The following is a 55449-nucleotide window of genomic DNA, read 5'->3' on the forward strand; positions in this document are numbered from 1 at the left end:
GTCGGCGCGCATCCTCGGTATTCCCGCGACGATCGTGATGCCGCAGGATGCGCCGGCCGCGAAGATGGCCGCGACGCGCGGCTATGGCGGCAACGTCGTGACCTACGATCGCTACACCGAGGACCGCGAGCAGATCGGGCGCGATCTTGCCGAACGGCACGGGCTCACGCTGGTGCCGCCCTACGACCATCCGGACGTGATCGCCGGCCAGGGCACGGCGGCCAAGGAACTGTTCGACGAAGTCGGCCCGCTCGACGCGGTGTTCGCGCCGCTCGGCGGCGGCGGGCTGCTGTCGGGCACCGCGCTGTCGACCCGCGCGCTGTCGCCGCACGCGAAGTTGTACGGTGTGGAACCCGAAGCCGGCAACGACGGCCAGCAATCGTTCCGGTCCGGCGCGATCGTGCGGATCGACACGCCGCGCACGATCGCCGACGGCGCGCAGACGCAATACCTCGGCAACCTGACGTTCCCGATCCTCCGCCGCGACGTCGACGACATCCTGACCGCGACCGACGCGGAGCTGATCGACTGCATGCGCTTCTTCGCCACCCGTATGAAGATTGTCGTCGAGCCGACCGGCTGCCTGGCGTTCGCCGCCGCGCGACGGATGAAGGACGCGCTGCAGGGCAAACGCGTGGGTGTCGTGATCAGCGGCGGCAACGTCGATCTCGAGAACTTCTGCGCACTGGTGTCGACGCCGGCCTGAGCGTCGCGGCGCACATGAACATCCTGTCATCCGTGCGCCATGGCACCTTCACGACGCGTTAAGTTTCGCGCCCTAGACTGATGACGTTGCCCGCAGTCAGTCGCGCAGTCAGTCGTGAAGGAGCCACCATGAACACGCACGCGATCGTCGCCGCCGCCCTGGCGGTCGCCTCCCTTCCGGCGTTCGCCCAACCGGGCGCGACGTCATCCGGTTTCCCCGCCGCATCGCCGCACGACGTCGTCGAGCAGGCGATGCACCGCTCGCCCGGCGCGTTGCCGCACGCCGGCTTCGTGCTCGCGAAGATCGATCAGAACAATACGCCGCCCGATCGGGGCGGCGACCCGGGCGGCCGCGCGCACGCCGGCACGCACATGTAACGGCGCGCGCCGGGCGCCGCTGCCGCGCCCGGCCCCGCCGGCAATCAGAACGCCGGCAGCGACGGATCGCGTGCGGCGAGGATGTCGTCGGTGCGGGCTGTTCCGCGATCTGCAGCTGTTCGGCTGGCCGATCGTGCAACCGCGGCGACCGACCGGCATGCGGCTCGGCGATCCGCGCCGCGACAACGCTGTGCCGCTGCCCGGGCTGCTCAACGCGCCGGCTGACGTCGACCGGACAACCTACGGTTTCGCGTTCGATACGACGCGGCTCGCATGCCGCTTGCTCCTCCCGATTCATCAGACGAGAAACGCGACACCAACACACAAGCGAAAGGATTCGGAAAGCGCTTGCCGGAGAATGACGTTTTTTCGCACCCTCGCGCGGCGCGGCAATTGACGTGCGGGAGCGCACGCCATTACCCTTGCGCGCTGATGGTTCCCAGCGATGGGATCAAAAGGGAACGCAGGACGGGCAACGACTCGAATCTGCGGCTGCCCCCGCAACTGTGAGCGGCGAATCCGTGCCACTGCGCGCCACTGGGAAACCGGGAAGGTCCGCACGGATGACGACCCGCGAGCCAGGAGACCTGCCATCGACCCGAGGTCCAGCAGCCGCACCGGGCGGGGTGTCCCGATGCGCAAGCGCCGCCGTTGGCGGTCGCCCGTTGCATGGACGACCCGACCTCAGGATCCGTCAGATGTCCTTCGTTCCCGAATCCGCTTCCCTGCCGGAAGCGTCGCGCCGACACGCCGTCGGCATGCGCAACCTGCCCGCCCTTCGCTCGCGACCGCCCTACGCGCCACACGCTTTCTCTCGCTGTCTGATGAACCTTCGTTACCTGCTCGCCACATCCGCCGCCACCGCGCTGCTCACCCCGCTCGCCCATGCCGCCGGCGATACCGCGCTCCAGCCGCCCGCCCAGCCCGCCGAAGGCGCCGATCTGCCGACGATCAGCGTGACCGACACGCGGCACCTGCCCGAATCGTTCGACCGGCGCTATGCGTCGACGCAGGTGCTTACGCGAGAAGATCTCGACCGGCTGTCGTCGACCGACCCGAGCATCACGCAGGCGCTCGCGACGCTGCCGGGCGTGACCGTCTCGCAGAGCGGCGGCCCCGGCTCGTCCGCGTCGGTCAGCATCCGCGGCTCGTCGGCCAGCCAGGTCGCCGTGTTCATCGACGGGATCCGGATCGGCTCGCCGACCACCGGCATCGCGCCGTGGGCCGACCTGCCGGCCGACGCGTTCGAACGCGTGGAAGTGATTTCGGGCCCGGCCGCCGCATCGTTCGGCAGCAACGCGATGGGCGGCGTCGTGCAGCTCTTCACGCGCCGCGCCGCCAACCGGCCGAACCAGACCACCGTGTCGTTCGGCGGCGGATCGAACAAGACGTTCGACACGCAGTTCCGCACGTCGGGCACCCTGCCGTCGACAGGGCCGCTGGCCGCGCTCGGCGGTGTCACCTACTCGCTGGGGCTGCACGACTACAACACGGCCGGCATCGATGCGACGCGGCCCTTCTTCTACGGTCACGAAGCCGGCCGCAATCCGTATCACGCGCAGGATCTCGATGCGCGGCTCGGCTATGCGCGCGACAACTGGTCGATCTCGACGTTCGCGCTGTATCACCGCTCCGACCTGTCCTACGACAACAGCGGCTATGCGAATCGCGAGCTCGATCACCAGCTGACGACCGGCATCGCATTTCATCTCGACATCACGCCCGATACGCAGTTCGACCAGTCGTTCGGTTATGCGAACGACCGCCAGTTCATCTACGCGGACAATCCGGCCCTCGCAACCGACCAGATCAATTCGCAGCGCATCAGCACGTCGACGTCGCTGACCCATCAGGCGCACGGGTTCCGCCTGTTCGGCCTGCCGCTGTCGGGCGAAACGAAGCTCGCCTACGATTTCACGCGCGAACAGGCATTCCTGCCGATCGACGCGCCCGGCGGCATACCGACGCGCAACGACTCGGCGTTTTCGCTGCATCAGTCGGCCACGCTCGGCAGCGTGACGCTGTTCCTCGCGGGGCGTCGCGAGATCATCGCCGGGCAAGGCGTGAACACCGGCAACGCCGCGCTGTCGTGGGCGATCACGCCGGTCTACACCGCGCGCGTGTCGTACGGCAACGCATTCCGCCTGCCGAGTTTCAACGACCTGTACTACCCCGGCTACGGCAATCCGAACCTCAGCCCGGAACGCAGCACGTCGGTCGAGGCCGCGCTCGACGCGAACACGTCGTACGGCACGTTCTCGGCGGCGGTCTACGACACGCACGTCAACAACCTGATCGCGTACAACCCGGCAACGTTCTCGCCGATGAACATCGGCCGTTCGCACATTCGCGGCATCGACCTGTCGTACAAGGGGACGATCGGCCGCTCGACGCCGGTGAGTCTGGCCGTCGGCCTCCTGAATCCGCAGGACGAGACCAACCAGACCTGGCTCAACCGCCGGCCGCGCCAGACGGTCAGCCTCAGCGTCGACCACACGTGGGACGAACTGAAGCTCCACGCGCTGAGCACGGGCGCATCGCTGCTCTACGGCGGCACGACGTTCGACGATCCGGCCAACACGACGTATCTGCCGTCGTACCTGACGGTGAGCCTGCGCGCGTCGTACCGGATCAATTCGCACCTGACGGTGTCGGCGTCGCTGTCGAACCTGTTCGACCGGCAATACATGACCGCGTACGGCTACAACACGCTCGGCCGCACCGCGTTCGGCAAGATCACCTACACGTTCTGACGGCCGGTCGCCCCGGCGCCTGCGTCGCGGGCGCCGGGGCGGATCGGCATGGCCGGCACCGTACGGGAAATTGACTTCGCGGCAAAAACTAATAGAATTAGTTTTTTGACTAATTCACATAGTATTCGTCATGGCGCGTGCCGGCATTACCGTAGACAGACTCGTCGAAGCCGGCGCGCGGCTCGCCGACGAAACCGGCTTCGAGCCGCTCACCGGCGCGGCGCTCGCGCGGCATTTCGGCGTCAAGCTGGCCAGCCTGTATTCCCATGTCCCGAGTTTCGACGATCTCAAGAGCCGGATCGCGCTGTTCGCGCTGCAGGAGCTGGCCGATCGCGCCGCCGATGCGCTGGCCGGCCGCACCGGCAAGGATGCGCTGACCGCGCTCGCGAACGTCTATCGCGACTATGCGCGCGCGCACCCCGGCCGCTTTGCGGCCGCGCGCCATCCGGTGAGTCCCGAGCGCGCCGCCGAAAGCGCGGGCGGGCGGCTCGTCAGGATGACCTCGGCCGTGCTGCGCAGCTACGACCTGCCGGAAGCCGAGCAGGCCCATGCGATCCGCCTGCTCGGCGGCTTCTTCATGGGCTACGTGACGCTCGAAGGCGCCGGCGGTTTCTCGCACGGCACACCGGATTCCGACGCATCGTGGTCGCGCAGCCTCGATGCGCTCGACGTGATGCTGCGCCACTGGCCTTCGGCCGCATGACGGGCCTGATGGAATTCAAGCGATGAACGACAAACCCGATGGCGTCGTGCTGCCGAGCCGCGTCGTGCCCTTCCCCACCTCGATCAGCGACGAAGCGCGAGCCGCGTTGCAACGCCTGGTCGGCGACGACGGCGTGCCGCTGAATGCGCTGCACGTGATGCCCGCGCCGGACGATGTCGACGCGTGGATGCGCGTGAAGGCGGCCGCCGACGCGTATTACACGGCCGCGGTCGGGCAACTGGCCGGCCATCTGCGTTCGAGCGTCGAGACGATCCGGGCCGGCGATGTGGACCTCCACGTCGCGACGCCCGAAGCGGCCGCTTCCGACGAATGCGCGTACATCGACCTGCATGGCGGCGCGCTGATCGTCGGCGGCGGCGCCGCATGCCGCGCCGGCGCGCAGATGCATGCCGACCGCCTGGGCGTTCGCTGCTACGGCGTCGATTACCGCATGCCGCCCGAACATCCGTATCCGGCCGCGCTCGACGATTGCATCGCGGCCTATGCGTTCGTGCTGGCGCGCCACGCGCCGGAAAACATCGTCATCGGCGGCCGCTCGGCCGGCGGCAATCTCGCGGCCGCGATGGTGCTGCGTGCCCGCGACGAAGGCTTGCCGCTGCCGGCCGCGCTCGTCCTGCTGTCGCCGGAAGCCGATCTGACCGAATCCGGCGACAGCTTCGAGACCAACCGGCTCGTCGACGTCGTGCTGCCGGCGTCGCTGATGCCGAACAACCTGCTCTACGCCAACGGCGCCGATCTCGCGCATCCGTATCTGTCGCCGCTGTTCGGCGATTTCTCGGCCGGCTTCCCGCCGACGTTCATCCAGAGCGGTACGCGCGACCTGTTCCTGTCGAACGCGGTTCGCCTGCACCGCGCGTTGCGGCGCGCGCAAGTGCCGACCGAACTGCATGTGTTCGAAGGCATGCCGCACGGCGGGTTCATGGGCGCGCCGGAGGATATCGAACTCACCCGGGAGATCGCACGCTTCATGCATGCCCATTTCCGGGCCCTGAATTGAGCCGGCGATGAACGGAAAACCGCACAAGGACGACATCAGCATCGGCAAGGATCGCTGGATCGAAGTCGGCGATCTGGCGGGCGGCCAGGGGCGCGCGGTCGAAATCGACCCGCATCTGACCGCGGTCATGCCGTTGCTCGATGCGCTGGAGACGAACTGCGTCGCCGGATGCTGCGGCATCGACGCGTTCGGTTTCTGGCCGGACGAAATCGCCACGGCGCTCGACCGGTGGCCGCCCGATGCGCCGGCTCGGCTCGCCGACGATCTGTTGTCGGTCCAGCGTGCGATCGACGCGTTGCCGGCCGATGTCGCCGTCAGCACGCGCATGAACCAGTACTTTCGGAAAACGGTGATGCTCGAACTGCTCGCCCATATCCGGACGACGATCGACGCCATCCGGTCGAACGACGCCTAGATCATCGCACGCGCGCCTGCGACCAGTTGGACCGCGCCGAATACCGCGATGACGGCCGCCGATACGCGCGACAGCCCGTGCATGAACGCGAGCGACAGCTTCGTGCGCAGCGCGGCGGTCGCGCTGCTCAGGCACAGCCACCACGCGGCGGAGCCGACGAACACACCGGCGACCATCCACGCCACGGCAGGCCCGACCGAGCTGCCGGGCGTGCCCGACAGCGGGCCGAGCGCCGCGAAAATCCCGACGAACGACAGGATCGTCATCGGGTTCGACAGCGTGAGGCCGAACGTCGTCAGGAAATCCCGCAGCACGGTCGTGCGCGGCAGGTCGCGCTGCAGCGCCGCCTCGGCCGGCGGCTGACGCAAGATGGTCCACGCGAGCCAGACGAGAAATGCGCCGCCGCCGATTTTCAGGCCGACGGTCAGCATCGGGAACGCGGTAACGATGCCTGCAATGCCCAGCGCGCCGAGCAGGCCGTAGATCGCATCGGCGCACGCGGCGCCGATGCCCGTCGCGAACCCCGCCCGAAAACCCCGGCTCAGGCTGCGCTGAATGCACAGCATGCCGATCGGGCCGACCGGCACCGCGATCGACAGCCCCATCACGACGGACTTGATGAACAGCATCGCCTGCTCCTTGTGGCATCCACGGGTTGAACAGGCATCGTAGGGAAAGTCCGGTCACCGCTGAATGCGGTTTTTAAGGAAAAATGGCGACTCTACCTTAAAAACTCCGCCGCAATGGACGATCTGGACTGGAAGGTACTGTCGCTGCTGCAGGCCAACGGCCGCATCAGCTATACGGAACTGGCGCGCCAGGTACACCTGTCGGTGCCGGCGGTGACGGAGCGCGTGAAGCGCCTCGAATCGGCCGGCGTCATCGAGGGTTATACGGCGCGGATCAATCCGGCCGCGGCCGGCTATCCGGTGAGCGCGCTGATCGGCATCACGGTGCCGCAGCCGGCGAAAGCGAAGTTCCTCAAGCTGCTGGAGACGATTCCCGAAGTCGTCGAGTGCCATCACGTGACGGGCGCGGATTCGTATGTGATGCGGCTCGTCGCGATCGGCATGACCCATCTCGAACAATTGATCGAACGCATCAACCTGTACGGCGAAACGCGCACGTCGATCATGATGTCGACGCCGCTGCCTGCGCGCGGGCTCGCACGACCGCCATCGAAGCTCGGCGACACGCGCGGATGATGCGTCGATCAGGGCCAGACGACCGGCCGCGCGTCGAACGCCATCGACCGGTCACGCGTGGCGCCAGCCGGCCCTTCAATGACAGGCCGGCTGTCCGCCGCCGCGATCGACGCACACCGGCTACTTGCCGGCCAGGCCGCCGAGCAGGCCTCCGACCAGCGACGTCACCGGCGCAAGCGGATTGGCGAGACCACCCGCCGGTGTGCCGGTCGCGGGACCATCGTGCACGGTCGCCGGGATGCCGCCGACCACGCTCGTCACCAGCCCGGAGATCGGCACCGCACCGTTCGCGCCGCCCGGATTCACGAGGCCGCCCACGTTGGTAACCGTGTTGCCGACCGCCCGGACAAGGGTGCCGACGCCGCCGACGAGCGGCTGAGGCGACGCGGCGCTCACCTTCCATCCGGCCGACGTGACCGCCGCGCCGACCTGCCCGAGCAGGCCGGCCACCGGCTGCCCGAGGCCGGTGGCGGTGCCGACCTGCTGCGTGAGCTGGCCCGCCGTCGTCACGAGCGGCGTGATCGCCGTGCTGATCGCCTGCGTCGCCTGCTGGACCGGGCCCGACGACAACGCCGCGCCGAGCGTCGTGCCGCCCGTTCTCAAACCGCTGGACACCGTGTCGAGCAGCCCGCTGATCGGTGTCGTAAGCGGTGAAAGCGGCGAGAGCGGGCCGGTACCGAGCGCCTTGACGGTTTCGCTGAGGCCGCTGACGGGGTTGCTGGTCGACGCAACGATGTTGCCGAGGCCGGCGACCGTCGTGCCGACCGGGTTCGGTACGATGCCGATCTGGCCGAGACCGGCACTCACGACGTTCGACGTCTGGCTGATGATCGTGCCGACACCGGTCACCGTGTCGGCAGGCCCGACGGTGACGCCCCTGCTGACGCCGGGGAGGGTCACGCCGGCAAGCGTGGTGCCCACGTCCATCACGATCCCGCCGACGGAGCTGATGATGCCGTTCGTGCCTGGCGCGCCGCTCGTGCCGCTACTGCTCGTGCCGCTACTGCTCGTGCCGCTGCTGCTCGTGCCGCTGCTGCTCGTGCCGCTGCTGCTCGTACCACTGCTGCTCGTGCCACTGCTGCTCGTACCACTGCTGCTCGTACCACTGCTGCTCGTACCACTGCTGCTCGTACCACTGCTGCTCGTGCCACTGCTGCTCGTGCCACTGCTGCTTGTGCCACTGCTGCTCGTGCCGCTGCTGCTCGTACCACTGCTGCTCGTGCCGCTCGACCCGCTGGTACCGCCGCTGCTCGAACCGCTCGACCCACTGGTACCGCTGGTCGTCCCGCTGGTACTCGTCCCGATGGTGTTGCCGGCCAGCGGCGGTGCCGTGATGTCTCCGCCACCACACGCAGCCAGCGTGCATGCCGCGGCAATGGCGGCGAACGCGACATTCGCCTTGATGAATGGATGTTGCATGGAAGCCCCCGTCTGCTATTCAGCGCGATCCTTCCATCAAGCATCTACCGTGCCATTTCCGTCGGCCCCGTTAACAGTCTTTCGATCGGGACGCGATGACCTGCCGGCGGCGCGTTCGGGTACGGCGCATCGCTTCGGCGCCGGCTCGACCTTGCCGATCCGCACCTGCGTCCCGGCAACGCGGACGTAACATCGGCCTTGCGTTACGTAGCATGAATGGCGAAAGCATGCCGGGCATCGTCGGCCCGCGGCGAACCTGTCCGCACCGCCCGTCGTCACGGACCCTTCACCAGCTTCACGATCGTGAGCACGCCGTCCACACGCTCGATCCGGACCCTGACCTTGTCGCCGGTGCGCAGCGCCCCGATCGTCACCGCATCGCCGGCCTTGAACGCCATCGTCATCGCCGGCATCCCGACGTTGTCGAGCGCGCCGTGCCGAAGCGTGACCATCCCGTGCCCGGTGTCGACCTTCTTCACCTCGGCATCGGTCAGCGCGGCGTCCGGTGCCGCCATCTTCCTGCCGCCCATGTCCATGCCGGCCATGTCGCCGGCGGCCAATACCGGCATCGCAACAGTTGCCACCGCACACAAGACGGCAGCGGCATGAAAGCGGATCTTCATCGATCGTCTCCCGTTGACGACTGCGTTGCCGGTGCGAGCACCATCACGGCCGGTGCACGGCCGCTGGCGCCAGCCGCGGACGATCAGACCAGCAACGTCGCGCCGGCCCACACGATCAGCACGACGCCGAGCGCGCGGCCGACACGTTCTCCGCCTGGCAGGATCTTTTCCGCAAACACGAACAGCGACAACGCGGCAATCCACACGACGTTCATCACGCCGCCGACGAACAGCAGCGCCATCAGGAGCCAGCAGCAGCCCACGCAGTACGCCCCATGGCGCGCACCGAGCAGGAAACTGCCGGCGACGCCCGGACGCCAGTGCGCGACCAGGAACGCGGCCGGCGCGCGGCATTGCCGCAGACACGCGCGCTTGAGCGGCGAGAACTGATAGAGCCCGGCCAGCGCCAGCACGAACGCGGAAAGGGCCGCGCTCTTCGACCACAGCATCATCGCGGAGATCAACCCCGCCGGCTGCAGCAGTGCCTGAAGCCACGCCGCGCCGATCGAAAACGCGAGCCAGGCCGTCAGATAACCGGCCAGCAGCGACACCGACGTGAACGCCGAACCCGCTTCCCCGTTGCCGCGATGCCGCAACACGCGCCGGTACAGCATCACAAGCGGCGCCGCACCGGGCGTCATCATCGCGATCATCATCACCCACCACATCACGATCACGGTCGGCAGCGACGGCTCCATGCTGCCCGGGTCGTCCGCGAGCCGATGCGGAAAGAGCGCGACCGTCGTCATCTCCAGCGCCGACATGCCGGTACCCGCGCCCGTCCACAGGTAGAACCAGCACACGGCGACGAGCGCGGCCATGCCGAGCAGCGTGATGACGCGCTCGCGCCCGAGCCAGATGCCGAGCGGAGTCATGCCGCGACGCGATGCCGGATCAGTCCGTGATTGTTCAGGTGCAGCCGCGCGAACTGCGCATAGGTGCCGTCGAGATTCAACGCGAGGTTGCCGTGCGAGCGCCCCGTGCCCGAACCGATCTCGGCCAGTTCGTATTCGAAACCGTGCGGCAGGTCGATTCGCACGCGATGCGCGTCGCCCGTCACCGGATTGCGGATCGGGTCGCCCGCGAGGTCGAACACGCCATCGACGTGAATCCGGCCGCGCCGGGCATCGACATCCACGTCGAAATCGATCTTCGCGAAGATCGGATCGAACGCGTGCTCCAGCGTCGACGCGTACACCGAGAACATCGTCGCGAACGGATCGGTATCCTGACCGGTCATGATCTTCAGCACGGCATCGCGCTGCGCCAGGCTGGCGCGTTCGTCGACGATCGGCTGGCACTTTCCGTGACCTTCGTGGACAGCGCCCGGCCAATGGAACACGACCGCGATCCGGACGCCGTCGAGCACCACGTCGCCGTAGTGACCGCTGTCGATCGAAATCGCGCCCATCGCCTCGCAGTTGCCGTTGGTCGGCAGCGCATTGAACTGGCATGGGCAACCGTATGAGCAATTGCAGCTGATCATTTCGGTGCCCTGAATCTCCCACGGCGTCATGGCTCCACCTCGCGCTCTGTGACACATGAACGCTTCGAATCTAGTGCACGCTATCGGGGAAATCAAAGCAGGAATGCCCGCGTTAGAACGGTGTTTCCGCGCCTCATATATGACTTATTGAACCGCGTGCGCATCGGCATTCCGGTCGCTGTCTCCGCCCCGTCGCGTCACACGAGCAACGACGCGACGATCGCACACCACACCGCGCTCGCGCCGCCCAGAAACGCGCGCCGTGCGACGAGCATCCGAGATTCGTCACCGGGGGTCTTCATCGGCGAGGTGGCGAGAAACGGCACGCACGCGAGACAGGCGAAGCCCGCCAGCGCGAGCACCACGACGACATAGTCGCCGAACCGCCAGGGCAGCGGTTCGTGCAATCCCCAGTAACCGAGAAACAGCATGCCCATCGAGAACATCGTCGCGGAGGCCGAGCTGAGCGCGACCACCGATCCCGTCGGAAACTGCATGGGAACCTCCCTTCGCGCAGCGCGCGATGCAACGCTTCTCGCCAGGGATCACCACGATCGCGCCGGCTATCGACCGGTCACGGATTCATGACCCGCTCGAAAGGACGAAGCGCGCCCCCGCTGCCGCTCGACGAATACGCGTTGTCACGGATTGACAGATTCAGCCAGACAAGCCGACATTTCGTACCGATCCAATCGGGCACGTACGTCACGCCGCTACTCCGGCTTCTTCGCGACCTGCGCGACGGAAATCCAGCCCACCACCGCCGCGGCGACCCAGCAGCACGTGACCAGCAAGTCGAGATTCATCCAGCCTTCGAAATTCGCACTGTTTTCGAAACTGCAGCGCTGACGGCCCCTGACCCACATGCAGCCGCTGATCAGCTGGTCGATGTGCATGTAGACGCTGTATACCGCAACAGCCGAGGCGATGACGGCGACCCGCAGGCTCATGCTTTTTTTCATTGGTGCTGGACGCGTGTGGTGAACTCCCGTCGATCTTAAGCCAATGGCGATGCGTGACGCAATCGCCCGGGTATCGTCCCGATTGACCGGTACGCGTGAAACAGTGTCGACCGGGTAACCACAACGGGGAACGCTCATGACGAAACAGAACACGATCGCGCTGATCGTCGATCCCGGAAGCGGCGAGCGGATTCGCGACGTCGCCGCGCACGCCCGGCATACGTGGGTCGTCACGAGCGACATCAACGATACCGTCGTCAAACGGATCTGGAATACATCAGCGGCGTTGCCCGGGCAAGCCGCCGAAGGTGGCGTCACCACGTTCCTGCGCCATGGCGACGACCGCGAAAGCTGGTGCGCCGGCATCCTGGATACGCTGGACGACCATCACAACGGCGCAACGCACGGCTATGCGATGCTGGCGGTTTTCGGCACGACGCTCTCCGAGCGGCTCCGGCTGGCGTTGATGGCACTCGGATTCTCGGGTTTTGCGTCGACCGACGACGGGTTTAGCGCGGTCAAGCCTGACACGGCATGAACGATAGATGGGCTGCGGGCATCGCCCTCTCCCCCTTGATCGGCCTGATCGCCCTCAGGCAGTCCACTGCCAGTTGCTGATAGATCCGTACCGTTCGCCTTCGCTTCGATCTCCGCGTCGCGCAACCGCTGCACGACGCGCCTCGGCATGCCCGCGAGCAACACGCCGACGGAAGTGTTCGTCGCCGTGTGCTGCCGGATGGGGATCGAGACGGGTGTCGCCCTGTTCGCGATCTTGCGTCGCCAACGATCTCGTCGTGCCGATCGTGGACGCGCCGTTCCACCGCGACCGCGATGCGCTGACGCTCAGCTACGCGGGCGTCCACTCGTCGCTCCTGCTGTTCGCGAAGCGCGCGGAGGCGAAGTACGGGATTCCTGCGCGCGAAATCCTCGTCGAACTCGGCCGGCAGCGGCTCGTCGGTGGCCGAGAGGACATGATCGAGGATGCCGCGCTGGCGATAGTGCGGGCGCGGGAGGTGGCGGCGTAAGCCCGCACGCGGCTTCCTCGTGCCAATGTCAACGACGCGCAAGACGTACAGGCATGCGGTTTGCCCAATTGTCGGCCACCGTCAACTGACACCAAGCTGTCGCCCCCGCTCAACGATGCTTCCCGCCATGCTTGCGCGCCCGATGCTCGGCACGCTTGTGCAGCAGCACCGGCATCAGTTCCTCGATGTACCGCCGCGCCTGCCCGCGCGTGACGATCTCGCTGAAGCGTTGATGCGCCTGCTCCTGTCCGACGAGCGCCGCATGCGCTTTCCTCAGGATGTGCAGATATGCGATCAGGCTCGTGCCGTCGCGCACGGGTAGCGCATCGCGCGGGTCCGGAGTCGGGGCGGCGGTACTCATGTTCCGATCCTTTGCGGACAATCCGTCCGGCACGTAGGCGTCACGAGCGCCAGCAGGTCGTTGGCGAGGCGGTCGCGATCGGTCAGCGGCGCGAGGCCGAACAGCCGCTCGAGCGTCGCGGCGACCGATGCATGGTCATACGGCGTGTGATCGACGTGCCCGGCCGCGACCCACGGCGAAATCACGATCGCCGGCACGCGCACGCCGTACACGTCGAAGCCGAAGCCGCTCGCGTTCAGCGTCGCGGGCGCGCCGTCGTTCGGCGGCGGCGCGGCGCCCGGCCCGACCGAATCGTAGAAGCCGCCGTGCTCGTCGTAGACGATCACGAACAGGCTGCTGTTCCACACCGGCGAATTGCGGATCGCGTTGTACACGCGCGCGGCGAGCCGGTCGCCGCCGGCGAGACCGTCCATCGGATGCTGCGAGCTGCCGTTCTGATAGGTACCGTGCACGATGTCGCCGTAACCGGGCTCGATGAACGTATAGCGCGCCGTGTAGCCGGCCGCGAGATCGGCGTCGAAATGCGCGAGATCGTCGATGTCGAAGAAGCTGATGCCCTTCAACGACGCGACCTGCGGCACGTGGCCGAGCGGGTCGCCCGTCTGGTCCTGGTAGATGCGCCAGTTGTCGTCGCCGAGCGCGCCGAAGATCGAACCCTTCGGATACGGAAAACCGTCGAACCCGTCCCATCCCAGCATTTCCTGCTTGGTCGGCGAATGGTCGAGCCCGGCCGACGACGCGCCATGCAGGAAGAAGCGGTTCGGCCAGGTCGGCCCCGGCATCGATGCATGCCACGCATCACACAGCACGAACGCGTTCGCGAGCGCGTAAAGCGACGGCGCCTGCGTCACGACGTCGACACCCTGCATGATCTTGCCCGCATCGACCGGCCGCGGCGGCGTGCCTTCGGAATGCGACGTCGCGTAGTTCGACACGAAACCCGAATTGGTGATGGACGGATAGGCCTGCCCTTTCACGAACGGTACGCCCGCGCCGCACAGCTGTTCGAGCACGTCGGTGAATTCGTGGCACGGATCGGTCGGCATCCGGTCGGGCGCGCCGCCGCCGAACGGATAGACCGCGCCGCCGTACGCGTTGCTGTTGCCCGGCGACGCGGCGACGATGCCGGCAATGCCCGACAGTGCAAACAGGTGATCGAAGGAACGGTTCTCGAGCATCAGCACGAACACGTGCCGGATGCGGTCCTGAACGGACGGGGATGCGGGGGCTGCGTCTGCACTCATGGCGCCTCCTGGCGTCGCGCGACGAATGTCCGGCTGGCGCGATCGTCGGCCCGCTGAAAGCCACCGAAGGAATGGCAAGCCACGCGCGCGGGCCGCGAATTGCCGACGAGTGTACGGCCGCGCCGCCCCGCGCGTAAAGCATCGTGCGCACCGCGTCGCGGCATGGACGGCCCCCGGCCGCATAGGCGAGCCCGACGATATCGGTCAGTGATCGCGTCCTGCCGTCGGACGACAACCGCCGGGCCGATGCGCAGCGCATCGAGGTGTCGGGCGGAAAGGCACGTCGGGCGTTGACTTTCGCCGATCGGCCCGATACGATCGATGCACTTTCAAGACGCCCTCCCGGTCCGCCGGGAGGGCGTTTCGTTTTGGTTCCCCAACCAGACGGAAACGACTTGAAATGAACCCCATCGACACCTCCTCCGCCCGCCCGACCGGCAACCACGACGGGCTCGGCTACCTGCGGCATGGCGCCGGCCCCGAATGCGTGATGGTCCTGCACGACTGGCTCGGCGACCACACGAACTACACGGCAACGCTGCCGTATCTCGACGAAACAGCCTTCACGTACGTGTTCGTCGACCTGCGCGGCTACGGCGCGTCCCGCCACCTGACCGGCGCATGCACCGTCGACGAGATTTCCGCCGATTGCCTCGCGCTCGCGGATCGTCTCGGCTGGCAGCGCTTTCACGTGATCGGCCATTCGATGACCGGCATGGCGACGCAGCGGCTCGCAGCCGATGCGCCGTCACGCATCAAGAGCGCGATCGCCGTGTGTCCGGTATCGGCGGCCGGCAACCGCCTGGGCGCCGACGCGCGCGCATTCTTCGCGAGCACGACGGTCGACGACGATGCGTTTCGGCGGCTCGTGCGATTCGTGACGGGTGGATTGTCGGCGCGCTGGGCCGACCTGAAGTTGCGGCAGAACCGCGAACGCGTGGCGCCGGGTTGCCGACTCGCGTATCTCGACATGCTGACGGGCGCGGATTTCGTCGACGACATCCGCGGGCTCGACACGCGCTTTCTGGTAATCGTCGGCGACAAGGATCCGGGAATCGACGCAGCGGCGATGCAGGCGACCTTTCTCGCGTGGCACCCGGGCGCGCGGCTCGTGACGATACCGAATTGCGGGCATTACCCGATGCAGGAATGTCCGCCGCACTTCGCGATGATCGTCGAGGATTTCCTGCGGGACGCGGCCGCCTGAGCGTTGCGCACGCGCGGCGGCCGGTGAAGGCGGTGGGGGCCGCCGCGGCATGACGGCGCCGCCGGCGACCGACGAACGGCATGCAACGCGTCGTTCATCCGGTGCGTCCGGCCGCGTGGCCGGACGGGTTTCGACCCGGTGCGCGAGTGGCCGCGCACCGGTCGAGGCCGCTTAACGACGCGGCTGGCCGCTTCGCGGCGGACGCGGGGAATTCGCGTCCTTGTGACGGAAGTTGATGCGGCCCTTCGTGAGGTCGTAGACCGACAGTTCCAGCGTCACGCGGTCGCCCGCGAGAATCCGGATGTGGTTCTTGCGCATGCGGCCCGACGCGTACGCGCCAACCACGACGCCGTTTTCCAGCGTCACACGGTATTTGCTGTCCGGCAGCACTTCGTCGACGATTCCGTCGAGTTCCAGCAGTTCTTCTTTTGCCAAACCAATTCCTCCAGACAAGGTGATAGACCGCGGCCGCGGCGATCTGCCCGGCGCGGCATCCCGTAACGGGACGGCCGCCGGCAGGCTGCCGGGGATCGGTTCGTTCAGACGGGCCACAGGCCTGTCTTGCGATCGGAGCCCGGCGCGTTGCGGCGTTCGGGCGGTCGGTGGCGGCGGCGGGATGAGCGCCGCGCAAGTCGGGACCGCGCCGGCTACGACATGGCGGCGGTCTGCTCAGGTTGATGCGTTGAAGCGGTGATGCGCTCGCGAAGCGGCGAGCGCTTTGCGAGGGCGTTACGTCGCACGCCGTTCAGGCATGCGAGGAGGGAGGCGTCACGACCGATGCATCGTGAATGTCGCGATGCATCGGTCGTGCGCATCGGAACGCGCCGGCGCCGCCAGGGCGGCGCCTCGCGCGAAACTCCATCCGGCAACGGCCACCGACTGGCGGCCGCTGCCGTTGCGGCTTACTGCGGCGTGATGTTCGACGCTTGCAGACCCTTCGGGCCGCGCTTCACTTCGAAGCTGACCTTCTGGCCTTCGGCCAGGGTCTTGAAACCCGTGCCGCGAATTTCCGAGAAATGGGCGAACAGATCGTCGCCGCCGTTGTCCGGGGAGATGAAACCAAAGCCCTTGGTTTCGTTGAACCACTTGACGGTACCGGTATCCACAAATACTTCCTTAATACAAATAATTGAACATGCGCCCGCGACGGGCACAGAAAGAATCAAAGAGGGAGAGACCAACGACTGCCGCACGGAGCGCGGCCAATGATGAGCAATCGAACTTCTTGAACACTTCGACCATGGACACTACGCCGTAGTGGCCATTTCGTCAAGCCATTTCGATGCAGTGCAGCATGCGATCGCCGCGTGCGCCTTGCGTGGCGGGCGTGACCGGCCGACGGCGCACATTCCGATGCGCCCCCGTTTTCGGGCGGCCTGCCCGTCTTTTTACCGCGGCTCGAACACGTGATGCGGCGCCGGCGGCTCGCCCCCCGTCGCGAATCCGCGTCTCGAACGCCTTGCGCGCGACGCTCGCCGGCCGCACGTCGGCCACGTCCAGGTAGAACGGCGAATCGGCTGCCCGTTGCCCTGCCCCGTCAGCTGCGTCGCCTGGTGGTCCTCGAACAGGTTCCCGAAACAGTCGATCGGCGCACGGTGCACGGTCGCAAAGTGCGCGCACGAAGCCGGGAACGCACGCGCTCAGTCTTGATGCGGAATACCTTCGATCGGGCACTCCGGCGTGCCGGGCGTTGCGCGCGTAAGCGCTTCGACGCGGCGACGCGTGGCGTCGGGATCCGCGATCCAGTCGCGATAGAACCCGAATGGACAGTCCGCGACGCCATTCGCGCCATCGCCGGAATTGATCGTGCCGGTATAGCCGCGATGCAGCAGCTTGTACAGATGATTCTGCGACTGCATGTTACGCCGCGCGTCGCGAATCATCCCGAGCGACAGCTCCGCATACTGCACGCCCATTTCCTCCTCGCCGCATTCGCCGAGCGTGCGCCCGTCGAACCCCACGATCGCTGAATGGCCGAAGTACGAATACACACCGTCCCAGCCCGTGGCGTTGGCCACTGCCACGTAGGTATTGTTCATCCACGCCATGGCCTTCGCGACCATCACCTGCTGTTCTTTCGCCGGATACATATAGCCCTGGCAGCGCACGATCAGCTCCGCGCCGTTCATCGCGCAGTCGCGCCAGATCTCCGGATAATTTCCGTCATCGCAGATGATCAGGCTGATCTTGAGACCCTTCGGCCCGTCCGTCACATAGGTCCGGTCGCCCGGGTACCAGCCTTCGATCGGCGTCCACGGCATGATCTTGCGATACTTCTGCACGATCTCGCCGCGATTGTCGATCAACACGAGCGTGTTGTACGGTACCTTGCGCGGATGCGCCTCGTGGCGCTCGCCCGTGATCGAGAACACGCCCCACACGTTGGCCTTGCGGCACGCCGCCGCGAAGATGTCGGTCTCCTCGCCGGGGATCGTCGACGCCGTATCGAACATCTCCTGGCGGTCGTACATGATGCCGTGGGTCGAATACTCGGGGAACACCACGAGATCCATGCCTGGCAAACCCTGTTTCATGCCGATCACCATGTCGGCGATGCGGCGCGCGTTGTCGAGCACCTCCGCCTTCGTGTGCAGACGCGGCATCTTGTAGTTGACTACCGCGACACCCACACAATCGCGGCTGCTCGAAATATCACCATGTCGCATGACGCTTCCTCCTCGAACACGTTGACGCCGCGCGCGACGGCCGCTGCTTCCGGGCATCGGCTCGCGCGCGGCACACCTTAGTGGCTGATCATCCAGGGCCGTCCCGCCGGCCGCTTGAGGCCGTCCGACGCCGTGCCGGCAAGCTTCGCCGAGCCGCCCGAGCAGCAACTGCAGCCGGCGCGATGGCGCAGCGGCGGCCCGTCGTCGGACTGACGCGGCGCGTGCGCGGCACGCTCGTTGGTCGCGTGCGCGGCGCGGCGCGCCCCCGTCATCAGCGCCAGCGATGGCGCGCCGATCACGCGCCCGCCTTGCGCGCCGCACTCGGGACAACGGCACGGTTTTTCGCGATCCGCGATGCGGCGCATGACCGAGAACGGCCCGCAGCTTGCGCACTCGAAGTCGTAGATGGGCATGACAGCCTCCTTTTCCTGCGTTATTTCAGTGTGCCGCTCACGCCTTCGCGAGATCCGGCGAACACGGCAGATCCACGCCGCCCTGGATGTGCCGGATCGGGCCGTCGGCATTCGGGCGAATGTCGAAATCGAAGATCTGCGTGGGCAGCCACAAGGTCGCGCACGCGTTCGGAATATCCACCACGCCGCTGATATGCCCCTGCACCGGCGCGCAGCCGAGCAGCGAATACGCTTGCGCGCCCGAATAACCGAATTTCTTCAGATACTCGATCGCGTTCAGGCACGCCTGGCGATACGCGATGGTGACGTCGAGATAATGCTGGCCACCCTGCTCGTCGACGGAAATACCTTCGAAAATGAGGTAATCGTTATAGGTCGGCGTGATCGGGCTGGGCTGAAATACGGGATTGCGAATCCCGTATTTCGCCATGCCGCCCTTGATGAGATTTACGCGCATGTGCACCCAGCCGGCCATTTCGATCGCGCCGCAGAACGTGATCTCGCCGTCCCCCTGGCTGAAGTGCAGGTCGCCGACCGAAAGGCCAGCGCCATCCACGTAGACCGGGAAAAACACCTTCGAGCCGCGCGACAAATCCTTGATGTCGCAATTGCCGCCATGCTCGCGCGGCGGCACCGTGCGTGCGCCCTGCGCGGCGGCCTTGTCGCGCGCCTCGCCCGCGAGCTTGCCCATGTGGGCGGTGGCCGCGAACGGCGGATTCGCGAGCGGCGGCACGCGATCGGGCGCGGTGGCGATCAGGCCGGTTTCACGCGCATTCCAGGTCTCCAGCAATTTCGGATCGGGCAGGCAGCCGATCAGGCCCGGGTGAATCAGGCCCGCGAAATTCACGCCCGGAATATGGCGTGAACGCGTATAGACACCGTGAAAATCCCAGATCGATTTTTGCGCGCTGGGGAAATGATCGGTCAGAAAGCCGCCGCCGTTGGTCTTCGAAAAGAAGCCGTTGAAGCCCCACTGACTGTCGGCCTTCGCGCCGATGTCGAGCAGGTCGACCACCAGCAGGTCGCCGGGCTCGGCGCCTTGCACGCCCACCGGGCCGGAGAGAAAGTGCACGATCGACAGGTCGATGTCGCGCACGTCGTCGGCGCTGTCGTCGTTCTTGATGAAACCGCCGGTCCAGTCGTAGGTTTCGAGAATGAAGTCGTCGCCGGGCTTCACCCAGCAGGCCATCGGAATGTCGGGGTGCCAGCGGTTGTGTACCTGTTCGTTTTCGTAGGCCGACTGGTTCAGATCGACCTTGATGAGAGTCTCGGGCATGGCATTGGCTCCTGGGTTCGCGGATTGACATACGGCGCGGCGCGCGAACGCCGCGCCGCGCTCAGACGGAGAGGTATTCGCGGATGCGGTCGGTGTCGCCCGCGTCACGCGTGCTTTGGTGCACGAAGCGGCCGCCCTCGATCACGAACAGGCGGTCGGCCACGTCGAGCGCGAAGCTCAACACCTGCTCCGAGACGACGATGGCGATATTGCGGCTCGTGCGAATCTGGTTGAGCGCCCTGGCGATGTCCTTGATGACGGACGGCTGGATGCCTTCGGTCGGCTCGTCGAGCAGCAGCACTTTCGGGTCGGTTGCAAGCGCGCGCGCAATCGCGAGTTGCTGTTGCTGACCGCCCGAGAGATTGCCGCCCTTGCGCTTTCTCATGTCGAACAGCACGGGAAACAACGCGTAAAGTTCGTCGGGCACCTGCTGGCTCTGCGCGTTTTCGAGGCCCGTCCGAATGTTTTCCTCGACGCTCAGCGACGCGAAGATCTGCCGGCCTTGCGGCACGTAGCCAATGCCCTTCGACACGCGGCGGTAGCTCTCGTCCTTCGAAACGTCGGCGCCGGCCACGCGCACCGTGCCGCGATTGGCGGGCAGCATGCCGATCAGCGCCTTGAACAACGTGGTCTTGCCCATGCCGTTGCGGCCCATCACGGCCACGCTTTCGCCTTGCGCAACGGAAAAGCCGATGCCGTGCAGCACTTCGCTCTGACCGTAGCTGACGACGAGATCGTCGACTTCCAGCATGATGTGTTCTCCGTGTTGTCGTTCGATTGCCGACTCAGTGGCCGAGGTAGACGTCGATCACGCGCGGATCGGCCTGCACCTGCGCCATCGGCCCTTCCGCGAGGATCTTCCCCTGATGCATGACCGTGACCTTGTGCGCGATGCGTTCCACAAACGCCATGTCATGTTCGATCACGATCATCGAGCGGTTGCGGCAGATGCGGTCGAGCAGGTCGGCGGTCAGTTCGCGCTCGCGCACGCTCATGCCGGCAATCGGCTCGTCGAGCATCAACAGTTCCGGATCCTGCATCAGCAGCATGCCGATTTCGAGCCACTGTTTCTGGCCGTGCGAAAGCGGCCCCGCTTCCAGATCGAGCGCGCCGGCGAGGCCGATTTCACTGGCCACGTCGCGCACGCGATCGGCCACTTCGGTGTCCTCCCGATAGGCGAGCGCGCCAAACACGCTGCGACCGCGCGGAAACGACACTTCGAGGTTCTGCGCCACGCTCAGGTTTTCGTAAATCGACGGCGTCTGGAACTTGCGGCCGATCCCTTGACGCACGCGGCGGAATTCCGCGAGCTTCGTGATTTCCTCGTTGCGGAACTTGATGCTGCCCGCCGTTTCCCTGGTCTTGCCGCAGATGAGATCGAGCAGCGTGGTCTTGCCCGCGCCGTTCGGGCCGATCACCACGCGCAACTCGCCGCGTTCGAGATAGAGATTGAGCGAATCGATCGCCTTGAAGCCGTCGAACGACACGGTCAGGTCTTCGATCGCGAGCAGAAAGTCGGTATTGCTCATGCTTCACGCCTCCTTGTTCGCCGCGCCGAGCAGACGTCTCACGCGCGGGCGCACATGCTCTTCGTACAGACCCGCCAGCCCGCTCGGAAACACCATCACCACGCCGATGAACATCGCCGCCATCAGATAGAGCCAGAGGTTCGGAAAGCTCTCCGAGAACCAGCTCTTGCCGAGATTGACGAGAATCGCGCCGTACACCGCGCCGACCAGCGACATGCGCCCGCCGATGGCCGCGTAGATCACCATTTCGATCGACGGCACGATGCCGACGAACGACGGCGACATGAAGCCCACCTGCAGCGTGAACATCGCGCCGCCGACGGCCGCGAGCATCGCCGCGAGACAGAACGCGAACACCTTGAACATGGCGACGTCGTAGCCCGAGAAGCGCACGCGGTCTTCCTTGTCGCGCATCGCGAGCAGCAGCGTGCCGAGCTTGCTGCGCTGAACGTAGCGGCAGGCGAGCAGCGCGCCGATCAGCAGCGCGGCGTTCACGAAGTACAGGATCAGCTTCGCGTGATCGGTGCGGATGTCCCAGCCGAGCAGCGTGCGCAGGTCGGTGATGCCGTTCACGCCGCCCGTATAGCCTTGCTGGCCGATGATGAGCACCGAGAGGATCAGCGCAACCGCCTGCGTGATGATCGCGAAGTAGACGCCGCCCACGCGCCGCTTGAACATCGCGTAGCCGATCACGAACGCGAGCGCCGTCGGCACGACGAGCACCGCGAGTATCGAGAACGGCAATCCATGAAACGGTTTCCACCATGCGGGCAGCGCGGTGAGCTGGTTCCAGTCCATGAAGTCGGGAATGCCCGGCGTGGTCTGCGTGCGCGTGGCGGCCGGATCGGACGCTTCGAGCTTGAGAAACATCGCCATCGCGTAACCGCCGAGGCCGAAGAACACGCCCTGGCCGAGACTGAGCACGCCGCCGTAGCCCCACGCGATCACGAGGCCGATCGCCACGAACGCGTAGGTCAGGTACTTGCCCATCAGGTTCAGACGGAACGTGTCGAGCGCGAGCGGAAACACGACCACGATGAGCAGCGCAAGCAGCACGATGCCCGCGTAGCCGGACGCGTCGAGCCGCGCCGCGCGAGCCCGCCAGCCGGCCGGCGGCGCGCCCGGGCCGGATCGCGGCGATACGCCGCCCGCCGTGGGTTGGATGGGTTCCATGTCCATCTCTCCATACGAATGAAGCTGTGAATGAGGCTTGCGCATGAACGCGCACTGACGTGAGCCGATGTGCTTAGACTCGCCTCACCTTCGAGGCGAACAGGCCCTGCGGACGCAGCATGAGAATCACCACGACGGTGAGCAGCGTGAGCACGCGTGCAATCGAGCCCGAGAGAAAGAACTCGCTGATCGACTGCATCTGCGCGATGCCGAATGCCGACGCCACGGTACCGAGCAGGCTCGCCGCGCCGCCAAACGTCACGACGAGAAACGAATCGACGATATAGAGCGAGCCGCTCGTCGGTCCCGTCGAGCCGATGGCCGTGAAAGCCGCGCCCGCCACGCCCGCGATACCGCAGCCAATCGCGAAAGTCATGCGGTCGGTGCGCTGCGTGTTGATGCCCGCCGCGTTCGCCATCGGCCGGTTCGCGACCGTGGCGCGCACGCGCAAGCCCCAGCGCGAGCGATAAAGCGCGAGCAGCAGCCCGCCCGTCATCAGCAGCGCGAGGCCCATCACGAACATGCCGCTCACCGGAATGTCGAGGCCGGGCGTGGGCTCCCACGACCCCATCAGCCAGTCGGGCAGCGCCGGACTCACCTCCTTCGGCCCGAAGGTCGACCGGAACACCTGCTGCATGCCGAGGCTCAGGCCCCAGGTGGCGAGCAGCGTGTCGAGCGGGCGCTTGTACAGATGGCGAATCAGCGCCCATTCGGCGAGCCAGCCCGCCGCGAAGGCCAGCGCGAACGCCGCGAGAATCGCGAAGAAGAAATACACGGGCGTGAGCGCGTGCCAGACGTTCTGCGACAACCACGAAAACATGTAGACCGTATAGGCGCCGATCGTCATGAATTCGCCGTGCGCCATGTTGATCACGCCCATCTGGCCGAAGATCACGGCGAGCCCGAGCCCCATCAGGAGCAGGACGCTGAAGAGGCTCAGACCGGCGAAGCCCTGCATCAGCGTGATGTTGAAAATATCGGTAGCGGACATCGAACGCTCCTCGCGCGGCGGCATCATGGCCCGCCGCGCCGCTGCGGTTGACGGATTACATATAGCCCTTCGGGAACGGATTCGGCTGGATCGGCTGCTCCGACTGCGCGACGACCTTGAACTGGCCGTTTGCCTGCCCTTCGCCGATCAGCGAGCGGCTCCACAGGTGGTGGTTCGCATCGACCTTCGCGTACCCTTGCGGCGCGTTCGCCACCTCGATGCCGGCCGAATGCGCGACCACCTTGTCCACGTCGAAGCTGCCCGCGCGCTCGCACGCCGCCTTCCAGATCCACGGGCCGAGATAGGCGGCCTGCGTCACGTCGCCGATCACCGATTTCTGCCCGTAGCGCGCCTTGAACGCCGCGACGAACTTCTTGTTGTTCTCGTTATCGAGCGACTGGAAATACTTCATCGACGAATAGAAACCCGCGAAGTTGTCGCCGCCGATGCCGAGCACTTCGTCTTCGGTCACCGACAGCGTCAGCAGGAACTGCTTCTGCGGCGTGATGCCCGCGGCCTTGAGCTGCTTGTAGAACGCCACGTTCGAGCCGCCCACCACGGTCGCGAAGATGCAGTCCGGACGCGCGAGCTTGATCTTGTTCATCAACGACGCGAACTCGGTGGTGCCGAGCGGGTAATACTCCTCGCCCGCCACCTTCGCATGCAGATGCTGTTCGATATGACGGCGCGCGATCTTGTTCGAGGTGCGCGGCCAGATGTAGTCGGAGCCGATCAGAAAGAACGTCTTGGCCTTCTTGGTGTTCGAGGCCCAGTCGAGCGCCCAGAGAATCTGCTGGGTCGCTTCCTGGCCCGTGTAGAACACGTTCTTCGACTGTTCGAGGCCTTCGTAGAAGGTCGGGTAATAGAGCAGGCCGTTATCCTTCTCGAACACCGGCAGCACCGCCTTGCGCGAGGCCGAGGTCCAGCAGCCGAACACCGCCGCGACGTGGTCGTTCTCCAGCAGCTTCTTCGATTTTTCGGCGAAGGTCGGCCAGTCGGAGGCGCCGTCCTCCTGAATGATCTGCACCTTGCGGCCGAGCACGCCGCCCATCGCGTTGATCTGCTCGATGGCGAGGCGTTCGGCCTGGATCGAGCCGGTTTCGGAAATCGCCATCGTGCCGGTGGCCGAATGAAGCTGGCCGACCGTCACCGTCGTGTCCGTGACCGCGAGGCCCGTGGTATTGACCTTCGCCGTGGGCGGCGTTTGCGCAAACGCGCCGCGCGGCAGGCCCAGCGCCATCAGCGGCGCCGCGGCCAGGCCGCCGAGCATTTTCCGGCGCAGTGGCGAAGGCATCCGGGCATCGTCATCGAGTCGATCGTCTGCGGACATCACGTTCTCCTTATCGGGTGCCCGATGCGGGTCGCTGCGGGCTGGGTCGAGGTTGGACGCAATGTAGAAAGCCAATTTGACGATCGAAATACGTCAATCGACGTATTCCCGGCGCCCGTGCTGGAATGTAATTTGCATTGCAGGGCGATCCTGAGCGGTGCGGTCCGCCGTGACGCCGTTCGCGCCCCGCTCGTGCCGCTTTCGCACCATTTCGGATCATCTTCATGTCCCAGAGTCACCCGTCAGTGGGCGCGCCCGGTACGCAACGCATCGTCAAGGTGCGCCGCGACTACAACGCCTGGGTTGGCGACGAAACCCTCGAGGACTACGCGCTGCGCTTCACACCGCGCTCGTTCCGGCGCTGGTCAGAGCTGCGGGTGGCCAATACGGCGATTGGCGCGGTGTCGTTTCTGGTGCTGGAGGCGATAGGCGGCAGTCTCGTCGTCAACTACGGCTTCACGAACACGCTCTGGGCCATCGCGGCCGTGTCCGTGCTGATCTGGCTCACCAGTTTGCCCATCAGCTATTACGCGGCGCGCTACGGCGTGGACATGGATCTGCTCACGCGCGGCGCGGGCTTTGGCTATATCGGCTCGACGGTCACCTCGCTGCTGTACGCGGTGTTCACGTTTATTTTTTTCGCGCTCGAAGCGGCCATCATGTCGCTTGCGCTCCAGCTGTATTTCCACATTTCCCTGGCGATCGCCTACGTCGTGAGTTCGCTCGTGGTGATTCCGATCGTCATGTTCGGCATCACGCTGATCAACCGCCTGCAAAGCTGGACGCAGCCGCTGTGGCTCGTCTTGTTCGTGCTGCCCTACGCAGCCGTGCTGTGGCACCATCCCGACCTGGTCGCGCAGTGGACCACCTTCGCGGGCTTCGCGCCGCAGGGCCGCGCTTTCAGCCTGATTGCCTTCGGTCAAGCATCGACGGTCGTGTTCGCGCTGATCGTACAGGTGGGCGAACAGGTGGACTATCTGCGCTTCCTGCCGCCGCTCACCGCGAAGAACCGCACGCGCTGGTGGTTCGCGCTGCTCTCGACGGGGCCGGGCTGGATCGTACCCGGCGCGCTCAAGATGCTGGGCGGGGCATTCCTCGCCTTCATTGCGCTCCAGTACGAAGTCGATGCGAGCCACGCGACCCAGCCTACGCAGATGTACCTCGTCGCCTATCATCTGCTGCTCGATCCGTTGGGGCTCGCGAGCTGGGCACTGCCCGCGATGACGCTGTTCGTGATCGTCTCGCAGTTGAAGATCAACGTGACCAATGCCTATGCGGGCTCGCTCGCCTGGTCCAATTTTTTCGCGCGGCTCACGCACAGCCATCCGGGCCGCGTGGTATGGCTCGTGTTCAACGTCATGATCGCGTTGCTTCTCGTGGAAATGGGCGTGTTCGATGCGATCGCCAAGGTGCTGTCGCTCTACGCGAACATCGCGATTGCGTGGATCGGCGCGTTGTTCGCCGATCTCGTCATCAACAAGCCGCTTGGCTATAGCCCGCGACATATCGAGTTCAAGCGCGCGCATCTCTACGATGTGAATCCCGTGGGCGTCGGTGCGATGCTGATCGCAGCCGCCGTCGCGATGCTCGCGCATAGCGGCCTGTTCGGCGTGCTCGCCAAGGCGATGTCGTCGTTCATCGCGTTCGGTGCGGCGTTCGCGTGCGCGCCCGTGCTGGCGGTACTCACGCGCGGGCGCTATTACATTGCCCGTGCCGCGCAACCGACCGGCGACGCCACCTCGCTGCGCTGCGCGATCTGCGAAAACACCTTCGAGCCGGACGATACGGCGTACTGCCCGGCCTATGGAGGCACGATCTGCTCGCTGTGCTGCTCGCTCGACTCGCGCTGCCACGACCGCTGCAAACCGCACGCGCGCTTCGCCGCGCAGGCCGACCGCGCGCTGCACCGCGTGCTGCCGGGCGCGCGACTCGGCCCCGCCGCGCTGCGCCTCATTCACTATGCGAGCCTCGTGCTCGCCATGCTCGCGGTGCTGGGCAGCGTGCTCTATCTGATCTGGTCGCAGAGCGCGACTTCGATGATCGCCGCCGGACCATCGATCGGCCGCGCGCTCTCGGGTAGCTTCCTGAATATTTTTCTCGCGCTCTCGCTGGTGGGCTGCATCGCGGCCTGGTGGTTCGTGCTGGAGCGCGAAAACCGCCGCGTCACGCAGGAAGAGTCGCAGCGGCAAAACGAATTGCTGATGCTTGAAATCGACGCGCATCAGAAGACCGACGCGGCGCTCAAGCGTGCGACCGCCGCCGCGGAATCGGCCAATCAGGCCAAAAGCCGTTACGTCTCCGGTTTGAGCCACGAGTTGCGCACTCCGTTGAACAGCATTCTCGGCTACGCGCAATTGCTGCTGCAGGCGAAGGAAGAACTCACGCCGATGCGCTACAACGCCGTGCGCACGATCCATCGCAGCGGCGAGCATTTGCTCGCGCTCGTCGACGGGCTGCTCGACATCGCGCGCATCGAGGCAGGCAAGCTTCAGTTGAACATCGCCAAGGTATCCCTCGCCGATTTCGTCGCCCACCTTACGTCGATGCTGCGGCCACAGGCGCTCGAAAAGGCACTCGCATTCGACGTGCAGACGGTCGGTCGGCTTCCCGCCACCGTGCGCACGGACCAGAAGTGCATGAGTCAGATCCTCACCAACCTGATCGGCAATGCGATCCGCTTCACGTCGAGCGGCACGATCACGCTGCGCGTGAGTCATGTGCTCGATACACTCAAATTCGAGGTGATCGATACCGGCCCCGGCATCCCGCCCAGCGAACTGGAGCGCCTGTTCCTGCCGTTCGAACGCGGCGAAGCAGCCCATGCGTACGATCACGGCGCCGGTCTCGGGCTCACGATCTGCCGCCTGCTCACGCAAGCGCTCGGCGGCAGCCTGGAGGTGGACAGTGAAGTCGGGCATGGCACGCGCTTTGTGGTCCGCCTGTTCGCCCCCGCCGTTGACACGGCAGCCGAAACACGCACCGAACTCGCGTCGATTCGCGGCTATACGGGGGCGCGCCGCACCATTCTCGTCGTCGACGACCTCGACGACCAGCGCGACATCGTCGTGCAGTTGCTCACGCCGCTTGGCTTCGATGTCGCTGAAGCGGCCAGCGGCACCGATGCGCTGCGCTGGCTTGCCATGCACACGGCGGACGCCATCATCATGGACATTTCGATGCCGTTGATGGACGGCTACGAAACCAGTCGCCTGATCTCCGAGAATCAGTTGTCGAACGCGCCCATCGTTCTGCTCTCCGCCAACGCGTTCGCCGATGACCGCGATCGCGCAAGCGCGACCGGATGCAAGGATTATCTGGTCAAGCCGCTGCAGGTGAATCTGCTGCTCGACAAGCTTGCGCAACTGCTTGCACTCGACTGGATTGCGTCCGATACCGAAGCGAGCTCACTTCCGGCGGCAAACGCACCGGCCGCGACGCAGCCGCTCGCGCTCGCCGTGTGGCCGCGCGAACTCATCGAACACCTGCATGCGCATCTCGAAGTCGGCTACGTACAGGGCGTGATCGAACAGCTCGACGCCGCGCGCGAGACCTGGCCCGAGTTGCGGCATCAAATCGACGCGTTGCGCTCGTTGGCGGAACGTTTTCAGCTAAGGGAACTCGAGCATGAACTTGACCGACTCGCGCGCGGCTCGAACGCGTGACGCACGCACCACCATCGCGGCCTCCCCGCTCGCCGACAACCCGGCCGCGTGGCTGCACGAACGGCCCATGATACTGATCGTCGACGACACGCCGGAGAACCTCGCTTTTCTTTCCGATACGCTGCAGGCGCACGGCTACACGGTTATCGTTGCCCTGTCCGGCGAGGATGCGCTTAAACGCCTCGCGCGCGTGACGCCCGACGTGGTATTGCTTGATGCAATGATGCCCGACATGGACGGCTTCGAAACATGCCTGCGTATCAAGCAGGACAGACGGCACGAGCATCTTCCCGTCATCTTCATGACCGCATTGACGGAGAGTGAGCACGTCGTACGCGGCTTTCGCGTGGGCGGCATCGACTACGTGACCAAACCGGTGCAGCCCGAGGAGTTGTGCGCGCGCATCGGCGCCCACGTACGACGTTCACGTGCGCAGTTGTACGCGGAGGCGGCACTGTCGCTCGACACACGCGCGGCGCTGATCGTCGGCGCGGACGGCACGATTCGGTGGCAGAGTCCGCAGGCTGCGCATCATATCGCCGCATACGCGACTACGCATGACGGCCCCGCCGATGCCGGGCAAACCAAGAACGCACGCGGGTCCGATGCGCCACCGACTCTGCCTGCCCCGCTGCGCATGTGGTTCATCGACTGGCTCGCGCGCGGCGCCCAAGGGGACGCCGTGCACGAAGTCAGCACGGGCCAGATACGTCGCTCGGCCAGTGCGACGCTCGGTCCGGAACCGGGCGAATGGATCGTGATCCTCAAGGAAAGAGACGACACGGCGCATTGCAATGCGCTCGCCGAACGCTTCGGCCTGACCATACGGGAAGCCGAAGTGCTGCTGTGGGTGTCGCACGGCAAGACAAACCGCGATATCGGCGACATTCTCGGCATAGCCCCGCGCACGGTGAACAAGCATCTTGAACACCTGTTCCGCAAGCTACATGTCGAGACCCGCGCAGGCGCAGCCGCCGCAGCGATCAAAATGCTCGAACGTGCCTGAAGAGCGTCAATTCCGGACTCGTCCTTCGTCAACACCGATACCGTGCCTCTCGCCCTGGCGAACGGTTCGTGCGGCGCTATCCCGTAGCGCGGCGCGCCAGCCGCCTGCCCCGCGGCTCCGTGATGACGACACCAACGCAAACGCGCCGACGAGACAGCTTCGGTGAGTGAGGCGAGCCCGCAACACTGTCCCAGTTGAAAGTGGAAAATTCCGGCATGACGTTGTCATTCAGACCAGGAAGTCATGCCGTGAAGAAGAGCCAGTTCACCGAAGAGCAGACCACATACGCGTCGAGGCAGGCCGCGCGGGGAACGCCTGTCGCGGAGGTCTGCCGCAAGACGGGGATCAGCGACGCGATTTTCTACATCCATGGACTGCTCCCAACAGCAAACGGAAGTTGACAGACACGGAAGTCGATAGCGTCCCTCCATCCGGCGTCAGGGCATCGCCCAGCGCCCAACCGGAATTCCACGCGTGCGGGCCTCGACAACTGGCAGACCTCAGGGACCGTTATAAGAGCCTGGTTCCCTGCTCGCCCGGATCGACCGGAGTGCCACTCGTCAATTCGTCAACACATCGCTGGTGACGTTGCCACACTGATTTCCGATACGACCGGCCGGTTGCGAGCATCGACCAGATCACACATGCAATCTTGTTCGCGATCGCAACCATGGCCCGATTGGCGCGTCGTCTGGCATTACGATGCGAGAGCCCAGGCGTGCTTCTTGTCATGTCTGGTTGGTGCGGTTCGGAGTACCGCGCGAGCACCGTGTATGAGCAAGGTACGGAGATGTCGGTCGCCTCGCTTGCCGATACGAATGTGTGTTCCCTCGTACGGGTTGCAGGAACTTCATCATGTAAATCGCTGCGAACGAAGCGCGCTCCGCCGCAGTCCAGCGGAGATCGCGAACTGCGTTTGATCATGCATCGCAATCGGCCATGCAATCGAAGCCGCTCATCCGTTCCAGTTGCTCACTGCACAACCCTGTTCCCTGTTGTGGCGAGCCTTTACCGATGACAGCTCGACTCATCGCATAGCTAGGTTTAACTACCCACTACACAAATTTCAATAAGTCAAATATGCGGGATACAAACTGGCGACCATGTAGTCAACAGTCATTTCGTTTAACTAAATACTTTAAAGGTTCACATTCGTTGACGATTCGACAATGAATATGCTACCGTTCCCCTACTTCACGAGGTCGAGAATCACGACGTCCTCTCTCTGCACGCAGGCGGCAACCGAACCGCCGCTCCCCGCATCCGCTCCCGTTACCCGGTACGCCGGGTACCCGCACGTCCGCCAGTTCGTCGCCGATTGCACTGGCCGCACGTGACACCGTTACTGTCCTACGGAGACGCGATGACACCTCGAATCGACCGACGAGCCTTCCTGATGTACAGCGCATGCAGTGCAGTGCTGCCGCTGCTCGCCGCGTGCGGCGGCGATGACGGCACGCCATCGGCCCGATCGCGCGCGATCGCCTCGGGGCTCGAGGGAAATGCCGCCCCGCCCGTCCATGCTTTCGATGAAAACGACTTGCTGGTTCCCGGCTTCAAAATGAAGCTCGGCGAAATCAAGACCCAGATCGAGCAATACCAGCCGGCGACAATCGCAATCGTGGATATCGTCAATGCAGCGTTGTCGACCAATACCCTGCCGGGGCTCATCGCATTCGGCGAAGTCACGATCGAGGCGCTCGCATCGTTCATTCCGGCCGCCGGGCCGCTCGTCGGCGAAGTGTTGAACCTGTTGTTCAACCACCTGAATACGCTATTCGAGCGCGGGCCGGATGAGGAAACGATAATCCGTCGCATCGCGACGGACGAGATTTCGAAAAACAACGTCGAGATCATGCGTCAAACGCTGGCGGGCATCAACGACGACTTGCACTTCCTCGTCGAATTCGTGCGAAGAAACTCGCCGCCCTATTCGGCGTCGATGGTGGACGCCATCACCGCGAAGTTCGCCGCGTTCTGGAGCGGTTGCACGATGCTCACGCCGATGTTCCTGATCAAGGGTTCCGAATATCAGGGGTTGACGATGCACGCACTCGCCTGCGGCGCGCAGGTTTCGATGTACGGCGTGTACCTGTCGATGCGCGACCAGCTCTCTCTTGCGCCCGACACGGTCGCCGCGACACTGGGCGAGATGCGCGAGAAGATCTACCAGTACCAGAATGCCATGCAGAAAGTGCTCGCCGGGCACCTGAACTCGCTTTCCGATCCGGACAAAAAGAACGACTACGTCCGCAACTTCTATACGCTCGGTCATGCGAGGTTTCTCGAATCGGCGAAGAGCTACTTCACGGCTACGCACCGGAAGAAGATCGACTTCCGCAACTCGATGGAGATCTACACGCACGACGTCGTACGCAGCACGGCTGACGCAACGCTGCCGTCTCGCACGTCGTACGTGACGGATCTGCTCGCAATCTGCCATTGCGGTTACGGCGGCGATCCGTGCGTCGTCCGCATGAATCAGACATTCGTCGACGGCGCAGGCCGATCGACACACATCGACGCGCAAGGTTGCACCGGCGGCTTCGACGGCGTGTCGGGCAGCCTGCTCGCGATTCGGCACTCGTTCGCCGCGAATCAGTCGGCGGGCGAGTTGACGGATGGTCTCGGCTGCATCTGGAAAGCGTCCGTGCGGGGGGCGAACTTCTTCCGTAACGAAAACCAGTTTCTCTATGCGCTGCAGGTGCAGGACGGCACCGGCACGCGCTATTCGGCGGCAACCGACGGATACGGCAACGTCCTCGATCTGGTCGACAACCCGGATTACATCCAGTCGTATACACCCGGCAACGCGGCGAAACTCGAGCCGGGTTATTTCGTTTCGGCGTTCCTGACCGCACCGGGCACCTATTCCGACAAGACGTGTCGCGAGGATTCGGGCCGCAGCGTTCCATATGCCGGCATGGCACTGCGACACTACTCGTCCGCGTCGCAACTCGCGGAATTGCATGGCGCCGACGTCGGGCTCGAACTCGACTTGACCTGCGGTTTCAGCCTGGCGGATTCGTCGACACTCGGCTCGCCGACCGCTTATCCGGACGTGATGATCGGCAAGTCGATCCTGGTCGGCAAGCATCTGACCTTCGTCGTGACGAACCGCACCGCGGCACCGATCGCCTGCCGCCTTGTCCCGTTGCTGGCAGACGTGAGGACGACCTCGGACACGTTCGTCAATCTGACGCTCACGGCGCATATTGGGCAACGCGTGCTCGCCACCGCCGCATTGGCCTCGCGCGAAGGCAGCCCCGCGCTGCTCGGCGAGGATGGTCGAGCCTTTCACTATTACGAGACAAACGACGTCTTTCCGTTCGCGCCCGGCGTCAACTACGTGCGGATCGCACGCAACGCTGATCTCGGCGACAACGACTTTCGCTTTGCCAGCCTGTTCATCGTGCCACGTGAACCTGTGGTGCCCACGGCAGGAATCGCAGCGCGACAGTCCGCTCGTCCTCGCCATGAAGTCACCGTTGAAGCCGTCGAGATCGGTTCCGACGTCACGAACCTGTAGAAGGGCGGCTTGGTTTCCGTGCAGTTCAACGTGGCATGCGGCCGCTGCGCGATATGCAAGGCGCGGGGCGGGCGCGTATGTCCGACCGTGATTCACGCTCAGGGCGCGCGCAGTTACGTCGACATGGGCGGCTGACTCGCAATCAGCATATAAAACGCAAACAGCAAAAAACCCGTAACCACAAGGGTTCTTTTCCACTAGTTACGATTTCTCAAAACAAGTCGCTAAAACCGGTACGAAATCCCGATCTGCAAGACCGGATACCACCGGTATCGCGACATCACCTGTCGCAGTTGATCGAGCCCGCTCGCGACCAGGATCTGGCTCTTCGCCGGTCCGGCCGCGGCGGCCAGTTCCGGCGACAGCGAGTACGAACATTTCGGAATCCCGTACGCGACGCCGATATCGGCGACGAATCCGAGCCCTTTCGACGCCGGCCGGTGCCCGTAGCCGATTCCTACGTACGGCATCACGGTCGGATAACGCGCTTGCGCGACCGCATACATCCCCGGCAACGCCGGATAGCGCTTGCCGCCGAACACGTACGTGCCGTTGGTCGGTACCGACACACCGCGAAGCTCGTCGTCGTTGAAGCGCAACCCGAGCGTCGCGCGGAAGCCGCTGCCGCGCCACGGAAAGATGTCCGCGTACAAACCGCCCTGACGCAGCTTCAGGTCGTCCTGATAGCGATTGCCGGCCACCGTGAAGTCATGCGAAAGATCGATCGCATTGAAATCCGCATGCGCGCCCAGCATCGAATTGAAGCTGACGGCCGCACCGATGCCGACGCCCTGCGTACCGCCCTGCAGGTAGATTTCCTGCGCGTGCGCACTCGCGGCAAACACCACCGCGATGAATGCCCATTGGTTCACTGTCGTTTTCATGGGCGCCTCCCCCGACATGTGCCGGGCGCGACGCCCCGCCGCACGCGGCCTTCGTCGCGATGCGCGGTGCGAACCCCGGCACGACACCCTGCAAGCAAGCTTGCTGTTCGACGGATCGGGAACGCGTTGCCCCGTGCGCATGACCGATACGACATGCGCGGCGCCTGCGTCGCGGCACACGACGCCCCGCGCCCCGATCCGATCCCCGGTTTGTTTCGATGTCGTTACATGCCGCCGATGTGCAATCGTTCTGGCGAATCCGTCTGCACCGGCGGCACCGGGTCAACCGCAAGCCACGTGCCATGCTGCGCAAATCGAAGCGGGGAAAGCGTGACCGGCGCGCACGGGCGGCAACGCGGGTCGCGATGACGGGAAAATGTTTCAGGAACGTATCCGTATTCGGCGCGCCAGGCCGAAAGACGCGATTGACGGTCTTGCAAGCCGATCGCGCGATGCCTGTGAAACGAGGCCGGACGGCCGTCAGCGCACGCGCGTCGCCATGGCGATCAATCGTGTGCAGAGGAATGCGCTGGAAAAACGTTGCAAAAGTGTGCCCTCGAAACGGGCGCAAACGACGCCGATGCCACTCCGCACATGGCGAGGCAGGGTGAATACCGATGCGTGCGCATGCATCTTGTCCGTGGAGACGGACGCGGCCATCGGGCCTGGCACGCGCGGACGGCTTCCCGGCAGCCGCCGGAATCGGTACCATCGAACGCCTGAAGGCCGGCACGACGCCGGCCCGGCCGTCGTACCCTGCCTTTTGCCATGTCCCGGGAACCCACACACTCCGCGCTGCTCTGGATCGTCGCCGCTGCGTTCTTCATGCAGTCGCTCGACACGACGATCGTCAACACCGCGCTGCCTTCGATCGCCCAAAGCCTGCATACGTCGCCGCTCGCGATGCAGCCCGTCGTGGTCGCCTACACGCTGATGATGGCGATGCTCACGCCGGCGTCCGGCTGGCTCGCCGACCGGTTCGGCACGCGCCGCGTGTTTTCGGTCGCGATCCTCGTGTTCGTGCTCGCGTCGATCGGCTGCGCGGCGTCCCATACGCTCGGCCAGCTCGTCGTCGCGCGCGCCGTGCAGGGCATCGGCGGCTCGATGCTGCTGCCGATCGGGCGGCTCGCCGTGCTGCGTCGCGTGCCGGGCGAACAGTACGTCGCGGCGATCGCGTTCGTGTCGATCGCCGGCCAGCTCGGCCCGATCGTCGGGCCGACGCTCGGCGGCTGGCTCACACAGGCGATTTCATGGCACTGGGTGTTCATCGTCAACGCGCCGGTCGGCGTGGTCGGCTTCATCGCGGTACAGCGCTACCTGCCGCACGACCAGGCGACGCAGCCGCCGCCGTTCGACTTCGTCGGCTGTGCGCTGCTGTCGGCCGCGATGATCGCGCTGTCGCTCGCGATCGACCCGCCGATGCCTGCACATCGTGCCGTGTGGGCGGCCGGGCTCGCCGTGGTCGGACTCGCGAGCGCGCTCGCGTACCTGCCGCATGCGCGGCGGCGCGCGCAGCCGCTGTTCCGGCTCGGACTGTTCCGCGAGCCGAATTTCGGGTCCGGGCTGCTCGGCAACCTGCTGTGCCGGATCGGCACGAGTTCGGTGCCATTCCTGCTGCCGCTGCTGATGCAGGTGCAGCTCGGCTATACGCCGCTGCAGTCGGGGTTGATGATGCTGCCGGCCGCGATCGCGGGCGTGATCGCGAAACGCTGGATCGCGCCGCTCGTGAAGCGGTTCGGCTATGCGGCGTTTCTGGTCGTGAACACGGCGATCGTCGGCTGCGCGATCGCCGGATTCGCGCTGGTATCGGCACGGCCCGCGCCGGTGCTGGAAGGCGTGCTGCTGATCGTGTTCGGCACGGCGAACTCGATGCAGTTCGCGGCGATGAACGGCGTGACGCTCAAGGGGCTGTCGCATGCCGACGCCGGCAGCGGCAACAGCCTGTTCACGATGATGCAGATGCTCGCGATGGGCCTGGGCGTGTCGATCGGCGGCGGGCTCGTGAACCTGTTCGCCGCCGGTTGGGGCTCGATGGCGCACGGGTTCATGCTGTCGTTCGCGTGCATGGGGGCGGTGACGCTGCTGTCGTCCGCCGTGTTCCGGCGGATCGATACGGCCGCGCCGCCGGCCGGTGCGGCGGCGCGGCCCTCGGCATGAACGCCGCCGTCAGTTCGCCTGACGGCGTTCGACGACGCGCTTGAGTACCCAGCGGATCGACGAGCCGTCGGCCGGCGGCTGCGCGACGCGGTATTCGTCGATTTCGAGCGTGTACAGGTAACCGGGCTGGTACGCGAACCCTTCGATGCCGGCGTACCACAGGCTCCACGGCTCGCTCGGACTGCTGCGCACCTGCAGGCACTCCATCGGCGCGACGCCCGTGCAGCGCGCGGACTGCGGCGCGACGTAGACGGTCTTGGTCACGGGCCTGGCGTCGGGCGCGCGGGCAGCACCGGATGCCGTGGCGGCCGCGTCGGTCTGGCATCCGGCGAGGAGCGTGCTGCCGGCAATGACGGCCGCGCCGAGCAGCGTTCGGGTCTTGTGAATCATCTGAGGTTCCTCTGGGAGCATTGGAGGGCCGATTAGACGACCCGCGCGGCGAGAAAGTTCACAATTACCTTACAAAACGCATCTGACCACCCGCATTTTGCCTCGGACGAGATCTTCGCCGAATGCGACGGCCCGCGCGTGCGCGGCGGCACGCCCGAAGCGTCGTATCCGCTGGAGGACCGCAAGCGGCAGAAGCTGATCCGCCAGGTGCGCGCGGAACGCACGGGTGTCATCACGCTATCGGTCGCGCACGCGATTGCGGTGTCGCGCCCGTCCGGCAAGCCCCTCTCAACGTGCTGATCCGGGCGGTACGGTTGAGCGAGTGGTCCGGGGACGATCCGCGCGGGCCGGCGCGCGATCTTCATCCGCGATGCCGAGCGCAAGTCACAGACGCCGCACGACGTCGTGCGCAAGCCGTTCGACCTCACGCCGGCCGAGACCGTGCTGGCGCTCGCGATCAGCAAGAACACCGCGCGCCCGTACCTGCGTGCGATCTTTTCGAAGACGGGCATCACGCGGCAGGCAACGCTGGTGCGGATGTCGTTGAACAGCGGGCTGTCGCTGGGGTGACGCGCACGATGGCCGCTGTACCGCGACCGGCATGCCTGAAACACGTTGCATGCTCGTTCCGCGTGGCCCCATAATCGGCCGGCACAAGCCAACCCGACAGCCGAAACCGGCGCGGGCGACAAGAGCCGCCGCATCGGCCGGCCAATCCGATTCGAGGGCAAACGAGATGGCACTCCGAACGATCAGACGTTCGATCTTTGCGGAACGGATGCCCGGCGCGACGCTGGGCGCGTGGCTGATGCTCTTCGTCGTGTGGTGCATCACGAGTTTCAATGCGGCACGCGGGATAATCGACACGATTCGACACCCTGAAGTACTCCTTGCGATTCACGTCAAGCCCATGTTCTGGGCAGGCATCGCATGGATGCTGCCGATGGTCGCCGCTCCCGCGATCGGCGGGATCTTGCTCTTCAACCTGGGCCGTCAAAGGCGCTGGGCCAGAACGTGGACGCTCGGATGGATCTCGCTCAGCCTCGCACTCAGCACGCGCTCGATGCTTGAACACGCACCCGGCTCCACCCTTCGATTGGCGGATTGCCTGCTGGTCATCGCCGCGCTGCTGCTATTGACGCCGAACAGCAGGAAGTGGTTTGGGGAACGGCGCCCGCTGTAGGCCGTGCCCGTCACCCGGTCGACCAGCTGACCGGGATCATCGCGATCGGTACTCGCCGCTTTCTTTGCCGCGCCCCGTTCAGGTACCATCGGCGCTTCCCGATACGCTTTGACGCGTTGCCATCGTCCGCCCGGCCAGGTCCGCGCGGTTCGCGCAACGCGCCGCCCCTCGCATGCCCTCTCCGGTTCCGTCCGACGCCGTGCTGCGCCCGCTGCCGATCGATGCGCTGACCGTGCCGGCGGCGCTCGATGGCCGCACGGGCACCAACCGCTCGGGCAACGCGCATCCGCAGATCGCCGCAACCCATGATCTCGACGCCGTGCGCGCGTGGCTCGCGCGCTTCGTCGACACGCCGACCACGTTCCAGAACTACCGCAAGGAAGCCGAACGCCTGCTGCTGTGGGCCGTGATCGCATGCGGAAAGCCGCTGTCGTCGCTCACGCACGAGGATCTCGTCGTCTACCGGCAGTTCCTGCTCGCGCCGGCACCTGCCGAGTTGTGGTGCGCGAACGGCGGCCGCAAGCATCCGCGCGACGATCCGCGCTGGCGGCCGTTCTACGGGCCGCTGTCGCCGGCCAGCCAGCGGCAGGCGCTGGTGATCCTGAACGTGATGTTCTCGTGGCTCGTGCAGGCCGGCTATCTGGCCGGCAATCCGCTCGCGTTGTCGCGGCAGCGCCAGCGCCGGCCCGCGCCGCGCGTCACGCGCCATCTCGGGCAGCCGCTGTGGCAGTCGGTCAAGGAGGCGATCGCCGCGATGCCGCGCGACGATGCGCGCACGCGCTTCCATGCGGATCGCGCGCGCTGGCTGTTCACGCTGCTGTATCTCGGCGGGCTGCGCATCACCGAAGCGGCCGACACGACGATGGGCCAGTTCTTCTGCCGGCGCGACGCGAACGGCCACGATCGCTGGTGGCTCGACGTGACGGGCAAGGGTGGCCGGCAGCGGCTCGTGCCGGCCACCGACGAGATGATGGCCGAGCTGGCGCGCTACCGGCGCGCCCACGGGATGCCGGCGCTGCCGTCCGACGGCGAACCGACGCCGCTCGTGCTGCCGGCCGGCCAGGTACGCAAGCCGCTCACGCGCGCGGCGCTGCACCGGATCGTGAAGCAGGTATTCCGGCAGGCGGCCGACCGGTTGCGTGCGAACGGCGAAGCCGGCGACCAGCAGGCGCGCGTGCTCGAACAGGCGTCCGCGCACTGGCTGCGTCACAGCGCAGGCTCGCACATGGCCGATGGCCGCGTCGACCTGCGGCTCGTGCGCGACAACCTCGGCCACGCATCGCTCACGACGACGAGCCAGTACCTGCACGCGGACGACGACTGGCGGCATCGCGAAACGGAGGAGAAACACCGGATCGGGTGGGACTAGGCGGCGTGCCGCCGCGCCAATACGCGCCCCCGCTTCCCGGCCTCCCCGTCGCTCGGCACGTCACGCGAGGTCAGTACACGGCCACCCAGTGCCCGGGCACCCACGCCCAGTGATTGCCGGCCCACCGGTAATGCCCCTTCGCCCAACGATAACCGGGCGCCGGTGGCGGCGGCGCCACTTCGACGACGGGCGCCGGCTGCGGCGGCCGCACGGGTTCGACCACGCAGGCGGACATCAGCACGGCACTCGCGCTCACCAGCATGGCCAACGAAACGGTCCGGATCTTCATCATCAATTCTCCCTGTTATGTCATGGTCCAGCGAGGACGAGCGCGGCCTGGGCCGCGTCATGCCGCACCGCGAATCAGGCCGGTCATCGGCCGCGTCGCGCCGCTTTCCGCGAACAGCGCGGATGCGGTGCGGCGCGGATCGAGCCGCAGGCTTTCGGCGGCCGCGCCGGCGATCAGCGCGTCGAGCGACGCGGTCGGCTTCAGGTCGCGCCCTTCGTACAGGTCACCCGGCCGCAGCCCCGGCCAGTCGGCGATCACACGGCCGCCGGCAACCGCACCGCCCGCGAGCATCGCGACCGACGCCTGCCCGTGATCGGTGCCGCCCGTGCCGTTGACCGCCGCCGTGCGGCCGAACTCGGTCGCGACCAGCACCGTGGTCTGCTGCCACGCGGGCCCGAGGCCGTCGCGCAACGCGGCAAGCATCGTGTCGAGCGCTTTCAACTGGTTCGCGAGTCGCGCGTTCTGCGCGCTGTGCGTGTCCCAGCCGCCCGTCTCGATCATCGCGATCCGCGGGCCGTCGTCGCGCGCGAGGAACGTCGCCGCGAGCTTGCCGACGCCGGCGGGATCCTGCCGCGCCTGCGCATCACCGGCGAGGCCGCGCGCGTCCATCGCCGACTGCCACAGCGGGCCGAGCTGCGCATCGGCCTCGTAGAGCGACGACACGCGCGCGAGCAGGTCGTCCGGCGCGGCCGGCAAACCGGATGGCGCATACGACGCGGCCTGCACGGTGCCGCGCAACGCGAGCGGCACGGTCGGCGCGAACGCGATCGCGCTTTCACGCGTCGCGGGCAGCAGCGCGGCAAGCCGGTTCAGCCAGCCGTCCTTCACCTGGTACGGCGCACGGCCGCCCGTTTCGAGCACGTTCTGGCCGTCGAAATGCGAGCGGTCGCGGTACGGCGACGCGATCGCATGAACGAACAGCGCCTGCCCGTCGCGGTACAGCTGCGCGGTCTGCGCGAGCGACGGGTGCAGCGCGAACGTGCCGTCGAGCCGCGTTGCTGCCGCCGTGTCGATCGCGAGCGGACCGCGCAGCGACGCATACGCGGGCTCCGCATACGGGACGACGATGTTCAGGCCGTCGGCCGCGCCGCGCTGGATCACGAACACGAAGCGGCGGTCGGTCGCGACGTTCGCGAACACGATCCGCGGCGCGACGAGGATCGCGCCCGCGCCGGCGGCGGCAACGCTCAGGAATTGTCGGCGTGACAGGGCCATGGTCATCTCCGTTGGAAATCGGGCGAGACGAGCAGCAACGCGAGCGATGTCGTCGCGCTTTCCGCGCGCGACAGTGCGGTCGCGGTCGGCGTGCTCATCGAACCGGCGAGCAGCGTGTTGCCGAGCGTGCGCGGATCGAGCCGGTCGCCCGTGCGCGCGGCCAGCCGCTGTGCGATCTCGACACGCCGCACGAGCGCGTCGGGCGCGGCCCAGCTCGCGGCGACGTCGTCGTAGCCGGCCGGCGAGCCCGGCCGCCACACCGGCTGGCCGAGCTGCGCGAGCAGCGGCGCGGCCTTCAGGTCGCCCGTGTCGCGCCAGCCGAGCCCGCGCAGCGACGACACGGCCCACTCCCACGGCGTCTTGAACTTGCGATTGACCGGCGACCACGCGTCGGGCGCATCGACGAGCGCGCGATAGACGGTCGGCAGGTCGCCGCCGCTCGCATCGAACGCGCGGGCCAGCCGGTCGGTCAGCGCGGGCGGCGGATTGTCGGCGACGAAATGACGGGCGAGCTGGAACGCGATGTGCCGGCCCGTCGCATCCGAACGCGCGAGGTCGTGCAGGATCGCGCGTGCCTGGGCTTCGCCCGGCTGGTCGTAGGTGCGCCCCATCACCGTGCGCGTGCCCGGTTCGTGCAGCTTCGGGCGAAACACGAACGCACCGGGCGCGGCATCGCCCGGCTGCGGCCCTCGCCCGCCGGCGATGCTCCAGCCGGTCAGCGCACGCGCGAATTCCGTCACGTCCGCTTGCGTGTAGCCCGTGCGCACGCCGAGCGTATGCAGCTCCATGATTTCGCGCGCGAGGTTCTCGTTCAGCCCGCGCCTTGCCGACGGGTTGCGTGCCTCGGCGCGCAGCGCGGCCGGGCTGTCCGGGCCGACCGAGCGCGCCTGGTCGAGGAACACCTGCATCGCGGGATGCTGCTCGACGGCGACGAGCATGTCCTCGAAACGACCGAGCACGTGCGGGCGGATCGCGTCGCGTTCGAACGCGCCCGCATATGCGGCCACCTGCCCCTTGTCGACCGACACCGCGAAATGGTTCGCCCAGAAATGCACGAGATGTTCGACGAATGGCGTGGACGTGTTCAACGCGCTGTTCATGCGTGCGGTGACGGCACTGCGATACGCGTCGTAGCCGTCACGCCGGATCGACTGCGCGGTCGCGCGTTTCGCAGCCGCGTCGTCGCCCGTCATCGTGTTGCGCGCGTTCGCGAAGCGCGTCGCGAGCGCAACCGCATCGGGCTCGCCGGCCCACGCGGCGGGCCGCGCATCGTAACGGTCGAATTGCGCGACGAGCGCCGCCTTCGGGTCGGCAGGCGGCGCTTCGTCGGCGCGCGCGCCGAGACCGAAGCGGTTCAGCGCGATCGCGGCCGGCGTAATGTCGTTCGGGTGGTCCATGACGGGCTCTCTCGCGGTGCGTACCCCTGTTCAACGCGGGCGCACCGGGAAATCCGTCGCGGGAATCGCAAATAAATATCGATCGGGGAACGCGGGCGCAGTGACCGGCGGAAGGCTCGTCGCACGGCAGCGCACGTCACGAATGAACGAACAACGACGATGACGACGCAAGCCAGCGGAAAGGCGCACGCATTGCACGTGCCCGAGCGCGCGCGACGGCGACACGCGGATCGCGCGCCGCCGTCACGCAAGGCTCATTGACTCGCCGGCGGGTCAGGCTTCTTCTGCAGCTTCGGCGGCAAGCGCCAGTTGCCGCTGTGCTGCAACCCGTCGACGAATTTCATACGCTCGTCGGGCGTCAGCGTCGCCGCGAAATCGACGACGCTGCGCTCGACCTGCGCACGCATCGCGGTATCGGCCGCGCGCGTGCGATCGAGCGCGGCGTCGATCGCCGCGCGATCGAGTTGCGGCGCGGCGAGCAGGTCCAGCACGGTGATCCGGCCGTCTCGCCCTTCGCGTGCAAAATCGCGGCCGGTCTTGCGCGCCGCCTTCAACGCGGCGGCGAATTCGCGCTGTCGCGCCTCGGGCAATTCGTCCGCCGCGAAACGCAACGCGGTGCGCGATGCCGGTGCGCCCGCCGCATGCAGGTCGCGATGCGTCGAGAACCACTGATAGGCACCGCCGCCGATCGCGCCGAGCATGAACACGTTCAGCACGACCGAGCCGACGAGGATGAATTTCCAGCCACGTTCAGTCATTCATCGCTCCAATCGATGCTCGGACCACCGAACGTCGTCGTCAGATAGCCCGATTCATGCTGTGACGGCGGCGCGCTGCCGAGCATCAGCATCGACACGGCCACCGCGCCCGCGAGCGCACCGGCCAGGCCGACGCCCGCGAACGCCGCGCCCGACCACCACACATTGCCACGCCGGCGCGCGCGCCGCGGCGCGGGCGCCGTCGCGACGATACGCTCGACCAGCGACGGCGCGGGCGGTGCGACCGTGTCGCACGCGAGCCACGCATCAAGGTCGGCCGCGTCGTCCAGCGCCAGCAGCGCTTCGCGCGGGTTCGCCTGCGCCCATGCTTCGGCGGCCGCTCGCTCGCCGGCCGGCCAGCGCCGCGCGTCTGAGCCGTACGCGGCGACGATGGTACGAAATCGTTCGGGTGTCATCGCTTGTCCTCGCTAGGTGGGTCGCCGGCCAGCTGCGCGCGCAGGTTGCGCCTCGCACGGGCAAGCAGGCTTTCCAGCGCATCGACGGTGATGCCCATCAGGTTGGCCGCTTCCACATTCGACATTTCCTGATAGTACTGGAGCACCAGCGCTTCCCGCTGCCTCGGCGGCAACGCGGCCAATGCCTGCCGCACGCGCGCGTCGCGCGAACGCAACTCCGCATGCGCGGCCGGCTCCGGTTGCGTGTCGGGCACGTCCGGCAGCGTATCGACGGGCTCCTCGCGGCGGCCGCGCAACCGGTCGTAGCAGAGATTCAGCACGACGCGATGCAGCCACGTATCGAAGCGCGCCTCGCCTTCGCGCCAGCGCGGCGCATGGTTCCAGATTCGCAAGAACGTCTCCTGCGCGACGTCCTCGGCTTCGTTCCGGTCGCCGAGCATGCGCGTCGCCAATGCGAGCAGCCGCGGCAGCTTGCGCGCGACCAGCACGCGCACTGCCGATGAATCGCGCGCGCCGACGCGCGCGACGAGTTCCGCGTCCGGATCGCGGTCGTCGCGATCGTTCAACGCCGCCCGCTCCGTCTCGCGGCGCGCGGGCGCCGCCCTGTGCCGGCAGGGATACCCGCCGCCCGGCTGAAGCTCATCGTCGTGCTCTCCTTGCATGCGTCGGGCCATCACCGGACGGCGCCACGCCGACTGTTCGTCGACGCCGTGCGCATCGCACACGGCGTCGGCCACGTCCGCTTCATCGACATCCGGTTCGCGCGGCATATCGATCCTGTCTGCCGGCCGCGCGACCGGCGGCCGGCGCGCTCAATATACGACGACCGGCGCGGGCCGGTAATACACCGGTCGGGCCGGCACCACGACGCAGCCGGCCAGCACCACGGCTGCGGCCGCCAGGATCACGATGGTTCGGAAAGGCATCGCTTCGACTCATGATGTTGCATGAAGAATCCGTCGCGCCGGCACGGCGTGCCGCGCGACGTCGTACGCATCAGGCCCAGTGGCCGGGCACCCAGCGCCAGGCCGGCCCGCGCGCGGCCCAATGCCCCGGTACCCAGTGATAACCGACACGCACCACTTGCCAGTGGCCCGGAATCCACACGTAGCGCCCTTGCCGCCAGTGCCAGTGCCCCTGGTCCCAGACGTAGCCCGCACGCGGCGCGGGCATCACTTCGACGCGTGGCGGCGGCGGGGCGACAGGCGCGACGATCACGGCCTGCGCGAACGACGCGGATGCCGCCAGCGCGGCCACGCAGGCCACGGCAAATCGCAATGGAACGGAAAGTTTCATGAAAGACTCCGAAGTAACGGGCATCGACCGGTTGCGGCCGTTCATGCGTTAAACGGCGCGGGCGAAGCGATTCCGTCGCGGAATCCGCAAATAAATTCCAGACGGACCGAACGGGATTCGGCGCGGGTCGGACGCCACGCCGCGCGATCGCGCGTATCGGCTGCCGCCCAGCCGGGTTGCGGCGCTGTCACAACGCGGCAAAACTGCCCTTCGACAATGCATGCGACCGGGATCCCGCTCGTTTCCGGCCCATGCCCCGGCCGCGCTCGCGCACGGCCCCACGGTTCCACCTCTCGCGTCCCCACCCACGAAAACACCGACCATGTCGAACCAGGACACTCTCCCTGATCAGCCGAACGAGCCGGCCGCTTCGGTATCGCGTCGCGGCTTCCTGAAACTTGCCGGCGTCTCCGGCCTCGCCACCGCCGCCGGTGGCCTCGCAGCCGCGCGCGCCGCCGCGTCGAATCCGGACGGCACGCCCGAACAGGTCCACCTGACGTGGGGCAACGACCCGGCGTCCGAGGTCGTGATCTCGTGGGCGTCGCTCGCGCCGGCCGTCAATCCGCGTGCGCGCATCGTCGCCGACGGCGAGCCGCCGCGTACCGTGCACGGCGTCCAGCGCCTGTACACCGACGGCCTGAACGGCGAAACCGTGTTCACTTACCACGCGCGCGTGCACGGGCTGAAACCCGATACGCGCTACCGCTACGAGATCACCGCCGACAACGACGGCAACGCCGCGCAGCCGTTCTCCGCCAATTTCTCGACGGCGCCGCGCGGCCGCGCGCCGTTTCGCTTCACCAGCTACGGCGATCTCGCGACGCCGAACGGCGCGTGGGTGCTGTCGTCGCCGCAAAGCCGGTTCGCGGTGCAAGCCGTCGAGCAATTCCAGCCGCTGTTCCACCTGCTGAACGGCGACCTCTGCTACGCGAACCTGAACCCCGCGCACCAGCCCGAGGTGTGGCGCGATTTCGGCAACAACAACCAGACGTCGGCCGCGAATCGCCCGTGGATGCCGTGCCCGGGCAATCACGAGATCGAGTTCAACAACGGCCCGCAGGGGCTCGACTCGTATCTCGCGCGCTATTCGCTGCCGGAGAACGGCACGCACTTCCCGGGCCGCTGGTACAGCTTCCGCGTGAGCTCGGTGCTGTTCGTGTCGCTCGACGCCGACGATGTCGTGTACCAGGACGCCGCTGCATTCGTCGGCGGCCCGGCGCCGCTCGTGCCGGCCGCGAGCACGGGCCGCCCGCCGATCGAACCCGGCACGTCGTTCTACGTGCGCGGCTACAGCAATGGCGAGCAGACGCGCTGGCTCGAACGCACGCTGCGTCATGCCGCGCATGACGACGACATCGACTGGATCGTCGTGCAGATGCACCAGGACGCGCTCAGTTCGTCGAAAACGGGCAACGGTTCGGACAAGGGCATTCGCGAAGCGTGGCTGCCGCTGTTCGACCGCTACGGCGTCGATCTCGTGCTGTGCGGCCACGATCACGACTACGAGCGCAGCTACCCGGTGCGCGGCTGCAATCACCGCGCGGGCGTCGACGCGACCACCGGCGAAGTGGTCGAGACGCTGCAGCCGCGTCCGGTCGGCTCGAACGACCCGGACCGCACCCGGTTCGACACGAGCCACGGCACGATCCACCTGATCCTCGGCGGCGGCGGCACCAGCGCGCCGCTCGACGTGTACGGCGAGAATCCGTCGACCGGCTTTGCGCGTGCGAAGGTGTTCACGAAGCCGAACCGGCCGGTGCCGGGCACCGCGCCGAACACGTTCGTGCGCCAGCCGGCCGATGCGCTCGAGGATGCGATCTGGTCCGCGCGCCGCGACACGGGCACCGGCTACGGGATCGCCGTGTTCGACCATGACCCGGGCAAGCCGGGCGGCCACACGACGATCACGATGAGCTACTACCACGCGCCGGGCGCCGACCAGCACCCGAGCGCGCAGTACGAACTGTTCGAAACGATCGAACTGAGCAAGAAGCGGCACGAACGGTGATCGTGCGGGCGCCCGCTGCGGCGGGCGCCGGTTGCACGGCCATCGAGGGACGGGATGCTGCGGCACGGGTTAGACTGCGCGGCTCGCCCCCCGGCCCACGAAGATGAGTTTCGAATACCGCATCCACACGATCCCGTCGGCCAACGCATTCGATGCCATCGCGAATGCGCTGCGGCAAGCGCATCGCGGCATCGACATCGATCGCAATCGACAACGGCTCGAGGTTCGGGACGACACCGCCGGCTGGCCGCTGATCGGCCTGACGACCGGCGAAGAGGGATTCTTCCTCGTCACGACGCTCGGGCCGACACGGGAGGCGATGCTCGACTCGATCGGGCGCGCGTTGTCGGCGATCGGCGCCGCATGGCGTATCGACGACGCGTGATCGACTCGCGCACCCGAATCGGCCGTACACGCCAGTCCGGCTGCATCGCCGCAACGGCATCGCCCCGTTAAAATGCGCGGTTCCGTCGAAATCACCCCCATTGCATCGCCGCGCGCGATGACGGCGCGCGCGAGCGGCCTCGTATCATCCGAAATCGAATTGGCATGTTGAAACAGGCAGGACGCATGAAACGCAAGAACAGGGCAACGCTCGCCGGGCTCGGCGCGGTATTGTTATGGGCCTCGGTGGTCGCGCTCGTTCGCGGCGTCAGCGAAAGCCTCGGCGCGACCGGCGGCGCCGCGATGATCTATACGGTGGCGTCCGTGCTACTGGTGTTTTCAATCGGCTTCCCCGACCTGAGCAGGTTCCCGAAAAGCTATCTGCGCTGGGGCGGCCTGCTGTTCGTGTCATACGAGCTGTGCCTCGCGCTGTCGATCGGCTATGCCAGCAACGGGCAGCAGGCGATCGAAGTCGCGATGGTCAACTATCTGTGGCCGAGCCTCACGCTGGTCGCCGCCATCGTATTCAACAAGCAGCGCGCGAACCTGCTGGTCGTGCCGGGTGTCCTGCTGTCGATGCTCGGCATCTGCTGGGTGCTCGGCGGCGACCGCGGCCTCGATCCGGCCGGCATGCTGCGCAACGTCGCGGACAATCCGCTGAGCTACGGCCTCGCATTCGTCGGCGCGCTGATCTGGGCAGCCTATTGCACGGTGACGGCGCGCCTCGCCGACGGCAAGAACGGCGTCACGCCGTTCTTCATGCTGGTCGCCGCGGTGCTCTGGATCAAGTTCGCGATCGAAGGCGGCGGCGGCATGACGTTCAGCTTTCACGCGGTCCTGTATCTCGTGCTGGCAGCGTCGGCGCTGGGGTTCGGCTATGCGGCCTGGAACACCGGCATCATGCATGGCAACGTGACGGTCATCGTCGGTGCGTCGTACTTCACGCCGGTGCTCGCCGCCGCGCTCGCCGCGACGCTGCTGCATGCGCCGCTGTCGGTCGAATTCTGGCAAGGCGCGTTGATGGTGTGCGGCGGATCGATCCTGTGCTGGCTCTCGACGCGCAGCCGACGCAACGACAAGGCCATGCCCGTTCGGGTCGGCAAGAAGGCCGAAGGCAATTGCCACGGTTGATGCTGCCCGGCGCGATCGGCGCAAGGCCGGCCGGCAGCCGGCCGTTCCCCAAGCGCCCGCCTTCGCGCGCTAGCTTCGCGACTCCAGCGCGATCCGCACGGCGAGTCCGGCCAGCACGGTACCCATCAACCAGCGCTGGGCCGACGCCCAGAGCGGCCGCCCCGCGAGAAAGCCCGCGATCAAACCGGCCATGCACGCGATCAGCGCGTTCACGCTGACGCTCACCGCGATCTGCACGCAGCCCAGCACCAGCGATTGCGCGAGCACGCTGCCGTGGCCCGGCGACATGAACTGCGGCAACAGCGACAGATACATCACCGCGATCTTCGGGTTCGCCAGGTTCGTGACGAAACCCATCGCGAACAGCCTGACGCGGCTGTCGTGCGGCAATTGCCGGACCTGGAACGCGGAGCGGCCACCGGGTTTCAGTGCCTGCCACGCCAGGTACGCCAGATACAGCGCGCCGGCGAAGCGCAGCGCGTCGTATGCGGACGGCACGGTCATCACCAGCGCGGTGACGCCCAACGCCGCGCACAGCATGTAGAACACGAACCCCAGCGCGACGCCGCCGAGCGACACGAGCCCGGCGCGGCGGCCCTGGCAGATCGAGCGCGACACCAGGTAGATCATGTTCGGTCCGGGCGTCAGCACCATGCCGAGCGACACGAGTCCGAATGCAAACAGGGTGGGCAAGGCCGGCACGGCAATCTCCTTCGGCGCAACGATGACGAGGTCCGATCAATGTATTGCATTCCGGCAATCATCGGCATGAATAAACTGCACGTCGCCCATGAGCGTCGTTCATCGCACCGGCTGCGCGCTACCTGCCCTTTTTCGCGCGTGCGTGGATCGCCTTCCCTGCCTTCGCACGTTGTGCGTCGACGAGTTTCACGAATTCATCGGTTACCGCGTTGCCGGCCGTATTCCAGGCCAGCCGCACGGAACGATGCAGCCGCGGCGACAGTTCCAGCACGCGGCCGCCGAACGGCGTGTACGTGAGCGTGATGCGCGGCACGATCGATACGCCCATGCCGGCCTCCGCCATCGACAGAATGGTGCGCATCTCGACCACGTTGAACGCGGCCCGCAGCGGCGCGCCGCCGCGCGCGAAGTAATCCGCGATCAGCGGCCCGCATCCGGCCTTCGAAAAAATGAACGGCGCCGCGGACAACTGCCTGGCCGACACGCGCTTGCGGCCGGCGAACATGCCGTCCGCCGCCACCGCGACGAAATCCTCGTCGAGCAGCGGCAGGTTGTGCGCGAACGTCTTCGTGCCGGCCACCACGCCGACGTCGGCGGTCCCGTCGTCGATCCATCCCTCGACTTCGCTGTCCGTGCCTTCGAGCAGCACCGCCGATACGCCTTCGTGCAGGCCCTTCAACGCCTCGAGCGCGGGGACGACGAACGCCAGCGAGACGCTGGGCAGCGACGCGACCACCAGCCGCCCCTCGAGCTTGCCGCGCGACAGGCTGAACTGCTGGCGCAGTACCTGCGCTTCACGGACGACGCGCTGGACGTAGGGCCACAGGCGTTCGCCCGCCGCCGTCAGGACGACCGGCTGCCGGTCACGCCAGAGCAGCTTGACCTGCGTGAGATCCTCCAGCTCGGTCAGCGCATGACTGATCGCGGACTGGCTGCGGCTGAGCCGGTCCGCAGCGGCCGTGAGCGACCCGAGTTCGACTACGGCCGCCAGGGCCTGCAACTGGGCTAGCGTCATCGGATTTCCTTGTTTCCATGACATGTACTTGCTGCATGAAGCGGCAATTCCTCATGAATTATATTGAATCGCGTCCATCGTACGGAACACCGTGCCCGCGCCACGCCGCGGTCGAGCCGGACATCGCCGGCAGCGCTCGGGTAAGATGTCCGCGCGACTCGCCGTGCCCTTGCATGCGCACCGGCCGGCAGTCGATTAGCCCGGTTGAACCACGCCGCCGCGTTGCTCATGCTCGCCGGCGCGACCTGCCGGATCGGCCCCGACATGCCACGCCATGATTCATTTCAATCTGACTGAAGGTGTACTGGTTTCCAGCCTGCAGGCGCTGTCCGTGCTCGACCTGGCCGGCATCGCCGTTGCGTTGCTGCTGGGCGGGATGGCCAAGGGCATCACGGGAATCGGCGTGCCGCTGATCGCGATGCCGATCCTCAGCCAGTTCCTGCCGATCCGGCAGGCGGTGCTGCTGCTGTCGATGCCGATCATCCTCGGCAACATTCCGCAGGCGCTGGAAGGCGGCCAGGTACTCGCGACGGCCAGGAAAATCGCCGCGCCGATCGCAGGCACCGTGATCGGCAATATCGTCGGCGTCGCGATCCTGCTGTCGCTCAATCCGGGACACGCGCAGGCGGCATCCGGTGCGCTGCTGATCGTGGCCGCGGCGCTGATGCTCGCCGCGCCGAAACTCAACCTGCCGGAAGCGTGGCAAAAACCCGTCGGGTTCGCGCTCGGCTTTGGCGCCGCGCTGATGGAAAGCATCGCGTCGGTTCCGGGGCCGCTGCTCGCGACCTACCTGATCTCGGCCGGCGCGACCGGGCGCGTGTTCACGAAGCAGATCGCGATCATCCTCGTGGTGTCGATCGTCACGCTGATCACGACGTTCAGCGGCGCCGCGCATGCGAGCGGCGCCGACCTGGCGATCTCGGCGGCGGCCAGCCTGCCGGCCATCGCCGGCATGTGGCTGGTTCGCCCGCTGCGGGACAAGATGTCGCCGAAGATCTTCCGGATGGTCGTCCTGCTGTTCGTGCTCGTCGCGGCCTCGCAGATGATCTGGAAATCGGGCGTGTTCCGGCCCGGCTCGCCTGTCGCCCAGGGCGACCACGCGCGCGCGGTCCGGCAATAGCGGGCGGCGCGCCGTCATCGATCGCGCATGCGTTCTGAAAGCTGCAAGGCGTAGTATTCGCGGACCCGGCGTATCGCCCCCACCGTCAATGCCGACGATACGCTGCCGACTGTGCTGTACGCGCGCCGATGCCGACATCCGCGCCGCCACGTTTTCAGAGGCACGAAATGGAAACCTATGTGTTGCTGGGCTGCGGGTTGGGCCTCGGCCTGTTGATCGCGATCTGGGGCATCTGGTCGCTCGGATAAGATAACCGGGCCCGTCCATGCGCAAGCCATCCGTATGCCGCCGGACGGGAAACCGTCATTTTCAGCAATACCACCGTCGATTTCTTCGCACTCCGATCGAGTTATCCGGCGGCATCGTTCATGCAAGCCGCCCCGTCTTCGGCGACACGCTCGACCGGGCCTCGCCGAAACGCACGCATTCGGCCTTGAGCCAGTCCGAAAACGCGGCGGTACGCGGATCGTCCGGGTTGCGTGACAGCAGCATGTAGCGCGCCGGCGCACGCACATGCACGCCGAACACATCGACGAGCCGTCCGCTCGCGAGCTCGTCGTGCACGAGCGCCGCGCGCCCCATCGCGACCCCCTGATGGTTCAACGCGGCCGTGATCGCCAGGCTGGAAAAATTGAACTGCGGCCCATCCAGATGCCGGAGCCACGCCGGCCGGACGGCCTCCAGCCATGTACGCCACTCGACGAACTCGGAAGCGCCGACCCACGGTGCGGCATCGTGCAGCAACACGACGCCGGCCGGCGACTCGCCGCTGGCGAACGCCGGATGCCGCGCCAGATACGCCGGCGTGGCGACCGGGAACAGGATTTCGTCGAGCATCACCTCGGCATGCAGTCGACCGTATTGCACCGGGTCGTAGCGCACGGCCACGTCGATGTCGCCGGTCTCCATCGCCTCGCGATCCAGCACCTGGAACTCGGCCTGCACACGCACCGACACGTTCGGCTGTTGCCGGTGAAACGCGGTCAGGCGCGGCATCAACCACTGCAATGCCAGCGATGGCAGGCAACTGACCCGCAGCGGCGCGTCCGACATGCCGAGCGCCTGAAGCGTGCGCTGGATATCGCCGAACGCACTCGACATCGTCCCGAGCAGAATCGCGCCCTTCTCCGTCAGCCTCAACCCGCGCGCCTGTCGCACGAACAGCGGATAACCCAGCCGGTCCTCCAGATTCCGGATCTGCTGGCTCACGGCGCTTTGCGTGAGGTTGAACGCCTGCGCCGTCTTCGTGAAGCTCAACAGCCGGCCGGCCGTTTCAAAGCAGTGCAACGCACCGAGGATCGAACCGTCCAGTCGCATGTGTATAAGTCCAGCTAATGCATTGATTAGAAATCGGCGCTTTTGCGCGGTCGCCTTGAATCGTAGCATTCCAGCTCTGAATCTCGCTCAACGAACGCAAGGCCGCCCCGTGACCGCGACACCTCAACCCGACGATCTATTAGCCAGACTGCAATCCCGTCAACCGCTGCTGTGGCTGAACCCCGAAGCCGGCCGGCCGTTGCCGCAGGACGCGCCCTCACCCGACGCCATCGTTGCGGCCGAAGCGAGACTGGCGCGCTGCGCGCCGCTGATGGCCGAGCTGTTTCCCGAGCTCGCGGCCACGGCGGGAACGATCGAATCGCCGCTGATGCCGGCGGACACCTTGCGGCGCGCGTTGTCGCACGCGGACGACGCGCACGGCGCCTGGTTCATCAAGCGCGACGATGCATTGCCGGTCGCCGGTTCGATCAAGGCGCGCGGCGGTTTTCATGAAGTGCTCGCGCTCGCCGAGTCGATCGCGATCGAACACGGGTTGATCGCCCCCACTGGCGACCGGCGGATCCTCGCGTCGGCCGCCGCCCGCGCGTTGTTCGCCACCCATACCGTCGTCGTGGGCAGCACCGGCAATCTCGGCCTGAGTATCGGCGTGATGGCCGCCGCGCTGGGGTTCGAATCGGTCGTCCACATGTCGACCGACGCAAAGCCGTGGAAGAAGGCGCGCCTGCGACAACGCGGCGTCCGCGTGGTCGAGCACGACGGCGATTACGCGCAGGCCGTCGCCGCGGGTCGATCGCAGGCGCGCGCTCAACCGCGCTGCCACTTCGTCGACGACGAAGGCTCGCTGATGCTGTTCCTCGGCTACGCCGCGAGCGCCCGGCATCTGGCCGCGCAGCTCGCCGAATCGGGCCGCCGCGTGGACGCCGCGCATCCGCTCTTCGTCCATCTGCCGTGCGGGGTCGGCGGCGCGCCAGGCGGCATCACGTATGGCCTCAAGGCGCTGTTCGGCGAGCACGTGCACTGCTTTTTCGCCGAGCCCGTCGCGGCGCCGTGCATGCTCGTCCAGCTCGCTGCCGGTGCGGGCACGCCGGTGTCCGTCTACGACATCGGGCTCGACAACCGGACCGAGGCCGACGGCCTGGCGGTCGCGCAAGCGTCGCATCTGGTCAGCCCGCTGATGGCGTCGCAACTGTCGGGCGTCTTCACGGTCGGCGACGCGCAGCTCTACGCGCAGTTGCGCGCGGTTCAACGCGCCACGGGCGTGGAACTGGAACCGTCGGCCGCGGCCGCCGTCGGCGGGCCGGGCTGGCTGGCCCGGTCGGCGGCCGGCAGGGACTACCTGCGCCGCCACGCGATCGACATGCGCGCGTCCACGCACGTCATCTGGGCAACCGGCGGCTCGCTCGTTCCGCCGGAAGAACACCGCCGCTTCCAGTCTCACGCGGAGGCGCTCGCCGCCGCCGGCGCGTGACGCGTTCCGCCCGGCGCCCAGCCCGGTTCCCGAAGACCGGGTAGACTGTCCGGATGGAACAATGCCGTTATTGCCAGAGAATCCGCGATGAATGGGATTGCCACGGCGACGAATGCCGCCGGGCAATCGCCAAGGCGCTGCGCCGGCAGCGTGCGGGCCTGCCGATGGTGCCCGATCGCATCCGCAACGAACTCCCGTCCGGCGCGCCGACCCAGCAGGTGATCGCCGTCCTGTCGCGGCAGCGCCTGCGCGCGCGCCGCGGCAACGAGGAACGCCGCGAGCGCAAGGAAATCGACGACGACGTCTGAGCCGGCCTCCCCGCAGCCTGCCCGCACCGTTCCCGCTTCCCGCTGCCGCCGGGCGCCCGCCCGTACGCGCCATCCACGCCGCGCCCCGGTCGCCTTTCCGTTGCACACCCGGCAATACACAATGGGGACGGAAGATATTTTTCGCGGAATTATTGCCTCGCCTGCAACGATCTTTCGCTGAAACTCACGTTTACCCTAGGTCGACCGGCGCCTACGATGTAATCAACCGCTTACGACATGGTGTCGAACGCGGAAAGCCAATAAACATCGGAGGTCATCATGAAATCGCTCGTTTCCGCAGTCGTTGCCGCTGTCGCCCTGTCCGCTTCGTTCGGCGCATTCGCCCAAAGCACCGTGACCCGCGCCCAGGTGCGCAACGAACTGGTCCAGCTCGAACAAGCCGGCTACAAGCCGGGCCTGTCGAGCCCGTACTACCCGGCCGACATCCAGGCCGCCCAGGCCCGCGTGCGCGGCGCCGACAACAGCGGTTACGGCGCACAGCCGGCCGCGACCGTCCAGGGCGGTGCACCGGCCGTGAAGCCGCAAAGCGCGCACGACTCGGTCTACTTCGGCCACTAAGCCTGCCGCCGCGCGCATCGCGCGCAGTGCGGCCATGCGACGAGCCCGTCCCTGACGGGCTCGTCGCGTTTGCAGCGCCAGTTTCGCCGCCCGATCGTCAGCGGCTGCCGCCCGATGCGACCCGGTCGCCTGCGTCCGTCGCGACGCCGCCTCGGACCAGATCCTGATAGCGCACGCACACGCACTGCGGGCACGCCTTCGCCGCGTACATCGCCGCATCGGCCTTGACGAGCAGTTCCTCGGCCGACGCGCCGTCGGCCGGATACTCGCTGACACCGATACTTGCACCGACCGCCACGCGCCGATCGCCGAACTCCAGCTCCTCGGCCATCACGATCTGGATGCGCGCCGCGACGTCGCCGATCACCGCCGGCGAACGCACGTCCGCGATCAGCACGATGAATTCGTCGCCGCCGAGCCGCGCGACCATGTCGCCGCTGCGCAGCGCGCGGCTCAGCCGCTTCGCGACCGCGACGAGCGTGCGATCGCCGGCCGAGTGCCCGTGCTGGTCGTTGATCTGCTTGAAGCGGTCGAGATCGACGAACATCACCGCCAGCCCTTCGCGTACCGCCGCCGCATGCCGGATCGCAGCTTCGAGATGCTCCATGAACAGCAGGCGGTTCGGCAGCGCGGTCAGCGGGTCGTGGCCGGCGAGGTGCGCGAGTTCCTGCTGCTTCGCACGCAGCATCGCGACCTGCGTGCGGATCTCGACGCGCATGCTGTCGAAACAGCGCGCGAGTACGCCGATCTCGTCGGCGCGCGCGGTCGGCAGCCGCTCGGCGGCCGAATCGTCGAACACGTGGGTCGCGGCACGCGCCAGCGTCTGCAGCGGCCGCGTGATCGCACGCGCGAACAGGATCGCGAGGATCGCCGCCAGCAGGCTCGACACGAGCACCATCCGGACGATCCGCTCGCCGAGCACGCCGGCTGGCGCCAGCACGTCCGCGAGCGGGCGCGCCATGCCGAGCACGACGAAGCGGTTGCCCTCGTCGTGCCCGAACGGCGTGCGCGCGAACGCGAACA

The 55449-nt window shown here is 66.6% G+C and carries 56 protein-coding genes, 2 pseudogenes and 1 riboswitch (2 of these 59 cut by a window edge); of the genes and pseudogenes, 25 read left to right on the top strand and 33 right to left on the bottom strand.

Features of this window, described 5'->3' with window-relative positions; all coding sequences use genetic code 11:
• From HWX00_RS20170 to HWX00_RS20195, 6 genes are all read left to right on the top strand, one after another.
• Positions 1 to 706: the 3' portion of a threo-3-hydroxy-L-aspartate ammonia-lyase gene (locus HWX00_RS20170; protein WP_059556573.1), read on the top strand. 269 nt of this gene lie to the left of the window's left edge; 706 of the gene's 975 nt are visible here — the last part of the coding sequence; its start codon lies beyond the left edge, outside the window; the stop codon is at positions 704 to 706.
• Positions 707 to 834: 128 nt separating this feature from the next.
• On the top strand, positions 835 to 1083 hold the full coding sequence (locus HWX00_RS20175) for a hypothetical protein (RefSeq protein WP_049034878.1): 249 nt from the start codon (positions 835 to 837) through the stop codon (positions 1081 to 1083).
• Between the two features lie 416 nt (positions 1084 to 1499).
• Positions 1500 to 1692, top strand: a riboswitch (cobalamin riboswitch).
• A 215-nt stretch (positions 1693 to 1907) separates the two neighbouring features.
• Entirely contained in the window at positions 1908 to 3836 is a 1929-nt protein-coding gene (locus HWX00_RS20180; RefSeq protein WP_069704729.1) for a TonB-dependent receptor domain-containing protein, read from the top strand.
• Positions 3837 to 3966: 130 nt separating this feature from the next.
• On the top strand, positions 3967 to 4539 hold the full coding sequence (locus tag HWX00_RS20185) for a TetR/AcrR family transcriptional regulator (protein ID WP_069704728.1): 573 nt from the start codon (positions 3967 to 3969) through the stop codon (positions 4537 to 4539).
• A 22-nt stretch (positions 4540 to 4561) separates the two neighbouring features.
• Positions 4562 to 5557 carry an alpha/beta hydrolase gene (locus tag HWX00_RS20190; protein WP_175027809.1) on the top strand — a complete coding sequence of 332 codons (996 nt, stop codon included), beginning with the start codon at positions 4562 to 4564 and terminating at the stop codon, positions 5555 to 5557.
• A gap of 7 nt (positions 5558 to 5564) precedes the next feature.
• Positions 5565 to 5972, top strand: coding sequence for a DUF6331 family protein (locus HWX00_RS20195; RefSeq protein ID WP_059556577.1), 408 nt, complete (start codon positions 5565 to 5567; stop codon positions 5970 to 5972).
• Here the strand turns inward: HWX00_RS20195 and HWX00_RS20200 are convergent.
• Positions 5969 to 6601, bottom strand: coding sequence for a LysE family translocator (locus HWX00_RS20200; protein WP_034191304.1), 633 nt, complete (start codon positions 6599 to 6601; stop codon positions 5969 to 5971). The two genes, HWX00_RS20195 and HWX00_RS20200, sit on opposite strands and share 4 nt — an antisense overlap.
• 114 nt (positions 6602 to 6715) lie before the next feature.
• On the opposite strand from HWX00_RS20200, the gene HWX00_RS20205 reads away from it, so the two are divergent.
• Entirely contained in the window at positions 6716 to 7177 is a 462-nt protein-coding gene (locus HWX00_RS20205; RefSeq protein WP_034191303.1) for an Lrp/AsnC family transcriptional regulator, read from the top strand.
• Between the two features lie 120 nt (positions 7178 to 7297).
• Here the strand turns inward: HWX00_RS20205 and HWX00_RS20210 are convergent, their stop codons facing one another.
• From HWX00_RS20210 to HWX00_RS20235, 6 genes are all read right to left on the bottom strand, one after another.
• Positions 7298 to 8596, bottom strand: a complete 1299-nt coding sequence (locus tag HWX00_RS20210; RefSeq protein ID WP_175027810.1) for a collagen-like triple helix repeat-containing protein — start codon at positions 8594 to 8596, stop codon at positions 7298 to 7300.
• Positions 8597 to 8871: 275 nt separating this feature from the next.
• The gene (locus HWX00_RS20215) at positions 8872 to 9219 is read right to left on the bottom strand and encodes a copper-binding protein (protein ID WP_175027811.1); all 348 of its coding nucleotides are present in this window, start codon (positions 9217 to 9219) and stop codon (positions 8872 to 8874) included.
• Positions 9220 to 9302: 83 nt separating this feature from the next.
• Positions 9303 to 10094 carry a DUF2182 domain-containing protein gene (locus HWX00_RS20220; protein WP_034191299.1) on the bottom strand — a complete coding sequence of 264 codons (792 nt, stop codon included), beginning with the start codon at positions 10092 to 10094 and terminating at the stop codon, positions 9303 to 9305.
• Positions 10091 to 10735, bottom strand: a complete 645-nt coding sequence (locus HWX00_RS20225; RefSeq protein WP_049036321.1) for a DUF1326 domain-containing protein — start codon at positions 10733 to 10735, stop codon at positions 10091 to 10093. The genes HWX00_RS20220 and HWX00_RS20225 overlap by 4 nt, the downstream gene beginning before the upstream one ends.
• 167 nt (positions 10736 to 10902) lie before the next feature.
• Positions 10903 to 11202: a hypothetical protein gene (locus tag HWX00_RS20230; protein ID WP_034191297.1), complete on the bottom strand. Its 300-nt coding sequence runs from the start codon at positions 11200 to 11202 to the stop codon at positions 10903 to 10905.
• A 216-nt stretch (positions 11203 to 11418) separates the two neighbouring features.
• Positions 11419 to 11667, bottom strand: a complete 249-nt coding sequence (locus HWX00_RS20235; RefSeq protein ID WP_049036319.1) for a hypothetical protein — start codon at positions 11665 to 11667, stop codon at positions 11419 to 11421.
• A 136-nt stretch (positions 11668 to 11803) separates the two neighbouring features.
• On the opposite strand from HWX00_RS20235, the gene HWX00_RS20240 reads away from it, so the two are divergent.
• Together HWX00_RS20240 and HWX00_RS20245 are read left to right on the top strand one after the other, a co-directional pair.
• A complete protein-coding gene (locus HWX00_RS20240) occupies positions 11804 to 12205 on the top strand; it encodes a hypothetical protein (RefSeq protein ID WP_175027812.1) in 402 nt (133 codons plus the stop codon).
• A gap of 141 nt (positions 12206 to 12346) precedes the next feature.
• Positions 12347 to 12692: pseudogene (locus HWX00_RS20245) on the top strand (4-hydroxy-2-oxovalerate aldolase); the annotation flags it as partial.
• 109 nt (positions 12693 to 12801) lie between these two features.
• On the opposite strand, the gene HWX00_RS20250 reads toward HWX00_RS20245, so the two are convergent.
• Positions 12802 to 13053 (bottom strand): hypothetical protein, encoded by a 252-nt coding sequence (locus HWX00_RS20250; protein ID WP_175027813.1) that lies wholly within the window; start codon positions 13051 to 13053, stop codon positions 12802 to 12804.
• Positions 13050 to 14297: an alkaline phosphatase family protein gene (locus HWX00_RS20255; protein ID WP_175027814.1), complete on the bottom strand. Its 1248-nt coding sequence runs from the start codon at positions 14295 to 14297 to the stop codon at positions 13050 to 13052. Before HWX00_RS20255 ends, HWX00_RS20250 begins: the two co-directional genes overlap by 4 nt.
• A gap of 400 nt (positions 14298 to 14697) precedes the next feature.
• Between HWX00_RS20255 and HWX00_RS20260 the strand changes: the two genes are divergently transcribed.
• On the top strand, positions 14698 to 15504 hold the full coding sequence (locus HWX00_RS20260) for an alpha/beta fold hydrolase (protein WP_175027815.1): 807 nt from the start codon (positions 14698 to 14700) through the stop codon (positions 15502 to 15504).
• A 171-nt stretch (positions 15505 to 15675) separates the two neighbouring features.
• Here HWX00_RS20260 and infA read toward each other — a convergent pair whose 3' ends face one another.
• The 10 genes from infA to urtA all read right to left on the bottom strand — a co-directional run bounded on the left by infA (position 15676) and on the right by urtA (position 24882).
• Positions 15676 to 15939 carry a translation initiation factor IF-1 gene (infA, locus tag HWX00_RS20265; protein ID WP_006483034.1) on the bottom strand — a complete coding sequence of 88 codons (264 nt, stop codon included), beginning with the start codon at positions 15937 to 15939 and terminating at the stop codon, positions 15676 to 15678.
• 467 nt (positions 15940 to 16406) lie between these two features.
• The gene (locus tag HWX00_RS20270) at positions 16407 to 16610 is read right to left on the bottom strand and encodes a cold-shock protein (protein WP_006483056.1); all 204 of its coding nucleotides are present in this window, start codon (positions 16608 to 16610) and stop codon (positions 16407 to 16409) included.
• A 534-nt stretch (positions 16611 to 17144) separates the two neighbouring features.
• Positions 17145 to 18170, bottom strand: coding sequence for an aliphatic amidase (locus HWX00_RS20275; RefSeq protein WP_034191291.1), 1026 nt, complete (start codon positions 18168 to 18170; stop codon positions 17145 to 17147).
• A 77-nt stretch (positions 18171 to 18247) separates the two neighbouring features.
• Positions 18248 to 18583: an FmdB family zinc ribbon protein gene (locus tag HWX00_RS20280; RefSeq protein WP_175027816.1), complete on the bottom strand. Its 336-nt coding sequence runs from the start codon at positions 18581 to 18583 to the stop codon at positions 18248 to 18250.
• Positions 18584 to 18620: 37 nt separating this feature from the next.
• The gene (gene fmdA / locus HWX00_RS20285) at positions 18621 to 19859 is read right to left on the bottom strand and encodes a formamidase (RefSeq protein ID WP_124669947.1); all 1239 of its coding nucleotides are present in this window, start codon (positions 19857 to 19859) and stop codon (positions 18621 to 18623) included.
• A 61-nt stretch (positions 19860 to 19920) separates the two neighbouring features.
• Positions 19921 to 20610: an urea ABC transporter ATP-binding subunit UrtE gene (gene urtE / locus HWX00_RS20290; protein WP_059556590.1), complete on the bottom strand. Its 690-nt coding sequence runs from the start codon at positions 20608 to 20610 to the stop codon at positions 19921 to 19923.
• Positions 20611 to 20644: 34 nt separating this feature from the next.
• Positions 20645 to 21388 carry an urea ABC transporter ATP-binding protein UrtD gene (urtD, locus tag HWX00_RS20295; protein WP_175027817.1) on the bottom strand — a complete coding sequence of 248 codons (744 nt, stop codon included), beginning with the start codon at positions 21386 to 21388 and terminating at the stop codon, positions 20645 to 20647.
• A gap of 3 nt (positions 21389 to 21391) precedes the next feature.
• Positions 21392 to 22561, bottom strand: a complete 1170-nt coding sequence (gene urtC / locus HWX00_RS20300; protein ID WP_175027818.1) for an urea ABC transporter permease subunit UrtC — start codon at positions 22559 to 22561, stop codon at positions 21392 to 21394.
• A 73-nt stretch (positions 22562 to 22634) separates the two neighbouring features.
• Positions 22635 to 23552 carry an urea ABC transporter permease subunit UrtB gene (urtB, locus tag HWX00_RS20305; RefSeq protein ID WP_034191655.1) on the bottom strand — a complete coding sequence of 306 codons (918 nt, stop codon included), beginning with the start codon at positions 23550 to 23552 and terminating at the stop codon, positions 22635 to 22637.
• Between the two features lie 55 nt (positions 23553 to 23607).
• Positions 23608 to 24882 (bottom strand): urea ABC transporter substrate-binding protein, encoded by a 1275-nt coding sequence (urtA, locus tag HWX00_RS20310; protein WP_034191285.1) that lies wholly within the window; start codon positions 24880 to 24882, stop codon positions 23608 to 23610.
• A 224-nt stretch (positions 24883 to 25106) separates the two neighbouring features.
• On the opposite strand from urtA, the gene HWX00_RS20315 reads away from it, so the two are divergent.
• From HWX00_RS20315 to HWX00_RS20325, 3 genes and pseudogenes are all read left to right on the top strand, one after another.
• Positions 25107 to 28544 carry a hybrid sensor histidine kinase/response regulator gene (locus tag HWX00_RS20315; protein WP_034191284.1) on the top strand — a complete coding sequence of 1146 codons (3438 nt, stop codon included), beginning with the start codon at positions 25107 to 25109 and terminating at the stop codon, positions 28542 to 28544.
• A 67-nt stretch (positions 28545 to 28611) separates the two neighbouring features.
• Positions 28612 to 29550, top strand: coding sequence for a response regulator (locus HWX00_RS20320; protein WP_175027824.1), 939 nt, complete (start codon positions 28612 to 28614; stop codon positions 29548 to 29550).
• A 248-nt stretch (positions 29551 to 29798) separates the two neighbouring features.
• A pseudogene (locus tag HWX00_RS20325) lies at positions 29799 to 29915 on the top strand (transposase); the annotation flags it as partial.
• A 332-nt stretch (positions 29916 to 30247) separates the two neighbouring features.
• Here HWX00_RS20325 and HWX00_RS37390 read toward each other — a convergent pair.
• Positions 30248 to 30331, bottom strand: a complete 84-nt coding sequence (locus tag HWX00_RS37390; RefSeq protein WP_241012851.1) for a hypothetical protein — start codon at positions 30329 to 30331, stop codon at positions 30248 to 30250.
• A gap of 582 nt (positions 30332 to 30913) precedes the next feature.
• On the opposite strand from HWX00_RS37390, the gene HWX00_RS20335 reads away from it, so the two are divergent.
• On the top strand, positions 30914 to 33079 hold the full coding sequence (locus tag HWX00_RS20335; protein WP_175027819.1) for a hypothetical protein: 2166 nt from the start codon (positions 30914 to 30916) through the stop codon (positions 33077 to 33079).
• A gap of 224 nt (positions 33080 to 33303) precedes the next feature.
• Here the strand turns inward: HWX00_RS20335 and HWX00_RS20340 are convergent, their stop codons facing one another.
• Positions 33304 to 33981, bottom strand: a complete 678-nt coding sequence (locus HWX00_RS20340) for a hypothetical protein (RefSeq protein ID WP_080287996.1) — start codon at positions 33979 to 33981, stop codon at positions 33304 to 33306.
• Between the two features lie 750 nt (positions 33982 to 34731).
• Between HWX00_RS20340 and HWX00_RS20345 the strand changes: the two genes are divergently transcribed.
• Positions 34732 to 36120: a DHA2 family efflux MFS transporter permease subunit gene (locus tag HWX00_RS20345; RefSeq protein WP_175027820.1), complete on the top strand. Its 1389-nt coding sequence runs from the start codon at positions 34732 to 34734 to the stop codon at positions 36118 to 36120.
• A 9-nt stretch (positions 36121 to 36129) separates the two neighbouring features.
• Here the strand turns inward: HWX00_RS20345 and HWX00_RS20350 are convergent, their stop codons facing one another.
• Complete coding sequence (locus tag HWX00_RS20350; RefSeq protein WP_059556593.1) at positions 36130 to 36510, bottom strand: DUF4377 domain-containing protein; 381 nt, start codon at positions 36508 to 36510, stop codon at positions 36130 to 36132.
• Between the two features lie 405 nt (positions 36511 to 36915).
• Between HWX00_RS20350 and HWX00_RS36890 the strand changes: the two genes are divergently transcribed.
• From HWX00_RS36890 to HWX00_RS20365, 3 genes are all read left to right on the top strand, one after another.
• Positions 36916 to 37080: a hypothetical protein gene (locus tag HWX00_RS36890; RefSeq protein WP_226103898.1), complete on the top strand. Its 165-nt coding sequence runs from the start codon at positions 36916 to 36918 to the stop codon at positions 37078 to 37080.
• A gap of 166 nt (positions 37081 to 37246) precedes the next feature.
• A complete protein-coding gene (locus HWX00_RS20360) occupies positions 37247 to 37693 on the top strand; it encodes a hypothetical protein (protein ID WP_059556594.1) in 447 nt (148 codons plus the stop codon).
• Between the two features lie 172 nt (positions 37694 to 37865).
• Entirely contained in the window at positions 37866 to 39062 is a 1197-nt protein-coding gene (locus HWX00_RS20365) for a tyrosine-type recombinase/integrase (protein WP_175027821.1), read from the top strand.
• Positions 39063 to 39132: 70 nt separating this feature from the next.
• Here the strand turns inward: HWX00_RS20365 and HWX00_RS20370 are convergent, their stop codons facing one another.
• The 7 genes from HWX00_RS20370 to HWX00_RS20400 form a co-directional block, all read right to left on the bottom strand.
• Entirely contained in the window at positions 39133 to 39351 is a 219-nt protein-coding gene (locus HWX00_RS20370) for a YXWGXW repeat-containing protein (RefSeq protein WP_049031193.1), read from the bottom strand.
• 57 nt (positions 39352 to 39408) lie between these two features.
• Positions 39409 to 40566: a DUF1501 domain-containing protein gene (locus HWX00_RS20375; RefSeq protein ID WP_034191276.1), complete on the bottom strand. Its 1158-nt coding sequence runs from the start codon at positions 40564 to 40566 to the stop codon at positions 39409 to 39411.
• A gap of 2 nt (positions 40567 to 40568) precedes the next feature.
• Positions 40569 to 41963 (bottom strand): DUF1800 domain-containing protein, encoded by a 1395-nt coding sequence (locus HWX00_RS20380; protein WP_059556597.1) that lies wholly within the window; start codon positions 41961 to 41963, stop codon positions 40569 to 40571.
• Positions 41964 to 42217: 254 nt separating this feature from the next.
• On the bottom strand, positions 42218 to 42721 hold the full coding sequence (locus HWX00_RS20385) for a periplasmic heavy metal sensor (RefSeq protein ID WP_049031188.1): 504 nt from the start codon (positions 42719 to 42721) through the stop codon (positions 42218 to 42220).
• On the bottom strand, positions 42718 to 43137 hold the full coding sequence (locus HWX00_RS20390) for a hypothetical protein (RefSeq protein WP_034191273.1): 420 nt from the start codon (positions 43135 to 43137) through the stop codon (positions 42718 to 42720). The genes HWX00_RS20385 and HWX00_RS20390 overlap by 4 nt, the downstream gene beginning before the upstream one ends.
• The gene (locus HWX00_RS20395; protein ID WP_080287995.1) at positions 43134 to 43907 is read right to left on the bottom strand and encodes an RNA polymerase sigma factor; all 774 of its coding nucleotides are present in this window, start codon (positions 43905 to 43907) and stop codon (positions 43134 to 43136) included. The genes HWX00_RS20390 and HWX00_RS20395 overlap by 4 nt, the downstream gene beginning before the upstream one ends.
• A 226-nt stretch (positions 43908 to 44133) precedes the next feature.
• Positions 44134 to 44433 carry a YXWGXW repeat-containing protein gene (locus HWX00_RS20400; RefSeq protein ID WP_034191652.1) on the bottom strand — a complete coding sequence of 100 codons (300 nt, stop codon included), beginning with the start codon at positions 44431 to 44433 and terminating at the stop codon, positions 44134 to 44136.
• A gap of 322 nt (positions 44434 to 44755) precedes the next feature.
• On the opposite strand from HWX00_RS20400, the gene HWX00_RS20405 reads away from it, so the two are divergent.
• The 3 genes from HWX00_RS20405 to yddG all read left to right on the top strand — a co-directional run bounded on the left by HWX00_RS20405 (position 44756) and on the right by yddG (position 47956).
• Positions 44756 to 46441: a purple acid phosphatase family protein gene (locus HWX00_RS20405; RefSeq protein ID WP_175028550.1), complete on the top strand. Its 1686-nt coding sequence runs from the start codon at positions 44756 to 44758 to the stop codon at positions 46439 to 46441.
• Between the two features lie 103 nt (positions 46442 to 46544).
• Positions 46545 to 46826, top strand: coding sequence for a hypothetical protein (locus HWX00_RS20410; protein ID WP_175028551.1), 282 nt, complete (start codon positions 46545 to 46547; stop codon positions 46824 to 46826).
• Between the two features lie 185 nt (positions 46827 to 47011).
• Entirely contained in the window at positions 47012 to 47956 is a 945-nt protein-coding gene (gene yddG, locus HWX00_RS20415) for an aromatic amino acid DMT transporter YddG (protein ID WP_148094304.1), read from the top strand.
• Between the two features lie 69 nt (positions 47957 to 48025).
• Here the strand turns inward: yddG and HWX00_RS20420 are convergent, their stop codons facing one another.
• Positions 48026 to 48658 (bottom strand): LysE family translocator, encoded by a 633-nt coding sequence (locus tag HWX00_RS20420; protein ID WP_175028552.1) that lies wholly within the window; start codon positions 48656 to 48658, stop codon positions 48026 to 48028.
• Positions 48659 to 48776: 118 nt separating this feature from the next.
• Entirely contained in the window at positions 48777 to 49673 is an 897-nt protein-coding gene (locus HWX00_RS20425; RefSeq protein ID WP_034191267.1) for a LysR family transcriptional regulator, read from the bottom strand.
• Positions 49674 to 49947: 274 nt separating this feature from the next.
• Between HWX00_RS20425 and HWX00_RS20430 the strand changes: the two genes are divergently transcribed.
• On the top strand, positions 49948 to 50793 hold the full coding sequence (locus HWX00_RS20430; protein WP_034191266.1) for a sulfite exporter TauE/SafE family protein: 846 nt from the start codon (positions 49948 to 49950) through the stop codon (positions 50791 to 50793).
• 366 nt (positions 50794 to 51159) lie between these two features.
• On the opposite strand, the gene HWX00_RS20435 is transcribed toward HWX00_RS20430, so the two are convergent.
• The gene (locus HWX00_RS20435; protein WP_069704702.1) at positions 51160 to 52110 is read right to left on the bottom strand and encodes a LysR substrate-binding domain-containing protein; all 951 of its coding nucleotides are present in this window, start codon (positions 52108 to 52110) and stop codon (positions 51160 to 51162) included.
• Here HWX00_RS20435 and HWX00_RS20440 point away from each other — a divergent pair.
• The 3 genes from HWX00_RS20440 (at position 52109) to HWX00_RS20450 (ending at position 54426) form a co-directional block, all read left to right on the top strand.
• Positions 52109 to 53539, top strand: a complete 1431-nt coding sequence (locus tag HWX00_RS20440) for a D-serine ammonia-lyase (protein WP_175028553.1) — start codon at positions 52109 to 52111, stop codon at positions 53537 to 53539. The two genes, HWX00_RS20435 and HWX00_RS20440, sit on opposite strands and share 2 nt — an antisense overlap.
• Before the next feature lie 53 nt (positions 53540 to 53592).
• Positions 53593 to 53847, top strand: a complete 255-nt coding sequence (locus HWX00_RS20445) for a hypothetical protein (RefSeq protein WP_027791787.1) — start codon at positions 53593 to 53595, stop codon at positions 53845 to 53847.
• 279 nt (positions 53848 to 54126) lie between these two features.
• On the top strand, positions 54127 to 54426 hold the full coding sequence (locus HWX00_RS20450) for a DUF4148 domain-containing protein (RefSeq protein ID WP_069704701.1): 300 nt from the start codon (positions 54127 to 54129) through the stop codon (positions 54424 to 54426).
• A gap of 97 nt (positions 54427 to 54523) precedes the next feature.
• Here the strand turns inward: HWX00_RS20450 and HWX00_RS20455 are convergent, their stop codons facing one another.
• A protein-coding gene (locus HWX00_RS20455) for a GGDEF domain-containing protein (protein ID WP_175028554.1) crosses the window boundary here: on the bottom strand, positions 54524 to 55449 show its 3' portion. 850 nt of this gene lie beyond the right edge of the window; only the last 926 of its 1776 coding nucleotides appear in the window; its start codon lies off the right edge, out of view — the gene reads right to left on this strand; the stop codon is at positions 54524 to 54526.

The organism is Burkholderia seminalis DSM 23518, from assembly GCF_902832885.1.
Lineage (GTDB): Bacteria > Pseudomonadota > Gammaproteobacteria > Burkholderiales > Burkholderiaceae > Burkholderia > Burkholderia seminalis.

Excerpts from the sequence above, each read along its gene's own strand:
- HWX00_RS20200 (WP_034191304.1), bottom strand. The coding sequence starts at position 6,601 with ATGCTGTTCATCAAGTCCGTCGTGATGGGGCTGTCGATCGCGGTGCCG.
- HWX00_RS20320 (WP_175027824.1), top strand. The coding sequence starts at position 28,612 with ATGATACTGATCGTCGACGACACGCCGGAGAACCTCGCTTTTCTTTCC.
- urtD (WP_175027817.1), bottom strand. The coding sequence starts at position 21,388 with ATGAGCAATACCGACTTTCTGCTCGCGATCGAAGACCTGACCGTGTCG.
- HWX00_RS20250 (WP_175027813.1), bottom strand. The coding sequence starts at position 13,053 with ATGAGTACCGCCGCCCCGACTCCGGACCCGCGCGATGCGCTACCCGTG.
- HWX00_RS20430 (WP_034191266.1), top strand. The coding sequence starts at position 49,948 with ATGATTCATTTCAATCTGACTGAAGGTGTACTGGTTTCCAGCCTGCAG.
- urtB (WP_034191655.1), bottom strand. The coding sequence starts at position 23,552 with ATGTCCGCTACCGATATTTTCAACATCACGCTGATGCAGGGCTTCGCC.
- HWX00_RS20365 (WP_175027821.1), top strand. The coding sequence starts at position 37,866 with ATGCCCTCTCCGGTTCCGTCCGACGCCGTGCTGCGCCCGCTGCCGATC.
- HWX00_RS20440 (WP_175028553.1), top strand. The coding sequence starts at position 52,109 with ATGTGTATAAGTCCAGCTAATGCATTGATTAGAAATCGGCGCTTTTGC.
- HWX00_RS20380 (WP_059556597.1), bottom strand. The coding sequence starts at position 41,963 with ATGGACCACCCGAACGACATTACGCCGGCCGCGATCGCGCTGAACCGC.
- HWX00_RS20185 (WP_069704728.1), top strand. The coding sequence starts at position 3,967 with ATGGCGCGTGCCGGCATTACCGTAGACAGACTCGTCGAAGCCGGCGCG.
- HWX00_RS20435 (WP_069704702.1), bottom strand. The coding sequence starts at position 52,110 with ATGCGACTGGACGGTTCGATCCTCGGTGCGTTGCACTGCTTTGAAACG.
- HWX00_RS20220 (WP_034191299.1), bottom strand. The coding sequence starts at position 10,094 with ATGACTCCGCTCGGCATCTGGCTCGGGCGCGAGCGCGTCATCACGCTG.
- HWX00_RS20425 (WP_034191267.1), bottom strand. The coding sequence starts at position 49,673 with ATGACGCTAGCCCAGTTGCAGGCCCTGGCGGCCGTAGTCGAACTCGGG.
- HWX00_RS20360 (WP_059556594.1), top strand. The coding sequence starts at position 37,247 with ATGGCACTCCGAACGATCAGACGTTCGATCTTTGCGGAACGGATGCCC.
- HWX00_RS20410 (WP_175028551.1), top strand. The coding sequence starts at position 46,545 with ATGAGTTTCGAATACCGCATCCACACGATCCCGTCGGCCAACGCATTC.
- HWX00_RS20375 (WP_034191276.1), bottom strand. The coding sequence starts at position 40,566 with ATGGCCCTGTCACGCCGACAATTCCTGAGCGTTGCCGCCGCCGGCGCG.
- urtA (WP_034191285.1), bottom strand. The coding sequence starts at position 24,882 with ATGTCCGCAGACGATCGACTCGATGACGATGCCCGGATGCCTTCGCCA.
- HWX00_RS20215 (WP_175027811.1), bottom strand. The coding sequence starts at position 9,219 with ATGAAGATCCGCTTTCATGCCGCTGCCGTCTTGTGTGCGGTGGCAACT.
- HWX00_RS20240 (WP_175027812.1), top strand. The coding sequence starts at position 11,804 with ATGACGAAACAGAACACGATCGCGCTGATCGTCGATCCCGGAAGCGGC.
- HWX00_RS20450 (WP_069704701.1), top strand. The coding sequence starts at position 54,127 with ATGAAATCGCTCGTTTCCGCAGTCGTTGCCGCTGTCGCCCTGTCCGCT.
- HWX00_RS20340 (WP_080287996.1), bottom strand. The coding sequence starts at position 33,981 with ATGTCGGGGGAGGCGCCCATGAAAACGACAGTGAACCAATGGGCATTC.
- HWX00_RS20225 (WP_049036321.1), bottom strand. The coding sequence starts at position 10,735 with ATGACGCCGTGGGAGATTCAGGGCACCGAAATGATCAGCTGCAATTGC.
- HWX00_RS20390 (WP_034191273.1), bottom strand. The coding sequence starts at position 43,137 with ATGACACCCGAACGATTTCGTACCATCGTCGCCGCGTACGGCTCAGAC.
- HWX00_RS20280 (WP_175027816.1), bottom strand. The coding sequence starts at position 18,583 with ATGCCCATCTACGACTTCGAGTGCGCAAGCTGCGGGCCGTTCTCGGTC.
- HWX00_RS20195 (WP_059556577.1), top strand. The coding sequence starts at position 5,565 with ATGAACGGAAAACCGCACAAGGACGACATCAGCATCGGCAAGGATCGC.
- HWX00_RS20385 (WP_049031188.1), bottom strand. The coding sequence starts at position 42,721 with ATGACTGAACGTGGCTGGAAATTCATCCTCGTCGGCTCGGTCGTGCTG.
- HWX00_RS20205 (WP_034191303.1), top strand. The coding sequence starts at position 6,716 with ATGGACGATCTGGACTGGAAGGTACTGTCGCTGCTGCAGGCCAACGGC.
- HWX00_RS20180 (WP_069704729.1), top strand. The coding sequence starts at position 1,908 with ATGAACCTTCGTTACCTGCTCGCCACATCCGCCGCCACCGCGCTGCTC.
- yddG (WP_148094304.1), top strand. The coding sequence starts at position 47,012 with ATGAAACGCAAGAACAGGGCAACGCTCGCCGGGCTCGGCGCGGTATTG.
- HWX00_RS20260 (WP_175027815.1), top strand. The coding sequence starts at position 14,698 with ATGAACCCCATCGACACCTCCTCCGCCCGCCCGACCGGCAACCACGAC.
- fmdA (WP_124669947.1), bottom strand. The coding sequence starts at position 19,859 with ATGCCCGAGACTCTCATCAAGGTCGATCTGAACCAGTCGGCCTACGAA.
- urtC (WP_175027818.1), bottom strand. The coding sequence starts at position 22,561 with ATGGAACCCATCCAACCCACGGCGGGCGGCGTATCGCCGCGATCCGGC.
- HWX00_RS20275 (WP_034191291.1), bottom strand. The coding sequence starts at position 18,170 with ATGCGACATGGTGATATTTCGAGCAGCCGCGATTGTGTGGGTGTCGCG.
- HWX00_RS20395 (WP_080287995.1), bottom strand. The coding sequence starts at position 43,907 with ATGCCGCGCGAACCGGATGTCGATGAAGCGGACGTGGCCGACGCCGTG.
- HWX00_RS20235 (WP_049036319.1), bottom strand. The coding sequence starts at position 11,667 with ATGAAAAAAAGCATGAGCCTGCGGGTCGCCGTCATCGCCTCGGCTGTT.
- HWX00_RS20210 (WP_175027810.1), bottom strand. The coding sequence starts at position 8,596 with ATGCAACATCCATTCATCAAGGCGAATGTCGCGTTCGCCGCCATTGCC.
- HWX00_RS20400 (WP_034191652.1), bottom strand. The coding sequence starts at position 44,433 with ATGAAACTTTCCGTTCCATTGCGATTTGCCGTGGCCTGCGTGGCCGCG.
- HWX00_RS20315 (WP_034191284.1), top strand. The coding sequence starts at position 25,107 with ATGTCCCAGAGTCACCCGTCAGTGGGCGCGCCCGGTACGCAACGCATC.
- HWX00_RS20405 (WP_175028550.1), top strand. The coding sequence starts at position 44,756 with ATGTCGAACCAGGACACTCTCCCTGATCAGCCGAACGAGCCGGCCGCT.
- HWX00_RS20190 (WP_175027809.1), top strand. The coding sequence starts at position 4,562 with ATGAACGACAAACCCGATGGCGTCGTGCTGCCGAGCCGCGTCGTGCCC.
- HWX00_RS20370 (WP_049031193.1), bottom strand. The coding sequence starts at position 39,351 with ATGAAGATCCGGACCGTTTCGTTGGCCATGCTGGTGAGCGCGAGTGCC.
- HWX00_RS20445 (WP_027791787.1), top strand. The coding sequence starts at position 53,593 with ATGGAACAATGCCGTTATTGCCAGAGAATCCGCGATGAATGGGATTGC.
- HWX00_RS20230 (WP_034191297.1), bottom strand. The coding sequence starts at position 11,202 with ATGCAGTTTCCGACGGGATCGGTGGTCGCGCTCAGCTCGGCCTCCGCG.
- HWX00_RS20345 (WP_175027820.1), top strand. The coding sequence starts at position 34,732 with ATGTCCCGGGAACCCACACACTCCGCGCTGCTCTGGATCGTCGCCGCT.
- urtE (WP_059556590.1), bottom strand. The coding sequence starts at position 20,610 with ATGCTGGAAGTCGACGATCTCGTCGTCAGCTACGGTCAGAGCGAAGTG.
- HWX00_RS20350 (WP_059556593.1), bottom strand. The coding sequence starts at position 36,510 with ATGATTCACAAGACCCGAACGCTGCTCGGCGCGGCCGTCATTGCCGGC.
- HWX00_RS20255 (WP_175027814.1), bottom strand. The coding sequence starts at position 14,297 with ATGAGTGCAGACGCAGCCCCCGCATCCCCGTCCGTTCAGGACCGCATC.
- HWX00_RS20335 (WP_175027819.1), top strand. The coding sequence starts at position 30,914 with ATGACACCTCGAATCGACCGACGAGCCTTCCTGATGTACAGCGCATGC.
- HWX00_RS20175 (WP_049034878.1), top strand. The coding sequence starts at position 835 with ATGAACACGCACGCGATCGTCGCCGCCGCCCTGGCGGTCGCCTCCCTT.